A 57671-nucleotide genomic window follows, 5' to 3' on the forward strand; every position below is an offset into this window, starting at 1 on the left:
ATTCCGAACTCAGAAGTGAAACATGTCAGCGCCGATGGTAGTGTGGGGTCTCCCCATGTGAGAGTAGGACACCGCCAGGCACCTAATTAGTAGAAAGGCCACCCGTATGGGTGGCCTTTTTGCATCTGGACACTGAGAAAGGTGTCCTACTCTCGCGTAGAGACGAATTCAAGGTCTATAACAAACAAACAACAATACTTTTCGAAAAAAGCTGTTATACTCCGCGCCTGTTTAGTGAAAGCTAAGCAAAAAGATTGACAGTGGTCCCCTATCTTGCAGGCTTTAAATGCCTGACAACGCTAAAAACGATATAGCGATATGCTATGTCCGTTCACTTGAGAACAGGGTCTAAGGGGCAGTTGTCGGTTGTGTTTTCTACCAAAGAAAACGCCAATGCCCAGCCTTGGTCTACCATCGCTAACGAGCAATGAGAGTCATCCAGCACACAATGAGGTGCTTGTGTACATTTGTATATTGCTGAATCGTTCTTCGTGAATTGATCACGAGAACTGAGTGCGAGCTGTTTACCGAGTCTGATTATTTTATATGTTTCCACCACTAGCGGTGGAGCTTAGATAGTGAGACAAATATGTCTGAATTTAATACTTTTTCGGCTTTAGAGTTACCTGAATCAATTTTACGTGGAATCCAAGAACTTGGATTCGACACCCCTACTCCTATCCAGCAGCAGGCGATTCCTGCGTTGTTGGAAAAACAAAACGTACTGGGCGAAGCACAAACCGGTACCGGTAAAACAGCTGCGTTTGGTTTACCAGCACTAGCGAATATCGATACTCGTGTCCGTGGCGCACAGCTTCTCGTTGTTGCACCGACTCGTGAACTCGCCATTCAGGTGGCTGAGTCAATTGAAGGTATGGGTAAATATATGAAAGGCCTTACCGTTGCTACCGTTTATGGTGGTGCCGCTTACGGTCCGCAAATCAAATTACTCCGCGGTGGCGCACAGGTTGTTGTCGGTACTCCAGGTCGTTTAATGGATCACGTCCGTAAGGGTACGTTGGATCTTGGCAGCTTGAAAATGGCTGTACTGGATGAAGCAGATGAAATGCTCAATATGGGCTTCATTGACGACATCGAGTGGATTATGGAACAAGTTCCAGATACAGCTCAACGTGCATTGTTCTCGGCAACGATGCCACCACAAATTAAAAAGATCGCACAGAAATTCTTGGCAGATTCAGTGCATGTGAAGATTGAATCAACCAATCAAACGAAAGCGAACATCACTCAGAAAGCGTGGAAAGTGCAAGGTATGACCAAGGATGCGGGTTTAGTCCGTCTTCTTGAAACTTGTGATTACCAGCTGGCCTTAGTCTTCGTTCGTACGCGTAACGACACCTTAACGGTATCAGCCTTCTTACGTGAGCAGGGCTTTAAAGCCGCTGGTTTGAATGGTGATATGAGCCAAGACCAACGAGAAGCAACAGTTAGCCAACTGAAAGCCGGTCAAATCCGTATTTTGGTTGCCACTGACGTTGTTGCTCGTGGTTTGGACGTCCCTGGTGTGTCGCACGTGTTTAACTATGATTTACCACAAGACGCAGAGTCATATGTTCACCGTATCGGTCGTACCGGCCGTGCGGGTCGTTCAGGCGAAGCTATCTTGTTTGCTCGCCCACGCGAAATGCATCTATTAAAGCGTTACGAGCGCGCTACGAACGGTACTATCGAGATGGTTCAAGTCCCACAAGGGCGCGAATTGTCGAAGTTCCGTATTCAACAAGCACAAACCAAGCTCGTTGAAGTTGCAGAAAAATGTGACATGGCTTCAATGAAGTCTTTGGTTCAACAAATGACCGAGTCGACGGAAATGAGTGTTGAAGATTTAGCAGCAGCTTTGTTGCATGAATTCCAGCTTTCACGTCCACTGATCGTGAAAGAAGAGCCGAAGCCGAAGTTCGATCGTGAAGAACGTCAAAGTCGTGACCGTGGTGATCGTGGTGACCGTCGCGGACGTGATAGTCGCGATACTCGTGGTCGTGGTGATCGTAATGACCGTGTGCGCGCTGATAAGCCGCGTGGCGAGAAGAAGCCGCGTCGTGCGAGCAACATCGAGTTTGATACTTATCGTTTAGCGGTGGGTACTGAGCACGGCGCTCGTCCTGGCGACGTTGTTGGTGCAATTGCTAACGAAGCAGATATGGATAGCCGTTATATCGGTGAAATCCAGTTATTCGCGACTCATACCACAGTTCAACTGCCAAAAGGTATGCCAGCTGCGGTGTTGCAAAAGTTAAAAAAAGCGCGAATTCGTCAACAACCTATGGCGATCAGCCCTGTTCATGGTAAGCTTTCTTCCTAACATAGGAGGAAGGGCATGAATTATAAAACACTTATAACTGCCGCTTCTGCGGCAGTTTTTTTAGCTGCATGCGGTGGTGATACGGGTACGCAAAGCGACCACGGGGAACATAGCGCAGCCGCTGAAGCTTACTCCGAGCAAGAGGCTCATGCAGCGCATGAACATCATGCTAGCTACGAGCGTCCCGATACAACAGGAGCCTTTGCAGCCATGCTACATGGCACCGAAGGTAACGATAACATTCACGGTTATGTCATGTTTCAGCCAACCGCTGAAGGCGTCTTTGTTCTCGCTCATGTGGAAGGTTTAGAGCCGAATGGTGTGCATGGCTTCCATGTTCATGAATTCGGTGATTGTAGCGCCCCAGATGCAACCTCTGCAGGTGGTCACTTTAATCCGCATGGTGCAGACCATGGCGGCCCAGAAAGCGACGAGCGTCATGTCGGTGACTTAGGTAACTTGCATGCGGACGATACAGGCGCGGCTCACCTTGAATGGACCGATCACAAGCTCGAGTTGTCAGGTCCGAATAGTATCGTCGGTAAAGCAGTTATCGTGCACGCGCAGCCGGACGATTTAACCTCGCAGCCGGTTGGTAACGCTGGAGCGCGGATTGCCTGTGGTGTGATCGTCGACGAAGACGGTGAACATCAGCATTAATTTATTGTGGTAGGCCACTAACACAAACACCAGCATTTGATGCTGGTGTTTTTTTATTGAGCCATACGCAATTACGTTGGCGGCTGAGTCATGTCAACGTTCAATGGTAAAGAAGATATCCGCCCCACTATTTTCCCCGTCAGAGCGCGATTCGAAATTGAGGTTATCGCGTAATCGGTAGCGAATAAAGAAAGTGTTGACCGGCTCGACCAAGCCAATCCCGTAACGAATATAGAGTCGTGAAGACAAATGCTTACCGATGTATAGGGAGGCACTTTCCATATTGTCACCGGTTGAGTCGAGCATAATCTCGTCAACCCCAATCGCTTGGCCAATCTGCTGACCAATAAAGTTACCGCCACGCATACCTAACGCCAGTGCTGCTTGGGCATAGAGGTTTTGCTCTCCAGAGCCTTCACCGGGAGCACGACCTAAAATCAAATAGGACAATATCATGCTGTCTTGCATGGTTGGCGTCGAGAAGAAATTGAGCGTTGGTTCGCGCAGTGAACCACCAACTTGAGCACCGACCGTGACACTATCGGTCTGAATTGCCCGCGTCACTCGTAAGTCTAACCCAGGATTTTCGACACTGCCGCCAGTGAAAATTAAGCTTCCCCGTTCGATATCCAGGGCCTGACCAAAAATTTCATAGCGACCGGTAGCAACATTGATATTACCAACGGCCGACGTCGGTTGATTTGGCAATTCAATCACGCGCAAGCGACCGGTAAGCTGACCCGCAAAGCCGAATGCTTCGACGCGAACGTCATCGCCTAATGTCACTTGGACATTGGCATCGATGGGTAATGCACCTTCGTCGATACGATAAATGGTCTCGTCATTAGCGATGATCACTGTATCACGTGACGACGAGTCAATCGTTTCGAAGTCCGGTGGTGAAATCAACGCACTGGGAATGGTTACGTCACCACGTACCACAATTAACTCTGGGGTGTAGTTCACCCGCAAGTCTGGCGTGATAACCACGCGAATGTCACGGGTTTCAATGGCTAAAAAACGTTCTCCGCGAAGCACGACATTGCCCTGCTGATCGAGTAAGTGATAATCCCCTTCCAGCTCGATGAAACCATCACCAGATCGCGCACTGGCCCGTAACGTGAAGGATTCATTTAAATCGCCGGGTGCAATCATGGAGACATTTAAATCGTGCACAGCGACGCCTGCCGCTGGAATTTCACCAGCTGCGTCAGCGAGAAGCAGCTCACCTTGAATAATAGGTTGTGTAAGCGTTCCAGACACGGCCAATTGACCATTGAGATTACCGCGCACGCCTTGCAATTGAGGGAGCATAACTGAAACAAAACCGAGATCGGGCAAGGCAAAATTGAGAGCGCCGGAAATGCCACCTTGTTGCAGTAGATCAGCTATTTCGATGTCGCCGCGAACATACCCTTCTGGATTCCGAGTGATTAAATTCAACCGAGCGCGGATTAGGTTTTCATCGCCTCCTAAGGTCAGAATTTCGCCTTCAGCGAGCTCGACCTGAATATCTTGCTCAGGCAATTGGATGAGTGAGTCGGAAAGGTGAAGTGACCCTTCAATATCGACTTGATCCGGCTGCAGTAAAAGTGTCAGATAGCTATTCAACTCACCATGGATGACGAGCGTGTCGGGCAAGAACGGTTGCAACAATTCAAGTTGTAGTTGCTCAGCTTGCAGCGAAATCTGGCCCAACTGGCTCTCTAGATCCCAGTCGGCGCCAAAACAAAAGCCAGCGTTACGTTCTTGGTGGTTGATGCAGATTTCCGCAAGGTCGACACGATCAGCGCCGAACCTACCTCGCCCTGTTCGTTGTAGGCGGTAATTGCCAAACTCAGTATGGTCGAGCTGAATATCAGTAATGTCGCCGCGCCAAACCCAGTCTTGCCAATGACCATTGGCAGCAAATCGAAGTTCAGTATCTGGCAGTGCTACGGCGAGGGCAACTTGATGTGGCTGTCCGTCGGCTTGCTGCAGCGCAAGACTGGCCGTTTCAATGAGCGTATTGCCAGATTGATGAAGCCCTGCGAGCTCGATTTCTGCGACGGGCAAGCGCTCGAGTAACCAATTCAACGACAAGCCCTTAACGTTCAGCGACTGCAATTGCCAGTCTTGCCATTCGAGGTCACGGGCGCTGAAATCGCCTTGCACCGTTTGCATAGTTAGATCTACTTGCGCATCGGCGTTCACGCTCATGTTGCCCCATGCTAGTTGGAAATCAGAGACGGTGACTTGATCACCGTGAAGCTGAATGTCACCGCTACCGGTTAGACGTTGCTCAAGCAACTCGGCACTCAGAGTCGCGATATCGAGATGCACCTCGGGAATATCACCCCAGCTGCCTTTGCTGACCAGCTCTAACGTGGCAAACCCCGGAAATTCAGGGAGATAAAAGCCGACATCGACGGGGTCGACAACCAGCGAAATTTCCCACTCAGGGACCGTGCGCCAGTTGGCATTACCCACGACGGTGAAACGAAACTCTTCCTGTTGGGCATGAAAGCGAATGACGTCGGCATGTTCATTGCTGCCTCGATAGGTGATGGTGACATCAGCGTCAATATAGTCTTGGAAGCGCAATGGACCGCCCATATCCAACGCAATCGCAATGGGTTCGTCCCCAGTGCCGGGGGTAATGTCGGCCTGTCCTTGCCAGTCCACGAGCACGCCGAGTTCGTCGGCACGAATAAATAAAGTATCGAGGTGGGCATTTAAGTCGGCGTAGCGGGCTTGAGTATTAAGTACCAACTCACCGTACTCTTGGTGTTCAACCCGAATATTCAGCTCACCGGCGACATGAGTAAGAGAGCCTTCGCCTTGTAGCTCGAGTTGGGCCCATTCGATCGCTTCGAGAAGACTACCGGATTGGCTTTGCATGGCGCGAATTTGACCCTGCCAAGTTAGGTCTTCGGTTAGCGGCGAGAGAAGGTCAATATTGATGGTCGCGTTGACGAAACCACTCACTTGTTGCTGCAAGGAGAGTCGCTCGGTATCACCATTCAGCTGTCCAGTGATGGTGGTAAAGCCATAATCCGGCAGTTCAAATCGAACGAGCGAGTTCAGGCTCATGGCATAGCGTTGCTGCGGTGTGATTTGACCATGCAGCTGCACATGCACGTCTGGCATGGTTAGACTTGCACTGTGGATAATCAAATGGTCATCGCGAGTCCGGGCGCGCAAGTGGGCACGCTCGATTTGTATAGGCTCAGCGCCTGCAATCACGGAGATATTGGCAAAGCTTGATTGGTCGAGCCGAAATTGCCATGGAAAATAAATATCCGGCAGCTCAATGGGGAAAATAGACGCTGTTGTCGGCTCTTGCGGTGCGCTGGCAGGCAATACAAGGGTCGTGTCATGCAATTCCAATTCACGGACATGAACTTGTCGATCCATCAATGCCCAAGGCCGCCAACGCACGTGGAAGTGACCGAGGTTGAGAATGAGGTTCTGGTCATCGGCGAAAGGAATTGCGTAGGATAAATCGGTGACGGTAAAGTCGCGCAGGAGCGTACCTTCGACCTTTTCGTATTCAAGCTCACCAGGAACAAACCAGGTGGCCATGGCAAACGTTGCCCGAGTACCCGTTTGCGTGGTGAGCAAAAGGGTCAATACGGTCAGCACAATCAACAGGAATGCGAATAGTGCGTAGAGACCACGCAGAAACCAACGACGGCCGGTGCTGAGCATTTCCTCAGGATTATGCGTCATAAGTCTGGCCCTATGGTTAAATGTAAACGGATGCGATCACCGGGATATGAAAATCCATGGGCAAGGTCGACGCGAATCGGCCCAATTGGGCTTTGCCAACGAAAACCGACGCCGGCACCGGTTCGCATCGGTTCATTAATGTCATTAAATGCATTACCACTGTCGATAAATACCGCCCAGCGCATGTTGGCTCTAAACTCATAGTCGAACTCTGCACTACCGACGATGAGGTGACGTGCACCAAGGACTTCATTCATGTCATTTCGCGGACCAATACTGCGATAACCATAACCGCGAACACTGGTGTCACCGCCAGCGTAAAAGCGCAGTGAGGTGGGCACTCGGCTGAAATTTCCAGCCGCAGATGTGCCGAGATCTGCGCGTGTTAAAAACCGCACACGATCGGAGAGACGAGTGACGAACTTCCCAGACAATTGAGCTTGGGTAAAATCCGTGTCCGACAACAGACTTTCGGCAGCGCCGCGCAAGGTTAAACTGAGACGGAAGCCGTCAGACACATTCAATCTATTTTCTGCATGAATTCGACTCCATTGCACACTCGGAAGGAGGAATTCACTGTTGCGACGCTCGCCTTCGAAGCGGTCACGTTCGTCGAGCCAGTCGAGAGCGACAATGCGTTGGGTACGGGTTAATTGTTTCTGCCAGCTAACCCCAAGCGTTAAGCGTTCAGAGCGCGTATTACTTGTGTTCTCATCAACCCAAGCACCACGAATTGCATATTGGTCCGTTTGCGGTCGCTGCCCGGGAATAATATAGCTACCGGCAACATTAGTTTTAATTTCGGATAACTGCACGAGCCCCTGAAAACGATGGCCACGGGTATTTACCCAGCGCCGATTTTGCTCGAAGCTAATGCGCGGTCCGGTGTCGGTACCGTAACCAAAACCGGTTTGATAAAACGTCCGTTCGTTCGGCTCATACTCGACGACCACGGGGACTTCGTGACGGTCGTCTGCTTCGCTCCAGAGTGGTTGAACCTCAACGCGACTAAAATAATCACTGTCGGCTAAGCCGAGTTGCAACATCAAGAGCTCATTACTGGTAATGAAATCGCCACTGTCAAAGCCAATAAACCGGCGCATTACATCTTCGTCGAGGTGCCCTTCACGAATACGAACTTCGCCAAATTTGAATCGTGGGCCAGAATCAAACACTAAATGAATGTGCGCTTGATAGTGATCAAGGTCGATCCGTAGCTCTTGTTCGACAAAGCGCGCTTGATAATAGCCACGGTCCGAGGCTAAATTGCGAATCCGAGTTTTTGCCGATTCATATTCGCTGTGTCGTAAGCGGGCACCGGGACGAATGGCTAAATTCTGCAGTAGTTGACTAAACTGGGGGTCGCTGTCCGCTTCGCCACGAATTTCTATGTTGACTTGGCCTATCGGGATAGGTGTGCCCGGTTGAATACGATAATGCGCATGCCAGTTACCGTCGCGTTGCTCAAGGCGACTATCGACTTCAATGCGGTAATAACCATACGGTGTCAGTGCACGGAAGATATCGCGTTCAGCGCGGTTATGGAGGAAATTAATGCGACTTGCACCGGGTGCGGTTTGCTGATGATAGGCGTGGATACCCAGCACATTACGGACGTTAGCGGCTTCACGGCCGCTGACACCTTCAATGGTCACTATCACTTGAGGCTGCGTTTGTGCCGTGACAGGAAGGGAGACGATGACAAACGCCCAAGCAGCAACGATGAGCCAACCACGAAGGCTGGCATCTACGAGTCGGTACCGCTGAAAACGCCTCGTAAGCTTCCTCATGAGCTCCCTTATTTCATCATTGCTGCTTGTCGATAAGCCGTGAGTGCGGACTCCTTTTGGCCGCTAGCGCTGAGTGCATCAGCTAATAATCGATAAGCCAAGCGCTCAGGTTTGAGACTGATTGCTCGTTGTGCGGCCCGCTCAGCGAGCGCATAGTCGCTTTCTTGGATGGCTAAAATTGCCAACAACAAAAGCCAATTCGGATGGTCAGGGTGGGCTTTAATCTGCTTTTCAGTTTCAGCGCGCAAGGGCGTTACTTCCCGCCAATCGGTTGCGCTATACGTCAACAAATCACTGGCGGTAAGCACCTCGTGATGAATACCGCGAGCTGCAACTTTTGCTGCCGCGGCACCATGACCTGCTCGCATTAGTACGTCTAGATACGCTAAACGGATGGGTGTCGAGCGTCGTTGTTTTTTCGCGAGCTCTGCCCACATTGACTTTAACCGTTCGGAATCAGCGCCCGCGGTGGTGAAGTAGGCTCGGTAGCAAGCACGAAATAGCTCGGCAAGACGAGCGCGGGTGACCGCTTGGCGAGCTTCTAAATCAGGTAATAAACTGCGCAGCGTTTGCAAATGTCCATGCTGGTACCAGCTTTCCGCGACAGTTCGCAGCACCGCTGGGTTCTTTGGCTCTTGCTCTAACAGCGCTTTACCGCGAGTCATGGCTTCGCTGGCGTCTTTGCAGTTTTCGAGCAACGCCAACTTTACGGCGAGGCCGTCACCTTCCGTTTTCTTGGCAAGCTGCAACAGCCGCTTCTGTTCGCCATGATTATGCAGTGCTTGCCACGCAGAGGCAGCTAGCAGATATGCATCTTCAGGTTGAGCCAAACCAGGTGCCGCTTTTTCGGCAAGTACAGCGGCTTCTTCATAGTTTTTCACGAGCCACGCGTGCAAGGCTTGGTTAAACCGCTGTTGCGCTTTGCGGCGCTTACGTCCACGAAACCACCCGACACTGCCACGTTTCCCTTTGCTGACAAAACGTAATATGGCTTCAAGTAGCCAGAGCAAAAGTAAAAGAACCAGCACTATGCCAATGGCAACGAACAAGCTCATTTCAACGGTGTATGACGGCGTTATCAGGATCAAGAGGCCTTGGCCACTCGTCCACATCGGCCCAAGAATCAGCCCCGCAGCAATAATAAGCAAAATAATCAGTGCTTTAATCACAGGTTTACTGGCCTCCGTTAATCGGACGCGGTTCCCGTAACTCATCAACTAAATCGCGGAGCATGGCATGTGACAGTAACCGAGATGGATAGTCAGGCTCGACGTTCATTGCTAATAAGGATTCAATTTCAGCGCGAACTTGCTCAACGCTGCGCTGCTCAGCAATAAAGTAGTCGTCGATATAACCCAGTAACTCGCGCAGCGTGGCTTGGTAATAGTCTTGGTGATGATTCAAGGCTGCTTGTTGAGCGATTTGTAGTTGTAACTCCATGCGGCCAAACAGCAGCGCGCGTTGGTCACTATCGAGACGCATGGGTAAACCGTCATGGCGTTGGACTTTGACTAAATCCGTAGTAAACGATTGCCAAGCCGCAGCAAGGTTTCGCCGCCAATTACTGATATCACTGCGATCGGTTGAGTCCGTAGCCTCCTCGTCGATCAGTGTATGCTGTAATGGCAAATCACGGACAGAGCGCTGTAATCGATGTAAACGTAGCACAATCGACTGCGTATCGACTTCCGGTAATTCAGCAAGCATTTCCTGATCATTACGGAGCTGACGAATCACTAATTGATAGGCATCGGCATTCGCCGTACTGAGCAGCTCCTCAGCTTGGGCGAGGAGTTGAATGGCCATGTCCCGTTGATATTCAAAGTTGAGTCGATGCATGGCAGCACCAACGAGGTCATAGGCCTCCAAAAGATGCCAATGCGAACCTTGACGAGCTTCCGAGGTACGTAACTGCTCACTCATGCGGGTTAATTGCCGAGCCATTTGACTCTGCCCTTGCTGCAAACTGGCCGCTGCGTCTTCTTGCGCTGCAGCAAGTCGCTCTAAACCCCGCTCGCGGGCCGCACGCTCAGAGGCTAAACGGTCGTCAACAACGGCGCGAAGGCGTTCAACTTCAGCTTCTATTGTTGCTGTATCGACTGCAGGAGCTGAACTAGTGGTCACTTGTTCGGCTTGTTCAAGGCGCTGTGTCACGGACGCAATTTCCGCGTTCGTTGCCGCATTTAATGCTTGCTGTTGTTGCCACACCCACCAGCCGCCGGTGGCTAACACCGCCAACGAGGCGATCACTAAAACCATCAGCAAACCACTAAAAAAGCGCCCGCCGCCACGTTTATCTTTGCTTTTCACTTGTTCGGAGGTTTCTTGTTGCGGTGCTGATGTCGATGAATGCGGCGCGTTCACAGCGTTCTCCCGTGTGGTTTCTTTAGTTTTGCTTTGCCAAGACTCGAGCGGTAAGCTCAGTAATGTTTTAATCAATGCACTCGGCATGGCTGAAGGTGCTGCATGCAAGCAATCAGGGGCAACCCCAAGTTCAGCGATACCGTCAAGAATTCGCCCCGAGGGTGCGATCCAGTGGGTTTGATTCACCCAGTCCTTTCCTTCGGCACTCAAGGCGCCATGAAATAACTGAGCTTGTTCTAAACTTGATACGAGCACAACCGCAACCTGTTGCTGCCATTCCGGCTCATTGGCGACCACGTCGGTGGTTGTCGGCTGGCGCCGGTAACAGGCGCAAACTTCGACCGTCGCTCCGCGCTTTTTAAGACTATCTGGCAGCAACTCTCGACCGTTTTCACCGGTAATTATTAACCAGTTTTCGCCGGCCAGTGACGCTAATTCAGGAAACTCTAAAAGCGCCTCGGAATTGAAGGCTTGCGCTGGCCAAGTCACCGGCTGCTGGCAGAAGGGGCTGAGCACTTCTGCCGTGCCCGGACCAACAGTCAGATAATGTTTCGCTTGTGGCCACTCAAGTTGCGCTTGCTCCAGTTGCCGGTTGAATTCGCGAGCCGCATTCGGACTGATAACAACGATGCCGTCCCAGTTTTTCGTACTGATTGCTTGTAACTGCTCCGCAGCAAGATTGACCGATTCGATGGCAACAACGGCGTGGCGAAATACCGGAAAGCCATGATCGCGAATACCCAGTTCCAGCGGATCTGCGTGTTGATCAGGACGAATTAACAAAACTCCAGGACGCATACAGCTCTCCCTCATGCCACATCGTTTTCTCAGTTTAGCACGTCCGCTGTAGGGCTGTTATTCGGCGCTGGCGTAAACTTTCGCTAAAATATCACCTGCCCCAGCGGCGAGTAATTGTTCTGCTAACTGAATACCTAAGGTTTCAGCGGTACTTGCTGGCCCGCGAACTTCTTTGCGAATGACTTCAGCGCCATCGGGGTTTCCCACCAAACCACGTAAAAAGACTTCATCACCATTCAGCTCGGCATAGGCACCAATCGGCACCTGACAGCCGCCTTGGAGGCGACGGTTCATCGCTCGCTCAGCGCTCACACAAATCCGTGTTGTGCGGTCTTCAAGTGGTTGCAGCAACTGCTTGACTCGACCATCATTGGAACGACACTCAATACCCAAAGCGCCTTGACCGTTTGCTGGCAATGATTCCTCGGGGCTTAACAAATGCGTAATGCGCTCTGCAAGCTCAAGTCGTTTCAAACCGGAGGCGGCGAGAATGATGGCGTCAAATTCACCCTCATCAAGTTTCCGCAGACGGGTTTGCACATTGCCGCGTAAGTCTTTGATTATTAAATGTGGAAAACGTTCCGCGATCTGGCAACGACGGCGCAAACTACAGGTGCCAACAATACTGCCGGCAGGCATTTCTTCTAATGTCTGATAATGGTTTGAGACGAACGCATCACGCGGATCTTCACGCTCACAAATGGTGGCTAGCTCAAGTCCTTCAGGAAAATCAACCGGAACATCTTTCATCGAGTGCACCGCAATGTCAGCACGGCCTTCCAGCATCGCCACTTCGAGCTCTTTCACGAATAAGCCTTTACCACCTATTTTGGCCAGCGGCGTGTCCAAAATAACATCGCCACGGGTACTCATCGGCAAAAGGATGACATTTAGCCCAGGATGAAGAGCTTCGAGGCGTGCTTTAATATGCTCGGCCTGCCACAGTGCAAGCGCACTTTTACGGGTTGCAATGGTGAGAGTATTGGCTTCGGTCATGTCGTCTGTACCTTTCTTCCTGAGGGGGTAGCGCAAGCGGTTTGCCGTGTGTCGAGCACGGCATTTATGTTAGTCCGCTTTGGGTGGTGTCAGCGTTACGGCAGTGTCAGCTTGTTTGCTCGCGGCATCGCTGAGTAGAGCCCAGAGTTCACTGCCAAATCGGTTATCGATCCATTGACCGTCACGATACTCAAAATGATGGCCATTTTCTCGTGTGGCCACCCAAATTTGGTGTAGCGGCTCTTGTTTGTTAATGATGATGACACTTTGATTTGGGAAAATGAGCTCCAAAATCCCACTCGCTGATTCAAAATCGATATCAACGTGTTCGAGTGCCTCAACGGCTTCTTCAATTTGTAATAGCGCGGTATCAGCGAGCTGATGATATTCATGGTCTTGCATGCACGACTCCTAACGGGTGACAAATTGGCACGTGAATGCGATTATAAGGAACTTTCGAGCCCAAGTGTAACGTGACTTATGAGAAAACGCACGAGAACCCAGCAAAGACAGTTCATTTTCGCTCTATTTTGTGCTGCTTTACTGGCCGGTTGTGGGCAAAAAGGCCCATTAGAGATGCCCGAGCCAGCGGAACAAACCCAACCTAGCGAGTCGACGCAAGTCTTGCGCCTGCTGGTTGGTTAACTATATCGTCAAACATTGATAGCGAACCGGCGTCATTTTCGTCGTTCCGCCAGTATAGGTAATCCATGTCAGAGTTTCAGGAATTAAATGGCGTACTCCATGTGGAAGATATTTCCCTAGAAGCAATCGCTGACCGTTATCAAACACCCTGTTATGTCTATTCAAAACAGGCAGTCGTGAACCATTGGCAAGCGTTTGCAGATGCACTGCCGCAACCACATCGTGCCTTTTATGCAGTGAAAGCCAACAGCAACCTTGCTGTATTGCAAGTGTTAGCAGAACAAGGTGCCGGTTTTGACGTGGTTTCCGGCGGTGAAATTGCGCGGGTCTTGCGCGCAGGCGGCCAAGCAACAGATATCGTGTTCTCAGGTGTGGCTAAATCTGAGGCAGAAATTCGCTACGCCCTCGAAGTCGGTATTGGCCAATTCAATGTCGAGTCCGCGGCAGAACTGCAACGCATCAGTGCGATCGCGGCGCAGATGCAGTGTGTGGCACGTATCTCGTTACGCGTGAACCCAGATGTTGATGCGAAAACACATCCCTACATTGCCACTGGACTCGAGGATAATAAATTTGGTATTCCGATGGCGGAAGCCGTCGCTACGTATCAGCAAGCGACTGTCCTACCGAACTTGGAAATTGTCGGTGCAGACTGTCACATCGGTAGCCAGCTCACGGAAACACAGCCTTTCCTTGATGCACTTGAGCGCATGTTGGCATTGGTTGATGAACTCGCCAGTTTAGATATTCATATCCGCCACATCGATATGGGCGGTGGCCTCGGGGTCACTTACCAAAACGAGCAGCCACCGGCGGTGGCGGAATACATTCAAGCACTCCTGCAACGGTTGCAAGCCTATCCACATATAGCGCTTTTCCTTGAACCGGGGCGCGCCATTGTCGCGAACGCAGGCGTCTTGCTGACTCGGGTTGAATACCTTAAGTCGAACGGTTTTAAGCACTTCGTGATGGTTGATGCGGGTATGAATGATTTGTTGCGGCCATCCTTGTATCAGGCACACCACGAAATCGTTAATGTACGCCCGGGAACGGCACCAACCGTAACCGGTGATATTGTCGGCCCGGTTTGTGAAACCGGTGATTTCCTTGGGCAGCAACGGGAAATCGCCGCTCAAGCGGGAGATTTGCTTGCAGTCAAGAGCGCAGGCGCTTATGGTTTTGTCATGAGCTCGAATTACAACTCGCGACCGCGTCCACCTGAAGTTTTGGTCTCCGGTTCGGACAGTTATCTGGTTCGTGCTCGGGAAACCATGGATGATGTTTGGCGTGGCGAAACCTTAGTGCCAAAAGGATAAACATGCTGGTTCAGTTTTCGAAAATGCATGGCTTGGGGAACGATTTTGTGGTTATTGATAATGTGACCCAAAACATATTTCTTAGTCGTGACCAAATCTGCCTCCTTGCTGATCGCCACCGTGGCATTGGTTTCGATCAGCTGTTGCTGGTTGAACCGCCCTACGATCCCGATGTTGATTTTCATTATCGTATCTTCAATGCGGACGGGACGGAGGTTGAGCAGTGTGGTAACGGTGCCCGTTGCTTCGGACGTTTTGTGCGCATGAAAGGGTTAACCAATAAAAGCCAGATCCGTGTGAGTACCAAGAAAGGCACCATACAAATTCGCTTGGAGTCAGACCAACTGGTGAATGTGGATATGGGACAACCGCAATTGGAGCCAAGTAAAATCCCGTTTCGAGCGAACAAACAGGAAGTCACTTATATTTTACGAGCGAACGAGCAAACATTTCTCGTTGGTGCAGTGAGCATGGGTAATCCACATTGTGTCCTGCTGGTCGACGATGTCGCGAACGCGCCGGTGACTGAAGCGGGGCAACTTTTGACCCATTTCGAACGCTTTCCGGAAGGCGCTAACGTGGGTTTCCTGCAAGTCGTGAATGCCAATGAGGCGAAATTACGGGTTTTTGAGCGCGGCGTGGGCGAAACCCAAGCCTGCGGAACAGGCGCCTGTGCCGCAGCAGTTTGGGGCATGTTACAAGACAAACTTTCTTCGCCGGCAAAAATCGAACTACCCGGCGGAACGTTAGAAATTAGCTGGCAGCCAGGTGAGAGCCTGTGGATGCGAGGTCCAGCCGAACACGTCTTTGATGGACAATTTCAATTATGAGCAATAAAGAAGAACACTTAGCACAAGAACTCGATACAACGGCGTTGGATGCTGAACTGGTTGCCGACTATTTACGCGCCAATCCAGACTTTTTCGATCACTTTCCCAATGTGTTGCAGCGTTTGTCACTGAAACATCAGCAAGACGGCTCTGTCTCCCTTATTGAGCGGCAGCAACGTGTTTTACGCGACAAAGTTACCGCGCTCGAAGACGAAATTACCGCACTCATGGGACAAGCCCAGCGGAATGAACAGATTTTCCGTGGCTATAGCGAGCTCTACTGTCAGCTCTTTAAGTGCGAAAATTTGGCTGAAGTTGAAGCGTGTTTGCAGGCGACCTTCCGCGAACAACTCGGTCTTCCTGAGCTCGCACTGAAGTTTTTTGATAGTCCAGTCGACTTGCCGGAACAATTCACGTTCACGGCCGACACCCACATTCAGTTGCTCTCGCGTCGTTTTGAAAATGACTCGGTTTACCTCGGTCGCCTAACCGCCGAGGAACTTAAATTGTTGTTTCGCGAAGAGCAGCAAATTAAATCCGCGGCACTGGTGCTTTTAGGCGAGCGCGGTGAATTAGGGATGTTGGCGGTCGGTAGTCGCGATCCGCTGCATTTCGATCCGACCATGGATTTTCTCTTAATCACGCAATTACAGCATTTACTGAGTGTTTTACTGCCACGTTTAATTGCGAATTCACGAGCCGACTAATGCCGTCTTCACTGGGTAATGAAGTGACACAATTCCTTACCCAACTGCGTGATGTCCGCGGTTACGCTGAACTGAGCTTGGCAAGCTACCAGCGCCAGCTGAATCTCATTGCTGAGCAGTTAAATGCCGCTGACGTGAATCGCTGGGCCGACTTGCAAGTCCAACATGTGGAAAACTTAGTGCTCAAGTGGCGTCACCAAGGTGCAGGTGCATCGTCGATTCATCAACGTTTAGCTGCGCTTCGGAGCTTGTGTGACTTTTTAGTCCAACGCGGGATCCTGCAAGCCAATCCGGCGAAGGTGGTGAAGGCACCGAAAGCACCGAAACGGTTACCCAAAAACCTCGATATTGATGCCGTCATTCAACTGCTCGACATTAAACCGGATGATGAACTCGCCATTCGCGATCGGGCGATGTTTGAGTTGCTTTACAGCAGTGGTTTGCGGCTCGCCGAGCTGGTGGCTGTGGATGTCAACGATATTCAACCCGACCGCGAACTGCGGGTCACGGGTAAAGGAAGTAAAACACGCATAGTGCCTTACGGTAAAGAAGCGGAAAAATGGTTACAGCAATGGCTGATGGTCCGAGCGACTTGGCCAGGCGCTGATCTACCCGCTTTGTTTTTGAGTAAACAACAACGGCGTCTCAGCGATCGCTCAGTGCAGCAGCGATTGAAAAAGTGGGGCATTCAACAAGGTCTTTTTGAGAATATTCACCCGCATAAATTGCGTCACAGCTTCGCCACCCATATGTTAGAAACAAGTCAAGACTTGCGCGCTGTGCAAGAAATGCTCGGGCATGCAAACTTAAGCACCACGCAAATCTATACGCACTTAGATTTTCAACGCTTAGCCGCCGTTTATGACGCCGCTCATCCGCGCGCAAAACGCAAATAAACCCGGTTAAATTCATCAAGAAGAGAGCTTATGTGGCAGTTTTATCGGCGCTTACAGCCATTTTCAATCATTAGTTTTGACCTCGACGACACGCTGTACAATAACAAACCAGTGATGCTGCGTGCCGAGCAGCATTTGGCGGCGTTTGTTGCCCGTCAGTGTCCGGAAGTAGCGCACCTCGATGCGCAGGACTGGCGACAGTTACGTAATCAAGTCGCCGCTGCTCATGCTGAACTGGCCAGTGACATGACGGCTTTGCGCGAAGCGACGTTAACTCGAGGCCTGCAGGCAGCGGGTGTGAAACAGGTTGCAAGCGTGGTGGCCAGTGCCATGGAAGAATTTCTCCATGTCCGTAACGAGGTTTCCATCCGTGACGACGTCCACCAATTGTTACAGCGACTGGCAAGCCACTACCCGCTCGTCGCGGTCAGCAATGGTAACGCCGACATTCGTCGTTTAGGTCTAGAAGACTACTTCCAAGCCGCATGGCGACCGGGACAAGGAATGCGAGGTAAGCCATACGGCGATATGTTCGCTGCGGCTCAGCAGCATTTTCAATTGACCAGTCCTCAGCAAATCCTACACATTGGTGATCACCCGGTCAGTGACGTTGAAGGGGCGCTGCGGTTTGGTGCACAAGCGATCTGGTATCAGCCAACGCACGCGATTGCAGAGACCCAACGGGCACGGTGGTTACCGACCGCGAGTATCGAAGATCTGGATGCCTTATATCAGTTGATTGATTAGTCCACAAAACCGCGCAATTGCCTCGTGTCCTTAACATTGCCTACTGGTTTTTTGTACAGTATGATAGAGCCTGTTTGACCGACACCCGAATGAATCTGGAGTTTTGAATGGATGTATCTTATTTACTCGATGGCCTGAATGACCGCCAGCGCGACGCTGTGAGCGCAGGTGAGCAGGACATGCTGGTACTGGCAGGCGCTGGTAGTGGCAAAACGCGAGTACTGGTGCATCGTATCGCTTGGTTGATTCAGGTGATGAACTATTCGCCGCTGTCGATATTAGCGGTGACCTTTACCAATAAAGCGGCAGCGGAAATGCGCGGACGCGTGGAGAAACTCCTTGGCCGTGATGTCCGTCGCATGTGGATCGGCACGTTTCATGGCCTTGCTCATCGACTACTCCGAGCCCATTATCAAGACGCCGGTCTACCGCAGAACTTCCAAATTCTCGACAGTGACGACCAGCAACGATTATTAAAACGAACCATCAAAGCCTTAAATCTTGACGATAAACAGTGGCCAGCCAAACAAGCGGCTTGGTATATCAATGCTAAGAAAGATGATGGTTTGCGTCCTCAGCACATCGAAACCTATGATCCAACGGAAAAAACCCAACTGCAGATTTATGCGGCTTATCAGGAAGCTTGTGATCGTGCCGGCTTGGTCGACTTTGCTGAACTCCTACTGCGAGCACACGAGTTGTTGCGCGACAATCGCCATGTTCGCGAGCATTATCAACGCCGCTTCCAACACATTTTGGTCGACGAATTTCAAGATACCAACCAAATACAATATGCGTGGGTGCGTTTATTAGCCGGGCAGCAAAACCATGTCACCATCGTCGGCGACGATGACCAGTCCATTTATGGCTGGCGCGGCGCACAAGTGGAGAACTTGCAGCATTTCTTGCGTGATTTCCCGCGGGCTGAAACGATTCGCTTGGAGCAAAACTATCGCTCAACAGCGACAATTCTCAAGGCCGCCAATCAGATAATTGCCAACAATAGTGACCGCTTAGGTAAAGACTTATGGACGGAAGGCAACGATGGTGAGCCGATCTCATTGTATGCAGCCTACAATGAACAAGACGAAGCGCGCTATATCGTCAGTCAAATTATCCGCTGGCGCGATCAAGGTGGTGCGCTCAGTGATGTGGCCATTTTGTACCGCAATAACGCGCAATCGCGGGTGTTGGAGGAAGGCTTACTCTACGCCAGTTTGCCGTATCGGATTTACGGTGGTTTGCGCTTCTTCGATCGCCAAGAAGTGAAGGATGCAGTGGCGTATCTCCGACTGCTCAGCAACCGTCGTGACGATGCCGCGTTTGAACGGGTGGTGAACACGCCGACTCGTGGAATCGGTGAACGGTCACTGGGTTTAGTACGAGATTATGCCCGCAGTCAGCAGTTACCCATGTGGTTTGCCGCTAAAGCGATGGTGAACGACTCGATTCTAACCGGGCGGGCGAAAACGGCGGTTGCAAGTTTCCTTGATTTGATTAATCAGCTCGACCAAGAATGCCTGGAACTACCGTTAGGCAAGCAAACCGACCGCGTACTGAAAGGCAGTGGCTTATTGGCAATGTACGAAGCTGAAAAAAGTGACAAAGCGGAAACCCGGGTGGAAAACTTAAAGGAGCTGGTCAGCGCTACGGAAACCTTTAGCCCAACGGGTGAAGATGATTTATCGCCGCTCGCTGAATTTCTTGCGCATGCGGCACTGGAGTCGGGTGAAGAGCAGGCTGATGCACATCAAGACGCAGTGCAGCTAATGACACTGCATAGTGCCAAAGGCCTCGAGTTTCCGTTAGTGTTTATGACCGGCATGGAAGAAGGAACTTTCCCTTCGCAAATGTCCGTCGGTGAGCCGGGTCGGCTCGAAGAAGAGCGTCGCCTGTGTTATGTAGGTATGACGCGGGCGATGGAAAAGCTCATCCTCACCTACGCAGAAAGCCGCCGTTTGTACGGGCAGGAAAACTTCCACCGGCCGAGTCGCTTTATTGCCGAGCTGCCGCCCGAGCATGTGCAGGAAGTGCGGGTACAAACGCGGGTACAACAACCGCAAGCGACCCGATCTCGCTTCCATACTGGCGCGTCGCATGAATCGTTTGTGCAAACCGGTTATCAACTAGGGCAACGGGTGCTGCATCAGACCTTCGGTGAAGGAACTGTGCTCAATTACGAAGGCACAGGGGCGCAGAGCCGTATCCAAATTAACTTCGATGATGTCGGCAGTAAATGGCTAATGGTGTCGTACGCAAAACTGACACCATTGAGCCATTAAGGTTTTTGTATAGCCCGCGCCGCTTGCTTGACTTGGCGGTGCGTGCGCATGGCGTCAAAACTGTACAGGGCTAACGCACCCCAGATCATGACGAAGGTGATGAGTTTGTCTGTGGACAGCGGTTCGTTGTACAAAAATACTGCCAAAATAAACATTAAACTCGGTGCGATATACTGGAATAAGCCAAGCGTGGAATAGCGAATACGTTTTGCTGCGCCGGTGAAAAATAGCAGCGGCACTGTCGTGATGATGCCTGCAAAAATCAGTAAGCTATTCAGCTTCCACGAGTTCTCCAGTAAATTGCTGGCACTACTGTCAGCAAAGCCGATAAAGTAAATCAGCATCAATGGCAGCAGCAAAATCACTTCTAAAAAAAGTCCGGTTAGGGAATCAAACGGTAGCTTTTTGCGGATGGCACCATACGTTGCAAACGAACTCGCCAACACCAGCGCTATCCACGGAACGGAACCGAAGGTAATAATTTGCACCGCGACTCCAGCAACGGCCAATGCAATCGCCCATAATTGCAGGCGGCGCAGGCGCTCAGAAAAAAATAACATGCCAATCGCGACATTGAGCAACGGGTTGATGTAATACCCTAAACTGGCATCGAGAATGTGATCATTCGCAACGGCCCAAATAAAGAGCAGCCAATTGAGACCGATGAGCAGCGCAGCGAAAGCAAGCAGCAGTAACTGTTTAGGTGACTGGAACGCGAGTGCGATTTGGCGAATTTTACCGCTGGCGACTAACAAAGCTAGTAAGAAGAAAAACGCCCAAAGAATACGATGGGTGAGGATCTCCATCGCCGGTACGAATGCAATCGATTTAAAATAGATTGGGGCAAAGCCCCAAATGCCGTAGGCGCCAAGGGCGAAAAGAACGCCTTGGCGAGCTTGTTGATCAGCAGTGGTCACGCGTACCTCACCCGAGAAGAGTTAACCGACAATATAGGTGCCGGTGCCAAAGGCGATAAGCATACCGTCTTCGTTATGCATTTCCATCCGCGCAACAGCAACTTTGTTGCCGGAGCGGATGATGGTTGCGGTGGCAATAAATTCTTGGCCGCGACCGGGACGAACGTAATCGACGCGCAAATCAATGGTCCCGCAGCGAGAAATGCGTTCGACCACTTTATCCAATGGCGTGTCGTCACTGAGCTTCTCAATCACACTGGCCATAATCACCACGCCGCCGGCAGTGTCTAATGCTGTTGCTGTGACACCACCGTGCAATATTTGCATGGGTGAGTTACCGATCAGACTTTCTTTCCAGCGAAAACGGACTTCGGACTGCAGACTGTTAAACTGCGTGACTTCAATGCCCAAATCCTTTTGAAATGGGATGCGCTCATTCATAAAGGTTGAAATTTGCTCGATTATCGCTGATCTGGTCATAACTGCATGGTTATCTGTGGCTGGGACACATACAATAGAGAGCATCGCTAAGACAGTCAACGCCGTAAAGGAAAATCGTGAGTCAAACCACCAGCAATCAGTCCATCGCCGCCAGCCAAGATGTATTTCCTGTCGAAGGCGCGAGTCTCGACGATGCGCAGCGGCTTTTAGCCAGTGTGTTTGGTTATCGTGAGTTTCGTTTTGGCCAAGAACAGATTATTGGCAATGTTTTGCAGGGCCAAGACACCATGGCACTGCTGCCAACCGGAGCTGGGAAGTCGCTTTGTTACCAGTTACCGGCACTGCTGCTTGAAGGTGTCACCATTGTTATTTCGCCCTTGCTTTCGCTCATGGATGATCAAGTCGCTGCGTTGCGCGAAGTCGGCTTATCCGCTGCGGCCATCCACAGTGGACTAAGTTCACCCGAGTTTATCGACACCATTGGTAAGTTGAACCGTGGCGAAATTAAACTCCTGTATTTATCGCCAGAGCGAATACTGCAGCAAGGGTTCGTCCAACGCCTGCAGTCGATGAAGGTTGCACTTGTCGCGATCGACGAAGCGCATTGTATTTCTCAATGGGGGCACGACTTTCGTCCCGAGTATGGTCAGCTCGGTCAAATTCGTGAATGGTTGCCGAATGTTCCTTTTCTTGCCCTCACAGCAACCGCCGACGCGGTCACCCGCTTTGACATTATCGAGCGCCTGCAACTGCGTGAACCGGCGCTCGTTCAAGGATCGTTTGATCGACCGAATATTCGTTATCTCGTGCAGGAAAAATACAAGCCGCGGGTGCAAGTCTTACAGTATGTAAAACGCCAGCGCGGCGCATCGGGCATTATCTACTGTGGCAGTCGCAAACGAACTGAGGAGCTTGCTGAAGCCCTCATGCGCGATGGCGTGCGTGCAGCCGCGTATCACGCCGGCCTACCTCATGAGACGCGCGCACAGACCTTGCGTGGTTTTATTCGCGATGACATCGACGTGGTTGTTGCGACCGTGGCGTTTGGCATGGGGATTAATAAACCCAATGTTCGCTTCGTCATTCACTACGATGTGCCGCGCAGTGTCGAGGCTTACTATCAAGAAACCGGCCGAGCAGGTCGCGATGGCGCGCCTGCAGAAGCACTGATGTTGTTTGATCCAAGCGATGCCGCATGGATATGGAAACTGCTCGATGAACAAGACGACACACCGCAGTTGCGGGTGGAGAAGCAAAAGTTTTCGTCGATGACTGCCTTTGCCGAGGCACAAACGTGCCGACGTGTCGTGTTGCTGAATTATTTCAATGAATACCGTGAGAAAAACTGCGGAAACTGTGATGTGTGCATTCAACCGCCACGGCAATACGACGGCACTATCGACGCGCAAAAGGCGCTAAGTTGTGTCTATCGCACCGGCCAACAGTTTGGCGTTCATCATGTGGTTGAGGTGCTGCGTGGTGCACAAACACAGAAGGTAAAACAATTTGGCCACGACCAACTCTCGACCTACGGCATTGGTCAAGACCACTCTGCTGAATATTGGGTGTCCATTATCCGTCAGTTAATTCATCGGGGTTTGTTAATTCAGGACATTCGTCGCCATAGCGCACTCATGATCACCGAAGAAGCGCGACCGGTGCTGCGGGGTGAAATCGCCTTAACTTTAGCAGTACCGAGACTCGGCGCAACGGTGCAAATGGACAGTGTGATTGAACGCGGGCAGCATGATAAAGCATTGTTTCGCCGGTTAAAGCGCTTGCGCAAAAGTATTGCCGAACAAGAAGAAATTCCACCTTACGCTGTTTTTAGCGATAAAACCCTGCAGGAAATGGCGTTACTCCTCCCCACATCGCGCGATGAAATGCTGAGAATTTCTGGCGTTGGTCAGATTAAACTCGGCCGATTTGCCGATGCGTTTATTGTCGAAATTAAGGACTACCTTAGCGACGAATAGTCGCAGGGAGACAGGGTCGACAATTATTCGCTGTAAAGAATTTGTCATCTCAGTTGTATAATCTATACTCAGCTAAGGAAAACGCTATATCACAAAAAGATAACAAAAAAGGGGCAAATTTGTGCAAAAAAGCAATGAAACTGTTGCTCATTTGCCTTAGAATACGCGCGTTCAGATTTAGCGTTGTCATCGAACTGTCATGGTTCGCTGATAACGTAACGCGTCCAAAGCTTTTTAGAAACTCTCACACACTAACTATGCAGGAAAATTGGCATGACTAAGACGACGAAGCTGACCCGTATTGCTGCGGCAGTAGCGCTGACGTTGGGTATGTCTGGTGTAGCGATGGCGGAAACCTCTTCCTCTATGCGCGGCCAGATTGTTGGTCCACAAGGTGAAGTGGTCGCAAATACTCGCGTAATCATCCAGCACGTTCCATCTGGTACCGTAACGACAGTAAACACTAACAACCAAGGTATTTTTACCGCGTCTGGTTTGCGTGTCGGCGGTCCTTACTTGGTAATCATCGATTCTGAAGTATACGAAGGTAAAACCCTGGAAGACATCTTCCTGCAGTTGGGTGACCAGTACCGCTTGAGCGCTCAGTTAGACGAGCGTCGTGAGCAGTACGAGCGTATTACTGTAACTGGCCGTGCAATTAACACAACATCGTTACAAGCAGGTTCTTCAAGCACTTGGGGCGCACAAGAAATTCAAAACATGCCAGCGTTTGACCGCGACCTGAAAGACGTCGTTCGTCAAAACCCATTGGCAACTGACTTAGGTGATAACAACCGTTCATTGACCGTTGGCGGTAACAACCCACGTTATAACAGCATCACGGTTGACGGCATCGGCCAAAACGATGACTTTGGTTTGAACTCCGGTGGTTACCCAACCAATCGTTCACCAATTTCTATCGACGCAATTGAGCAGGTCTCAATTCAGTCAGTACCGTTTAACGCTCGTTACAGTGGCTTCGCTGGCGCGCGTATCAACGCTGTAACGCGTTCAGGTACGAACGACTTCCGCGGTTCGGTCTTCTATGAGTTCGCTAATGATTCAATGGCTGGTCGTCCAAAAGCAAGCCGTTATCAGAAAGGCGCAAACCGTCCAGCGCTTGACTATAAAGAGGTAACCTACGGTTTCAGTCTTGGTGGCCCGATCCTTCAAGACCGTTTGTTCTTCTTCGTTAACTATGAAAACTACGAAGAGCCAACGTCAATTGGTCAAGGCCCTGCAGGCTCAAATGCTGTAGAAACCAAGAATATCGACCCAAGTGTTATCTCTCGCGTACAGCAAATCGCTCGTGACGTGTATGGTGTAGACGCTGGTGACTGGAACGTACAACCAGAACAGAAAGACGAGAAGATTCTTGTCAAATTGGACTGGAACATCAACAATGACCACCGTGCTTCATTCACCTATCAGCGTGCTGAGGATGCGGCCGCAAACAACACCATGACGGGTGGCTTGACCAGCTTGAACTTGAACTCTCACTGGTACGCCCGTACGCAGAAAATGGACAACTTCGCGTTGCAAGTTTACTCGAACTGGACGAACAACTTCAGCACCGAGTTTAAAGCGTCAGTGAAAGATGTTGCGACGGGTCAAGACCCAATGCTCGGCCGTAACTTTGGTCAAGTGCAAGTTCGTTTCACAGCAGACGAGAACCCTGCGGGTAACGCTGGTCAAATCAACATCGGTCCAGATCGTTCACGTCATGCAAACAGCTTAGAAACCACCACAACTGAACTTCAGTTGCACGGTGAATACTTGTGGGGCGCGCACCAAACTCAATTTGGTATCGAGCACCAGACCATCGACGTCTTCAACGAATTCGTTCAGGACGCTTTGGGTAGCTTCGTGTTCTTAAGTCTTGCAGACTTTGAAAACCGTTTTGCGAGTACTATCAATTATGAGAATGCTTTTACCAATAACGTAGCGGATGCCGCGGCTAATTTCGAGTACGGTAGCACGTCTCTTTACATCCAAGACACTTGGGATGTGAACTGGGACTTAACCTTAAGCTTCGGATTACGTTACGAGCGTTTCAGCTCAAGCGATCGCCCAGCATTTAACCAAAACTTCTTTGACCGTTATGGCTTCAGCAATGAAAATAACATGGACGGTTTAGACCTGTGGTTGCCTCGCTTTAGCTTTAACTACGAGTTCAACGACAACATCACCATTCGTGGTGGTGCTGGCTTGTTCTCGGGTGGTCGTCCAAACGTGTGGATTTCGAACGCCTACTCAAACGATGGCGTGACAAAGGTCCAGGCACCACAGTTAGAAAACGTTGAAAATGCTGATATCAAAAACGTACCGCAGCAAATGCGTGACTCTTTGCAAGCAGGCGACGGTGACACCACACCAATCGATCCGAACTTCAAAATGCCGTATGACACGCGCTACAGCTTGGCCGTTGACTACAGCGAGTTAGATTTAGGTCTGTTAGGTGGAGGCTGGTTTGCGTCTGCTGAAGTCATCTACACCGATAAGAACCGTGAAGTTGCATGGACTAACTTAGCGAAAGCTCCGTTGTTAGATGATAACGGTAACCAAGTTACTTCAGCGGGCGGTCGTCCACTGTATGTGAGCTGGGACCCATTAGCGGGCCCACGTCCTACAACTATCGGTGGCTTCAACACTAACCGTATGGATGTGTTGTTAACCAATGTATCTGGTGGCCGTTCAATCGTGTCAACCTTAAGCTTAGGTAACAGCTGGGACAACGGTGTGAGCTTCCGCGCTAGCTATACTAACCAAGACGTTAAAGATATTACGTCTGGTGGTTCGTCAACTGCGCACTCAAACTACAACTTCCAGACTGCTATCGACAAGAACAACCCAACAGTTGGTCGTGCGTCATATGAAATTGAACACCGTTTCATGGCGTCATTGAACTACAACACTGAATTGTTCGCGGGTTATCGCACGAACATCGGCTTGTTCTGGGATCGTACGTCAGGTCGTCCTTACAGCTATGCGCTAGATGCGTTCCGCTTCCGTGGCTTTGGTGACGGTTCATCGCAAAACTTGTGGAGTTCAACCAACTACTTACCGTACATTCCTTCAGGTCCTAACGATCCAGCAGTTCGTTACACTGGCGGCTTAACGTACGAAGAGTTTGCGGGATGGTTAGACGCTGCAAATCTGACCCAGTTCGCTGGTGGCTATGCTGTTCGTAACGAAGGTAACCGTGGTCCTTGGAACACTAACCTTGACTTACGTATCGAGCAAGAAATCCCAGGCTTCATGAAAGGTCACAAAGGTGCGATTTATCTAGATATCCGCAACTTCTTGGCTCTGATTGACAACACCAACCAACGCCACACGGTCAGCTTCTCTGACACGGGTGTTCGTTTAGCGTCAGTTGGTATTGACCCAGAAACCGGACAGTACATCTATGGCCTTCCTTTTGGTGGCTTCGATGGCACTGGTGCAACGGCAACGCGTTACAACGCACGTGCTTCAACTTGGTCAGCGAAAATCGGTATCCGTTACCGCTTCTAATCGCTTAGCGAGTTAAGTAAGCAATAATAATCGGCCACTACCTTGTTAGTGGCCGATTTTTTTGGCCGCCGCAACACATGTCATAGCAATAAAAAAAGCTCGCTGAGTCATGAGACGCAGCGAGCTTTTCCTGCTTGTGCTATGGGTTACGCAAGTGACTTCAATTACTTAATATCGTCACCGGCAAACGAATCCATCGGTTTCGCTTCCAGTTTCGGATATGGGTTGGCTTGGAGAAGCTCACGTAATACCTGAATACCGCGTTCGAGTTGCGCATCGCGACCATTAAAGGTGGCGAATGGCAGATTGTCGACTTCAATATCCGGGTTGACGCCAGAGCCTTCTAGGATCCAACGACCATCCATTGCATGCTGTGGCGTTTCCGCAACGCGCGCAACACCACGATCTGCAAGCGTATTCCGACCCGATAGCCACACACCTGCACCCGCTGTTTGCTTACCAACCAATGGACCGAGATTAAGCGCCTTCACGCCAGCTGAGAAGGTCTCGCCGTCGGAATAGGTTAATTGGTCAGTCAACACCACAAGTTGCCCCATAAAGGCTTGCTGCATATTGGTATATGGTGCACCCTTACGCGGCTGCCAAAAACTCCATGCACGGCGCAATAGTTTTTCGATAATCCAGCTGTCGATATTACCGCCACGATTGCGGCGAACATCGATAATCAGACCTTCCTTCTCGAAATTGGCGTAGAACTCACGGGCAAAACTGGCAATGTCACCTGCGCCCATGGCATATAAATGCAAGTAGCCGAACTTACCATCACTCGCTTCGGTCACTGCGTCACGGTTGTTTTGTACCCAAGTTTCATACCGTAAACGATGATCGCGTCCGGAGCTCACCGGCGTGACCACCGTTTGTAATGACTCACCGCTGCGTTCTAATGAGAGCAACACTTGTTTACCCGATTGTCCACGCAAGGCTGTATGGAGGTCGCCAGGATGCTGAATACGGCGACCATTAACGCGGGTGATGACATCGCCAGAACGCGCATTCACACCCGGCGCCGCTAACGGTGCTGCCTGATCAGGTAATTCGGGATCGACACGATAGACGGTTTCAATCCGCACGCCATTGCCAGCGATACTGTATTGCGCGCCAAGTGACGCGCTACTTGCGCGCTCTTGCGGCCGTGAGTATTCACCCCCACGAACTTGCGAGTGCAAAACATTCAGCTCGCTTAACAGTTGTGAGAATACATCGTCCAGTTCATGACGGTCGGTGAGGCGATCCAGCAAGGGCTCGTAACGTTCACGCATTTCGACCCAGTCAACACCACGCATATTGCGGTCAAAGAGGAAGTCGCGGTGCATCAACCATGCATCACGATACATCTGCCGCCATTCTTCTTGTGGCGAAAAGGCCAGTTTCCAGTCGCGTGAATTAACCCGAGCTGAACTGAGATTGCCAGGTGCTTTTGCAGCGGCATTGACAATAAACAGGTTCGATGCGCCACCTTGCCGAATAAGTAAGCGCTTACCATCGCTAGAAAGCTCGTATCCGTTAATATTGTTTGCGAATGACTCCCGTTTTACATCGGTGTTGGTAAACTCAATGGTATACAGTTGTGGCGAGTTACCCCAGCCCGCTTCCCGTGCTTGCACGTACAAACGATTGCTATTCGCGGTCAGGTTATAATAGTTATCCGCAGCAATCGGAACTTGCCATAAACGCTCCGGCGCGCCGCTCAAATCATGTGCTTGTTCTTTGGCTGCGTCATCGTCGCAGTGACTTATTTCTTGCGGTGGCGCGAATGGGAAACAGGCATCTGGCTTGAGTGAAACCGCATAAATTTGCGTACGTTTGTTGAAAAACGCACCCATGTTGCGGTCGCCCCAAGGCGAGCTTGGTGTGGCTTGGTAGTTGCGATCACTGAGGAAATACAACCATTGACCATCGTGACTGAAGGTCGGTGAGGCAGACTCATATTTGTCCGAGGTAATCACTTGATGTTGGTCATCGGCGAGTGAATAGACCCAAACTTGTGTCCGCGGTGCATGCTGGTCATTGCGTGCAAAAGCCAATAGTTCACTGTCCTGTGACCAAACCAAGCTACTTAAACCAAAGTGACCCGCAGCACCTTCTTTAATTTTGCGATTGCTACCGTCTTCCAGACTCAACAGCCATAAGTTGCCGTGCTTGTCGTCATGGGCAATGTACTTACCATCGGGCGACAACACCAGATTCCAGCGGAACGTGACGCCGTCTGTGGTCAGTTGTTCAGCACCTTCAGAGCCGTCCGCAGGGAAACGCCAAATTTCATTTTCACCCGTATGGTCATTCAGTGCATAAACCCATTGGCCATCGTGACTGAGAATCGCGTTACGCGAACGACTTCCCGGCGGCGTTGCAATTTGCGCTAAGCGACGCGGACCTAGTGATGCCACTGCGATTTGACTACGCGCGGTCAGCGCAACTTTGTCGTCGCCACCTAAACTAACATCGGTTAAATAGGACATTGGATTGTCCAGCCAACGCTCTTGGCGTTGGGTAAAATCAGACGTTAACGTGATGTCCAATGTCCGGCTTTGTTGTTGGCGCAAATCATGGACATGCAAATCAGCGCCACGTTGATAGACTAACCGGCCGTCATGCAGACTCGCTGACCAGACCTGCCAGTCGTCATAGTGCGTGTGTTGTTGGAAGTCTTGCCCCGCCGTCGACATTGACCAGATGTTTGGTGTACCGTCGGCATCACTAATAAAGTAAACACGACCTTGCCAGTACATCGGGCGTTTTACCGAACCTTCGTGCTCAGCGGTTAAATGCACGGCTTCTTGGTTGCGTGTGGTGTCAAAGCGCCAAATCTCACCTTTGGCACCGCCACGATAAACGCGCGCATTGTCGCCAGTCGCTTGCAGACCAAAGCGGGTAAAGAAAACTTGCGAGCCGTCGTCGTTCATAGCACCTTCAATGGCGTCGACGAGTGGTAAGGTTTCGGTCGCGAGACTGTCAGGATTGACCTTTCGTAATACCCACTGATTCGCTGGGCCGACGACGTTATCGGTACTGAAAAGCACTTCGCCATTGGGCGTCCAGCCCTGCACGCGGACACGACTATTCTCATAGCTCACACGTTTGGGTACACCGCCGCTAATCGGCATCACGTACACTTCCGGATCACCTTCATAATTGGCGACAAATGCGACCCACTGGCCATCCGGTGAAATCGTGGCATTGAGCTCTTCTGCTGCATGCGAGGTCAGCCGTTGGGTTTCTGCACTGTTGATGTTCCCGCGCCAAAGATCGCCTTCCGCAGTAAAAATAATTTGGTCTTGATAGATAGCGGGTGCACGATAATAACCGGCCTCACTGGCAGCGGCACTGACGCTCGTTGCTGCGAGCAACGCCATCGCGACGCCACTCAGCTTTAAAGACTGGGGTAAATTCATAGTCGTTCTCTTCGGTTAGGGGCATAACCCCGCGTTAAACTATGGATCAGGTGTGGTTTTGCTACTTCCTAATCCTCCACTCAACACCAATTGCAGAGCTTCCGCTGGTTTCATATCGATATTCCGTGTGCAGGAACGCGGAACGATAATCGTATAGCCACCGATGTTGTATGCCATTGGTAAAAAGACGGCGAGTTGTTCTTCGTCCATTAACGAAGACATGCGATCTTCTTTTATACCGCCTTTCTTAGTGACAATACCAATCAGTTCAACGTCCGATTGTGGGAGTTTAACGAGAACAACAGACTCATCGGCAAAGTTCTTTCCCGACATCACTTCCATGAATTCTTGCATGATGCCGTAAATTTGGCTTGCGCCCGGAATTTTCATCATAATTTTCCCGGGTAGCGCCCATAACCATGAGAATGAACGCCATTGCGAACTAAAGCCGATAACTATGCAAACCAGTACAAAAAAGGCAATAGCCATGCCTGGCAAGTACCAATCTGGGTGCAGTATGGTTGCTAACACAGGTGCTAAGCGAGTTTCGACCGTGACTAACAGCCAGCGCAGTAATTCAATGGTGATGACCAAAGGTAGAATAATGCCGAGGCCTTTAAAAAGGCTTCGCAGTAGTATTTTCATCGTCGACGTCCTTGCGTTGCGGCTTATGTAAACAAGGCAGTGAAGCCAAGAATTAAGATGCCGACATTGGCCAACCAGCTGAGCATGAAGAAATAGCTGCGTGGGCTAGGGTTCTTTTCCGTCGAGATTTGGTAATACAAAATCATGTGGAGAATGCGTGCAATGACCATAACCGCCATAAGAATACTCAGCCAGCCGGCATCTGCACCGGCGAAGACAGCAAAAATAAAGCCGCCGATCATGGTGCCGGCATTTTCTAAACTATTTTGATGGGTGCGCCAAGCGCGGAATGTAAAACTGCGGTGTCCCGCATCGCGTGGAGGTAATCCCGGAATAGCGCCGGGTTGAGAAGCCTTCGTGTAGCTGGCAATAAGCCATTGCAACATGATCATTGCCAGTAAAATACCAAGCCAAACAAAGCTTGTGTGATACGCCGTGAGATCGAGCAACATGAGTCATCTCCTTGTTCCTGATGGTTGTTGTCTCTACAAGATAGCGTAAATCAGCGGAATAAGAAGGTTTATTTATGTTTCAAGGTATTCGCAAAAACCACAACATCTCTTTCCATTTCAATGAGTTCAAGCTGAAAATGACGCGCTATCCAATGAAAAGATGCTTCTCGAAAAAAGCTGATATGGGTTGGGTCGAGCGTGTAACCCCAGCGTGAAAAAGCGCTTAAGTCGCGTGGGCGTTGGGTCATTATGACCAGTAAACCATCGGGCTTGAGGCACGGCACGATCTGTTCTAAAACCTGATAGGGCTGAGACAAATGCTCAAAAACTTCAGTGCTGACGATGAAGTCGTAACGCTGTTCGAGTAGCTCTGGGTAACTAAAATAAAATGGATCGTAGTTTACGCAGGCAATACCATGCTCGCCCAACATGCTAGTCAAAGCCGGGCCTGGACCGCAGCCAAAGTCGAGACCACGCAAGGCTGTCAGATTGCGATTTGCGAAGTAGCGCAGAATTGGCGCTTGGGCACGGCTGAGAAAACGTCGATAACCTGCATCGTCCGGATCATTTTGATGCAAATCGTAAATGGCTTTTTCAGCACTAGGGTCAAGATGAAAAGCCTTAGGAACGAAAACGAGCTGGCAATTGGCGCATTGCCAATATTCACGACCAACAACCGGACGGCGTTGATCGCGATGCCATAATTGCGTGCTTTGACTGGCACAAAGTGGGCAGGAATAAAGTGTTGGCTGAGTTGTCATCGAATATAAATCGAAAGAACAGGTGATTCTGTTCAGATTTTCTCCTATCGTAGAGGTTACGTCTGCCTGTTTGGTGTTCACAACAAGAAGAATAAGCGCTTATGTTACCGGTTTCGGTCGTTCTAATCACGGCCATTTTTTATCTACTGATTGTTTTTTCAATCGCTGCCCGCGGTGAAAAGCGCCCGCAAGCGGAGCGTCCGCAACCTTGGCGCTATACCTTGGCGCTTGGTGTGCATTGCACGACGTGGGCGTTCTACGGCACGGTGACACAAACGGCGAATTACGGTTGGTGGTTTGCGCCGACCTATTTAGGCGGCATCTTGTTTTTCCTGTTTGCGCATCGCCTGATGCTGCATATTCTCACCGTCGTTAAGCAGCAAAACTTTACGTCGATAGCTGATTTAATCGGTGCCCGCTACGGCAAATCACAGTTTTTATCGGCGTTTGTGGCGATGATTGCATTGGTCGCGCTGGTACCCTATATCGCGCTGCAGTTACGTGCGATTACGGCGAGTTTTGCGGCGATTACGGGTGTCGATTCCCAGCAAGCACCTTGGTTTGTTGACGTCAGCGCTGGTGTTGCACTCATTATGATGGTTTTTGCCATTCTCTTTGGCGCCCGTAAGTTGAGTTTGTCAGAAAAACATCCGGGTTTAATGGATGCCGTTGCCTTTGAATCCATCGTCAAACTTGCTGCATTTATGATTATCGGGCTGTTTTGCGTTTACCAATTATTTGATGGCTTTGCCGATGTCTTAGTCACTGCCGCGGCAAACACGGTCACCCAAGAAATTTTAGCCGGCAAACCGAACGGCCTCTATATTTACCTAACCCACATGCTTCTAGGTGCGTTGGCGATGTTGGTTTTGCCCCGCCAGTTCCAAGTCAATTTTATCGAGAATAACCATCCAGACGAGCTGAAAACCGCCCGCTGGGGCTTCCCGCTCTATCTTTTTGCGATTAACTTTTTCATTTTGCCCATTGCCTTGGTTGGCGGTCTCTTGGTGCCGGAACAACGTTTCGACGATATGTTTGTCCTCGCGCTCCCGGTCTTTACCGAACGACCGGATATTAGCCTGATTGCGTTTGTGGGGGGGCTAGCCGCAGCAACGAGTATGGTGATGATGGCGACGCTGGCGCTCAGTATTATGATGTCCAACGATGTATTCACACCCTTGTGGCTGCGGATTAACAAATGGCGGGTTCAAGAGTTAAAGTTGTCAGCGGATGGTGTATTGAATATTCGGCGCTTGACCATTGTGCTGATTATCACGCTGGCCTACTTGTACCACGAGGCGACCGAAAGCGGTGTACCTCTAGTCAGCAATGGCCTGATTGCAATGGCTTTGCTTGCCCAACTTGGGCCAGCACTGATTGGTGGGATGGTTTGGCAAAAAGCGAGTCGAGCGGGGGGGATTGCCGCACTCGGGGTGGGAACCCTATTGTGGACGGTGTTATTACTGATCCCTTCACTACGGCCGAGTACGCAACTGACCGATATCGCCATTAGCCACAGCGTGTTAATTTCTCTCGCCATCAATCTGCTGCTGTATATTGTGGTTTCGCGGCTGTGGCCAGATCCGGCGCCCATGCAGCGCCAAGCTGCACGTTTTGTTAACCCTGACCAAGAGGAGTTTAGTGGTGCGCAGGCCGGTCATGTGACTTGGGGGCGGTTACGCTCCGTGCTCGCTCGCTTTATCGATGACCGTGAGGTGCGTCGCTTAGACGACCGCTTAGGGATGACAATTGCAGTCGCACCTGCGGACAGCTGGGTACCACCGGTGGTCTTGCAGCGGATTGAGCGCGAACTTGCTGGCGCCGTCGGTAGTGCCGCAAGTCATCTTATTCTCCACAGCTTGGCGCGGAAATCTCCAGTCAGTGTGGATACAGTAGCCGATTGGGCCTCCGAAGCGACCAAGTTATACCGATTTAATCGTGAATTGCTGCAAGCCAGTGTGGAAAACATCCCACAAGGAATCAGTGTTATCGACAAAGACCTGCGTTTGGTGGCGTGGAACCGGCGTTACCTAGAAATTTTTGAATATCCGGATGGCCTGATTCATGCAGGTATGCCGGTGGTTGAATTACTGCGGTTTAACGCAGAACGTGGCTTGTTTGGTCAGCCCGACGTTGATATTCAGCGCGAGATTAGCAAGCGACTCAGTTACTTGCGCCAAGGCAGCAGTTATCGCTATCAACGCAAACAACACGATGGCCATATTATCGAGCTGCAAGGTAGCCCGATGCCGGACGGTGGATTTGTTACCACCTACACGGATATTACTGATTTAGTCAATGCGCAGGATGAACTACAGCGGATTAACCAAGAGCTTGAGCTGCGTGTCGTCCAGCGCACGCAAGAGCTAACCGCAACAAATCAAGAATTAGAACAAGCGAAGCGGGCGGCAGAAGACGCCCATTTGAGTAAATCGCGTTTCTTCGCCGCTGCCGGGCACGATCTCATGCAACCCTTTAACGCCGCCTCGTTGTTCTGTGAAATGTTGCAAGAGCGCTTATCGCAGGCAAACCTGCCCGAAGATCATGAACTGGCTCGGCAAATTCAACAGTCGCTCAGTCATGCAGAAACATTGCTGTCAATGCTGCTGGAAATGACGAAGCTCGACTCCGGTACACTGAAACCCGAGTTTCGTTTGGTGCCTCTCAATGATATTTTACGGCCGTTGCAAGAGTCGTTTAAGGTCATGGCTCAAGACAAACATTTAGCCTTCCGGGTGCGGTCATCTCGAGCCGTCGTGCGCACCGACAAACGTCTATTGCTGCGTGTGGTGCAAAACTTACTCGCGAATGCCATCCGTTACACGCAACAAGGCCGGGTGCTCTGCGGTGTTCGTCGCCGCAGCGACAGTGAAGTGGAATTGCTGGTTTGGGATACAGGTGTTGGCATTCCGTTCGACAAGCAGGCGGAGATCTTTAAAGAATTCCATCAGTTGCAGCAACAGGCCGATCACCCTGGGTTAGGCCTTGGTCTCGCAATCGTTGAGCGCATGTGTCGATTATTGAATATTCCGTTGCAATTGTGGTCGGAAGAAGGACGAGGTACCTGTTTTAGTTTGCGTTTACCCGTGAGTCATTGGCAGCAAACAGACTTGGCAATGCCGTCAATGCTGCCGACCACGGCAAATCAGCAAATCTTGCGGCAGAAGCGTGTGCTGGTATTGGATAACGATGTCGCTTTACGTGAGGCCATTGGTAAGTTACTTCAACAGTGGGGCGCGGATGTCGTCCTCTGCCATCAACAAAAGGATGCTTTGCAATACAGTGAACCACCGGACTTACTCGTGGTCGACTATCATTTGGATAATAACGAAACAGGTATTGCCGCAATTCAGTGGATGCGTGAGCACTGGCAGGCAGATATTCCAGCCATTTTAATTACAGCGGATCCGGATGAAGGTATTCGAGAGGAGGTCGTGCAAGTGGGCGCAGCATTCTTGCCAAAGCCACTCAAGCAGGCGCCATTATTGCGAATTTTAAAACGATTATGGTAAGCATAATTTTAGCAAAAGATTGTATCGGGTGCGTGTTGAGTAGGTTAGCACTCGTCTATCGAAGAGGAAGAACATGATGTTCAAATGGATGTATTCAAAGAGCTGTCTTGCGCTGCTCGGTGCTGCACTCTTAGTTTCTACGCAAGCCAATGCGGACGATGACCAGGACAATGAAATTAACGTTTGGTACGACCTTGAGTGGATCGCTGAACAACGCCAGGAGCACCCGTTAGTTGGACGGCTTTGGGATGTTGCTGAGGAGCAATTCATCGATTGGGAGCAGCTGCGTCAGCAGTTGCCGAGATCCGGTTGGATATTATTAGGTGAACAGCATGATCACCCTGACCATCATCAGTTGCAGCGTTGGTTTATCGAGCGTTTGGCCAGTGGTGACAATCTCGGCAATGTCGCCATGGAGATGATTGCCAGTGATCAGCAGGAGGCGATTGACCAGTGGCAGGGCGACGTGGACAATCTCGTGCCAGACGAGCTAAATTGGCCGGAACGCGGTTGGCCGTGGCAACATTATGCGGCTCAGGTTACGTCCGCTCTGCGCTATGCAGAACGATTAGTGGCGGGCGATTTATCTACGGTTGAAAAGAGCGAGGTTCGCGAGAATCTCGATAAAATTGAACGCTATTCAGACAGCCACAATGTGTTTTTAGCGGATCTCGTCGTGAGCAGTCACTGTAATCTGTTTCCTGCTGACCGGGCGGATCCGATGGTCGCGATGCAAATTGCGCGGGACCAGTACATGGCCGAACAACTGGCACGTTTCAGCGTTGCCCAGAAAGTCAGTGTGTTTATTGCCGGTTCTGGGCATGTGCGTGCGGACTATGGTGTACCTAAGTGGTTGCCGGATGAATTACCGCGCATCACGATTATTTTGCAAGCGGTCGGAGGGTCGGAAGATCCATCAAGTTATCTTGCCGACCGCCATAACGACGAGCAGCCTGCGGATCTGATTCTATTTGTGCCAGCGTTGCCGGAGCGTGATTATTGTGCTGAGTTACTTGAGCAAATGCAGCGTTAATTACTCGTCGATGTCAGCTTTGAGCATATCGTGGAAAATCACCCCGGCTTGCGTGCGGTTGTAAACACCGAGTTTGCGCAAAATCGCTGAAACATGCTGCTTGATGGTGGTTTCTTGAACATCGAGTTCATAGGCGATTTGTTTGTTCAGCAAGCCGTCGGCAATACAGGTCAGAACTTTGAATTGTTGTGGCGTGAGCTGTTCTAGTTTGGTCGCAAAGTCTTGGTTTTCTGCACTCACGGGGCGCTTTAGCTCGTCTTGTAAATGCTCTGGCAGCCAACTATCACCACCGAGGACAGTTTCAACCGCTTGAATCAACATTGGCAATGGTGCTGATTTGGGGACGTAGGCGCTGGCGCCAAACGCCATGGCGCGCCGAATCACATCAATACTCTCATTGGCAGAAACAATGAGCACCAACACATCGGGGAATTGATTCCGAATCGCCGTTAAGCCGGTTAAACCGCGATTTCCCGGCATGTTGAGATCAAGAAATAGCAATTCCAGTTGACGCTCTTGTTCTAGTAGCGCCTGCAACTCGGTAAAACTCTCAGCTTCAAGGACGTCGGTACCTAACGTATTCGTTAACGCTTGTTGCAACGCTGCGCGAAAGAGCGGGTGATCATCAGCAATAATGGCTCTGGCCATAGACATCGACTTTTTCATGGGTAACCAACCTGTGTTGTACCTTATGCAGCCATGGACTGCAAACGACATGGACACGCAACAAAAAAACCACCGTTATGTGTTGGCATAACGGTGGTAAATAGACCAGAGAAACTACTCCAGGAATTTAGAACCGATAGCCAACGGTGAAGGACACCTGCCGTGGATTACCGTAATAACCAACAATGGTGTCTTCGCCGCCGAGGCCTGCGCCAACGATGTTGCCTTGCGCATCACGCGGTGCCGCAAAGTTGTAACCGGCGAGACGGTATTCTTTGTCGAACAAGTTTTTCACGTGTAAACCTGCATGCCAATGGCCTTGACTGTGGTACCAAACCAGGCTGGTATTGGCGATGCTATACGCACCCATGTCGAGCATTGACGGTACTTCGAAGATCTGTGTTTCGCTGCGATAAGCAAGGTTACCTGACCAGACTAAGTCGCCATTCCAGACATTACCAAAGTCTTGACGGAAGCCAATGTTGGCACTCCATTTCGGTGTATTGGCGAATGACCAGATGCCTGACACGTCTTCAACCTGTTGCGTGTTCGGATTAAAGAACTCAACCTTGTCAAAGCTTGCGTCAACATAACCGAGCGTGAAGTTCATTGAGAAGCTGTCGGTTAAGCGTGCAATTGACTCAAGTTCGAAACCTTGCACGGTTGCATCCGCTGCATTCAGTACTTGCGAGGCTACACCCGCAGCGACGGCACGTTGCACGGTCACTTGCATGTCTTGATAGTCTGAGTAAAACACCGACGCATTCAAACGAACCGAGCCGTTCATTAACTCGCTTTTTAAACCAAGCTCAAAGGTATCGACAATCTCTGGATCGTAAGGATTACGCGCGTCAGGGTTCAATGACACGTCGGCACGCATATCCACACCACCTGATTTAAAACCATTGCTATAGCTGGCGTAATACATCAGGTCTCGATTGGCTTGATAGGACACACTCACGTGTGGCGAGAAGCGGCTCCAGTCAGCGTCGGTTGCAAAATCGGAGTTGACCACGAGCGGCGCGCCCACATCTTGTCCTGGATATTTCAGACCTAAATACGTGAAACGTTGCACGTCTGCTGCTTTTTCGTCTTTGGTGTAACGACCACCTAAGGTCAGTGACCATTGGTCATCAAAACGATAGGTACCTTGACCAAATATTGCTTGGCTTTCGGTTTCTACGCAGCCGCCATTTTCGACGGTCACACCCAATTGTCCCAAGAGAGTGCCAAACACACCACAGGCTTCGCCGTCGTAGTAATAGTAACCGCCAACGAAACGGAAGTTGTCACTGTGATAGTTCAGTTGGAACTCTTGCGTGAATTGTTCGTCTTCGTAAATTGCAGGCACCAGCAATGTCGGCTGCGGTGTTGAGTCAAAGTCGATGTTGGTGTCGGTGTAACCTTCCCGTTTCGCCGTCACCGACTTGAATGACCAATGCTCATCGATTTCCCAATCGACGGTCAATGACATGCCTTCAGTTTTCACATAGTTGTCAACCGGCATGGCTGTGTCTGAATCAAATACTTTGCTGTAGGGCATTTGGCCGGTGACTTGGCTTTGGGTTAAACGATAACCACCTTTACTGTTCGAGTCGTCTTCGGTACGGTCGGCCGCAAAGCGCACACGAACCGTGTCAGAAGGCAACCACATGGCACTAATACGTGCGGTTTGCAGTTCTTTGTTGTAGTTGTCATCGCCGGTGTTACGGTACTCACCAAAACCGTCACGGTTGAGTGTCGCAAACGCAGCGCCAACGTAGAAGTTATCACTCAGCGCGGTTTGTCCTGACAAATGCAGATCGCGTTGGTTGTAGCTTCCCACGGTACCGCGAATACTAAACTCGTTGTCGCCGGTCAGCTGACGGGTGACATACTTCATCGCACCACCAATGGTGTTTTTACCATACAGTGTGCCTTGTGGACCACGTAATACTTCCACACGCTCAACATCGAAGACTTCTAAAACCGCACCTTGAGGACGCGCAATATAGACGTCGTCGATGTAAATGCCGACGCCAGGCTCAAAGCCCCAGAGCGGATCCTGCTGTCCAATACCACGAATATACGCGGTCAGCGTCGAGTTAGTGCCGCGACTGACTTGCATAGTGGTGTTGGGCATGCGCTGTTGTAGCTCAGTAATATCTGTTAAGCCTACGCGTTCCATGTCTTGATCGCTAAACGAGCTCACCGAGACCGGAACTTCTTGTAGGTTTTCAACGGTGCGCCGAGCGGTGACTTGAATTCGCTCGAGACGACGAAGCTCTTCGTCCTCACTGTTGTCCTGTGCCATTGCTGGCATGGCCATACCAAACAAAGCGCTGGTTACGGCAACTGCGCAAAGATGGCGACGAAACTGCTGTGGATTGTTGTTGTTCATTATGTGCTCCCCCAAGGGTCATCCTGTTTTCAGGTGTTATTTTTTTGTATCAGGCAGAACCTTAGCGCATATTGCCCAAATTGTGACCTGTACCATAGTACTATGGGTAGTTGTGTTAACTTGAACGACAATACGTGGCAACAGATTATTAACAAAAATAAAAAACCACAGAGGTTTGCTTATGTTAAGCATGATTGGCTTAGTTGGGGGATTGGCGTTACTGATTGTGCTGACCTTGCGCGGTTGGAACTTATTTATTAGTGCGCCGCTGTGTGCTCTGGTCGTGGCGTTGTGTAGCGGAATTCCAGTTTTTCAGGGTGATATTAATTTCGTCGAAAACTATATGGCGGGCTTCTCAGGTTTTGTCGCATCGTGGTTTTTTATGTTCTTGCTGGGGTCAATCTTCGGTAAATTCATGGAAGACACTGGCGCTGCGGATAGCGTCGCCGAATGGATTATCACCCGTTTAGGGAAAAAACAGGCGGTGCTGGCGGTCGTACTCGCCTGTGCAATTCTAACCTACGGCGGTGTGAGTGTTTTTGTCGTTGCCTTTTCCGTTTACCCTATGGCGTTGAGCCTTTTCAAGGACGCCAACTTACCTCGGCGTTTTATTCCAGCCGCCCTCGCATTTGGCTCTGTGACCTTTACCATGACCTCGGCCGGCTCGCCAGAAATCCAAAACTGGATTCCAATTCAATATCTCGGAACCTCACCGTATGCTGCTTGGGAAGTCAGTCTCGTTGTGGCAGTTTTTATGGCCATCATTGGCTATTGGTGGTTAATGAAAATCATCAATAAAGCGGTCGACCGTGGCGAACATTTTGTCGAGCGTGTGGGTGACCCGGTCCTTCTCGACCGTCGCCGCCCGCACCCGATTACGGGCCTAATTCCGCTGATTGTGGTGTTAGCTTTATCGTTTATTTTCCACAAAGAATACGCGCAAATGGCGCTGATCATTGCCCTTGCCGGTGGTGTTTTGGCACTGATGATTATCAATTGGAAGTTTTTCCACGACATGCAAAATGCGCTGCAGGCGGCAACAACCGGTGCTTTAGTTGCGATTGGTAATACCGCTGCTGTTGTCGGTTTCGGTGCGGTGGCGCGAGTGACACCTGCATTTGAATCGGCGGTCGTGGCGATGACCTCCCTACCGGGTAATGAACTGGTTGGCGCGGCAGTGGCCGTCAGTGTCATTGCCGGTTTGACCGGTTCGGCGTCGGGCGGTCAAGTCATCGCTTTACCCGAAGTCGGTCCGCATTATTTGGCGGCTGGGGTAAGCCCAGACCAATTACACCGGGTGGTTTCAATTTCTTCAGGAGCACTCGACTCGTTGCCGCACAATGGCTACGTGGTGACGACGATTCGCGGTATTTGTAACGAAACCCACAAAGACGCCTATTGGGCAGTGGGAGCTGTGACCGTGGTTGTGCCGGTGATAGGGTTGGCACTTGCGATTGCCTTGTTTAATTTCTTTTAATGTTTTTCTTAAAAATATTTAGTTTTATTTAAGTTTTGGCGAAAGAAAGAGGAAAGCCCATGCAGACTGCAGCGGACAGCAAGTTATCTGGAACATTGCGCGGTAATATGATGGAAAGCCAGTTGCTGGTCATTGATCTGCTCGATTTTGGCCGCAAGACCTTTCCTCAACAGGAAATTGTCAGCCGCCGTTTAGAAGGCGACATCCATCGGTATACATACGCTGATTGCTGGCGTCGCACTAACCAGCTTGGTTATGTGCTGAATGCGCTCGGTATACAAGCGGGCGACTGTGTTGCGACGTTAGCGTGGAACACCTACCGGCATATGGAATTGTACTATGCCGTGTCGGGTGTTGGTGCGGTGCTGCACACGGTGAACCCGCGACTGTTTAGCGAGCAAGTTGAATACATTATCAATCATGCTGAAGATCGCTACGTGTTCGTTGATTTAGGGTTTGTTGAGCTACTCGAAGAGATTCAAGAGCGACTGCCGACAGTTCGTGGTTATATCGTTCTCACGGACGAAGCGAATATGCCCAATACCAGTCTACCGAATGTGCTCTGCTATGAAACGCTCTTAGACGCGCAAAAGGAGCAGTATGCTTGGCCGCGTTTCGACGAAAATAGCGCCGCATCGCTGTGCTATACCTCGGGGACGACGGGCAATCCGAAAGGCGTATTATACTCCCATCGAGCGTTAGTCTTGCACGCGCAAGCGACCGTGTCTCGTGCGTTACTCGATATGGATAGCGATACTGTGCTGCTACCCATGGTTGCTATGTACCATGCGAGTGCGTGGGGTGCGCCTTACGCAGCGCCTCTTGCGGGAAGTAAGTTAGTACTCCCAGGCAAAGGCATGGACGGTGCAAGTATGTGGGAGCTGATTGAATCCGAGCGGGTCACGGTTGGCTTGGGCGTGCCGACGATTTGGCTTACCTTACATAACTATCTTGCCGAGCAAAACATCACCGAAACGCCACTTGAACGTGTGTGTGTCGGTGGCGCAGCGTCGCCGATCGGTATGGTGCGTGCTTTTGCAGAGCGCTATCAGGTCTATTGGCAACCGATTTGGGGCATGACCGAAACCGCACCCTTGGCAACGTCTTTGCCGCCAACGGCAGCGCTCATGGCACTGCCAGCCGAGGAACGTTATGCACTACAGACGACGGCCGGACGGGCAGCGTTTGGCGTCGAAATGGAAATTTTTGATGCCGATGATCAACCGGTTGCCCATGACGGCAGCAGCTCAGGCGAGTTGCGGGTTCGTGGCCCTTGGATCTGTCGCCAATACTATAAAAATGATGACTTGAGCAGCTTCCCGAACGGTTGGTTAGCAACGGGTGATATTGCCGTGATCGACGAGCAAGGTTACATGCGTGTGGTCGATCGCAAGAAAGACGTCATTAAGAGTGGTGGTGAATGGATTAGCTCACTGGAAATTGAGAATATTGTCAGCTTGCACGAAGCGGTGAACGAATGTGCAGTGGTCGGTGTGAAGCATCCGAAGTGGGACGAACGTCCGTTATTGCTGGTGGTGCTGAATAAAAACATGCAAGCCGATGCGGACGACATCTTGGCGTATCTCAACGGTAAAATTGCCAAGTGGTGGTTACCCGATGCAGTTGAATTCGTCACTGAGTTGCCGAAAACAGGTACCGGCAAAGTGCGCAAAAACGAACTGCGCTATGCGTATTTTCATTATTTAACCAAACAAGGAACAGCATCATGAGAATCATTTGGGGCATTGTCATTGCATGTTTGCTGAGCGCCACCACGTGGACTTCAGCTTCTGAGTTACCTCTGGTCGAAAAACAGGTTTTTACAACCACTGATTTCGTTACCTTTGGTGGTGAAACCGTCGCTGAAGTGCAAGTTGGGTGGGAAGCCTATGGCGAGCTTAATGACGCCAAAGACAATGTCATTCTCATTACCCACTTTTTCTCGGGAAACAGTCATGCGGCGGGCAAATATCATGAAGATGACGCTCAGGCCGGCTATTGGGATGCAATTATAGGCCCAGGCAAAACCATCGACACGAATCGATTTTTTGTTATTAGTGTCGATACCTTGGTCAATCAAGAGCCGCATAACCCGATGGTGACGACGACGGGCCCAGCCAGTATCAATCCAGCCACCGGCAAACCTTATGGTCTCGACTTTCCGGTCGTCACCATGCGAGATTTCGTGAATGTGCAAAAGTTAGTGCTTGAATCGCTCGGAATTGAAAAACTGCACGCGGTGATCGGTGCATCGATGGGCTCGCTGCAAGCACTGGAGTGGACAGTCGCTTACCCGGATTGGGTAGAACGTTTGATTCATGTGATTGGCATGGCAGAAGCGGATCCATGGACGATTGCCAACCTCCAACAGTGGGCTCAACCGATTATGCTGGACGCCAACTGGAACAACGGCGATTACTATGATGGTGAAGCACCGTTGCAGGGACTACAAACCACGCTTGGCATGATTACCCTTGGTTCGCTGCACCCACAAATCGTCAACCAACTTTACGCGGCAACAACAGCACGCGAATCGGCGCCTTTAGAAAATATCCGCAATAACTTCTCGATTGTGGAACAGTTACGTGGACTAGCAGCCATGCGCGCCCAATACGCTGACGCAAACCATATCCTCTATTTAATTCGTGCAAATCAACTTTATCTCGCCGGTATGGGCGAAAGTCTCGAAGCGGGACTTGCTAAGGTAAACGCGAAGACTTTAATTTTGCCGGCAAGTAACGATCTGCTTTTACAGCCTTATCTAAGTGAGCGTTTGTATGAGGGGCTGAAGAACGCGAATAAAGATGTTACGATTTTACCCCTTGATGGACCGTGGGGGCATTTAGATGGTGTCTATGGTATCAGCCAATATGCTGAAACTATTGAACAATTTCTAAAAAAGTAAATTGAGTGAATTTGGATTATAAAGGTTAACATTTTGTAACAATTTGAAGGTTTGCCCCTACACACCCCTATGATACATTTCATATCACAAGGTTAGTTTAGAAGTGTATCTGATTACAGGCTGGGATGGACTCAAGTCATCAGAAGGAAGCATGCACTTAAGCAAGGACTCCTCTCGCTGGTATAGCCACGACAGGACGTATGCTGAAAGACCTTCTTTGAAGGTAACTTTTGAAGGACACAAGAGTAACACAAGGCTTAAGGAAAATTATTGGAATACTCTAACGAGTGCACAAATGGATTTTGTAGGCCTCAAGGATGAGGTCGTCCCCCTCTTCTACACCGACTGCCCAGCAACCCAGCCTGAACTCCATGCCCACTGGAAGTTATAGCCACCGAGCCAACCGGTGACATCCAGCACTTCGCCGATAAAATATAAGCCGGGCTGAAGCTTGCTTTCCATGGTCTTTGAACTGACTTCATCGACGTTGACGCCGCCTAAGGTCACCTCCGCAGTGCGGTAGCCCTCGGTACCGTTCGGCATTAATGGCCAAGCGTTTAGGCTGGCAGCGATTGCTTGAATGGCGGCATTGCTTAAATCGGCCATGCGTTGGTCTGGCCAACCGGCATAGCGCGCTAAGGTTTGAACTAATCGTTTCGGTAACTGTTGACTAAGGACGTTGGTTAACAGTGCACGCGGTTGCGAGGTTTTGGCTTCAAGCAACCAGTTTTGCACGTCTAAATCGGGCAGTAGATTAATTGCCACTGTTTCACCAGGCAGCCAATAGGAAGAGATTTGCAGTATCGCGGGTCCGCTAACACCGCGATGGGTAAAGAGCATGGCTTCGCGAAAGCCAGTCCGCTGATTACTGGCGACCACATCGGTCGCGACTCCGGACAGTTCGGCAAGTTGCTCTTTGTCATGCTCATGCAAGGTGAACGGCACTAAGCCGGCGCGCACAGGAATAATACTGTGACCAAATTGCTCGGCGAGTTTGTAGCCGAAGGGCGTTGCCCCAAGTTTGGGCATCGACAAGCCGCCACAGGCGACAATCAGCTTGTCACAACGGAAGTCACCGGCACTTGTGGTGAGTCTGTATTGCTCGTGCTGTTGCTGAACAGCCGTAATTTCGGTGCGTAGTTGAACCTTCACGCTGGCTTCGCGACATTCCTGCAAGAGCATGTTGACAATGTCTTTGGCGGAATGGTCGCAAAACAGCTGACCAAGCGTTTTTTCATGCCATGGAATCTGATGTTTGTCGACCAGCGCAATGAAATCCCACTGGGTATAACGCTTTAGTGCTGACTTACAAAAATGCGGATTCTGCGACAAATAATTTTCTGGGCTGGCATAAAGGTTGGTGAAATTACAGCGGCCACCGCCACTGATTAAAATTTTCTTCCCTGCTTGTTTGGCATGATCGAGTAGTAGTACTTTGCGACCACGGTTGGCTGCGGTTATGGCGGCCATCAAACCTGCGGCACCTGCACCAATTACAATCACATCATAGACCGCGTCTGCGTTTTGTTCTGCACTCACTCAATCGTTTCCTTCTTGCCAAAACAAAGGCCCCACCAATTGGTAGGGCCTATTTTATCACAACTCTGGCTCAGTCGTCGGCGTTAACTGGTATGGGCAGCGATTGCGCTTTCCAGCACCATAGCCGAGACTTGCGGTTGGTAATCGGCACCATAACCGAAGATAACAGCCAGCACCAAAACAACCGTACACGCCAGCATAAGCTTGATCAGCAACGGCATACAGAAGCGGAACCAACGGTCGTAAGGTACACCAGCAATACCGATAATACCCATGAGCACTGCATTGGTCGGTACGATCATGTTCGAGAAACCGTCACCAAACTGATAGGCCAACACCGCAACTTGACGCGGTACGCCCACGAGGTCACTCAGCGGTGCCATGAGCGGCATGGTCACAAACGCTTGGCCAGAACCGGACGGCACAAACAGATTGAGAATGGTTTGAATAATCAGCATACCCACCGCAGACAGTGCGGCTGGAACGTGTGACAGCGGCATTGACAGGCCATTAACGATACTGTGCAGCACTTGACCGTCTTCGAGAATGAGGGCAATACCACGAGCAATACCAATTAGCACGGCGGTTGTGGTTAAGTCTTTAACCCCTTCGATAAAGCTGTCGGCTGCTTCGTCGAATTTCAAACGACCGAGCACGGTAATCAGTAGACCCCAGCCAACGAAGCAGGCGCCGAGTTCATATAAATACCAGCCGTATTGAGAAATGCCATAGATGGCGATCGCAATGGTGACTAAAAAAGTGCCAAGAATTAAGCGATGACGACCGTTTAGTTGCGGGTAGGCGGCCTGTTCTTGGCCGTTCAATGGGCAGGGTAAGTCAGCAACTAACGACTGCGAAGGGTCGGCTTTGACTTTTTTCGCGTAACTCCAAACATGATGGAAGGCAATCAGCACGAACGGCAGAATAATCGCCAAACGTAACCACAAGCCTGAGTACGGCGGTACTTCTGCAATGCCCTGAGCAATCAGAACGGTAAATGGGTTAAATGCCGACACCCCGTAACCGACGCCGTAGCCAGCAACAGTCATCCCCACCGCGGTCATGCTGTCGAGCTTCATGGCTTTACATAAGGCCACCAAAATCAGCACGAACGGAATATACTCACCGGCGGTACCGATTGCCCCCGACGCGAGTGAGAAGAAGAATATCACCATGAAAATTAGTTTCTCAGGGCGATCGCGGTGCTTCTCAAGTAAACGACCAATTAACGCATCAACGGTGCCGGTGCGACGGGCAATCGCGAGTACACCACCGACGATAAAGACAAAGAAAATAATGTCTTGAGCGGCAGCGAAAGCACGCGGAACAGCAGTTAAGAGTTGCCAAGGGGTGAGTAACTCGCGTTCTTCCACCAGCTCATAGGTGCCGGGAACGACGACACTGCGACCCGTGTCCGTTAATTCAGTTTGGAAAAATCCTTGGGGTACGATCCAAGTCGCAATCATCGCGACGATCATCATGCCGAACAGCAACGTGAGCGTATGCGGGACTTTAAATGCTTTCTTCATAGAAAGACCTTCATTGTTATTATAAGAATTAAGTGGAAACCCAAAAGTTGACCAAGTTTACCTGACCATTGCCGCACAAACAAACGCCTAAACCGCAGGCAATAAGTTTCTTATCGCATCTAAATCCCGTAAACTTTGAGTTCGATAATAATGGAGATTCGTCGTATGCGGAACGTGCAGTGGCTATTTATTTCGTTGGTGCTCCTTTTTGTCAGTGGTTGCGCCCAAGTTCAGCAATTGGCGAGTTATCGGGTCACCGAAGCCGATCTCGAGCAAATACTCATGCGCCAAGCGGATGAGCTCGCCGGACGCGTGTCCATTATGGGTGTCCGAGTTCCGCTCAAAGTCGAGTCCTTACAGGCCAAGATTGGTCCGGATGGCTCTGATTTAGTTGAACTAAGCGGTGCCTTTAAGCTGGAAATTTCTCTTTTGGGATTTGAATATCCAGTGGCGCTGCAAATGACCGTTTCCGGAGCGCCTCAATACAACAGCCAAGAGAAAGCGATTTTTGTTCGCCGGCTGAATATTATCAATTCGAGTGTCGATGCGGGTGGTTATCGCGGCAGCTTGGACTCGCTCGACCAGCAAGTTCTTGCGCTGATTGATGACTTTTTAGCGGAGCAGCCGGTCTATCGGTTAAATCCAGACGAGCCGATTCAACGTGCACTCATGCAAATTCCGGTCAACATGGCGGTTGAAGAAGGCGTGATTCGTTTGTCACCGGGGCGTTAAGCCTTTGGATAGGGCGCTTTCATGTAGACGTCGAAGCGATGCTTTTTGCTCAGAACCTGTGAGCTGGGCTTTTGCCCAGCTAGAAAGGGTGCTTTTACTGGGCGCTTGACCACCACACGATGCTTGGCGAGCGCCAGTGCCATGGGTAATAGACCGTCGGCATCCAGATCCGGGCCAACCAAGTGTTGCAGGATCTGCATATCTTTTTTCACCGCTGCTGATTTTTCCCGCTCTGGGAACATCGGGTCCAGATACACAGCATCAATGTCTAGCTCTAACCACCGGCTTGGGATGTCGCTGTGCTCAAGTAACGAACCTCGTGGCAAGACTTCCACCTGCGCAGCCCAATTTAATTTGTCGTGGAGTTGCTGATGCTGTTGCAAATGGAGCACTGCTTGGTCGAGCAGCGCGTGAATTGCAGGGTGACGCTCCAACAGCCAAACGTTGCAGCCGGCATGGGCCAGCATTAAACCGTCACGACCGAGCCCAGCTGTCGCATCTAAAACGCGAGGACGGAAGCCATGAGCAACGCCGAGTGCACGCACGACCGCTTCCTGTTTACCGCCCCCAAGCTGCTGGCGCCATGCTTGGCGCCCTCGGGTGTAATCTAACGTCAGTGGTTGGTACTCAGGACGGGCGAGCCAGCGCAGTTGTAGACCTTCGCGCGTGAGCTCCAAGTCAAAGTCGTCACCCTGATGTGTCAGACTTAACTGATATTGCCGAGCAAGCTCAGCTGCGGCGGCTTGCAATTCGGGTTCAGCGGCGACTAACGCCAGTGATTGGGTCACCGACGATATTCCATGAGTTTATGTGGAATGCCATCTTCTAAATATTCGTCGCCAATGGCAACAAACCCGAGTGAACCGTAAAAATCGAGCAAGTAGGTCTGGGCATTCAGCTCAATCGGTTGATCCGGTGCGCGCGCAAGAATTTCCACCATGGCGCGTTCCATCAACTCGCGGCCATAGTTTTTTCCTCGCCCGCGTTGATGCACGACAACACGGCCGATTTCGGATGTTTCATGGCCGGGGCAATGCAGGCGAGTATAGGCCACGAGACCCTCGTCATCGTAACCACAGAGATGTAACCAATTGGCATCGGTGCCGTCAATGTCATGATACGGACAATTCTGCTCAACAATAAAGATGTCCTGACGAAGCCGAAGAATGTCGTGTAATTGACGGACGCTAAGTTCGTCGAACGCACAAGCAAAGAAACGTAGCATTTATTTCCTCCGTGGCTGTGGCACAAAGAAGGCAAGTAATTCACCTACTTTATTACGAGTTGCCCCGTTTTGGCTAATAAAGCGATGAACTTGCAACGTAGTCAACTCCGCTGACTCATAGAAGATACGTGCAGTTTCGGTATCGTGATTACTGATTAAAACGGGGATACCACGTTTTTGCGCCGCATGGATGGCTTTTTGGGCCAGCAATAATTGTTCATCGAGACCAAAACCATGGGTTGCATAGCTGGTAAAGTTTGCCGTCGGGCTTAACGGCAAATAGGGTGGATCGCAATAAATGACATGGCCTTGTCGGGCGCGGCGAAAACTCTGTTGAAACGGCTCACAGGTAAACGTAGCTTTGCGTGACTTTTCGGCAAAAAACTCAAGCTCGGCTTCGGGAAAATACGGCGCTTTATAGCGACCAAACGGCACATTAAATAAGCCTTTGCTGTTGTATCGGCACAAACCATTGTAGCCATGGCGATTCAAATACAAGAATAACAACGAACGTAAATAGGGGTCGCGAGTCTGGTTAAACGTCTCACGGAGCTGGTAATACGCACTTTCGGTGTTATTCGCGGGGACAAAAAAACGACGCGCGTCCTCGATGTAGGTTTTTGGACGACGTTTAAGTGTTTTGTACAGCTGAATCAGGTCGGGATTAATGTCATTCAGTAAGTAGTGATCATAATCTGTGTTTAAAAACACAGATCCGGCGCCAACGAAGGGCTCGATTAATTTATCGCCGGCGGGAAGCAAGCGTCGAATGGGCTCGACCAACATGTATTTTCCGCCTGCCCATTTGAGAAACGCGCGTTGCTTTTTCATAGGATAAATAATCGCAGCTTTTATTATTATTGATCGAATTAGTCGACGTGTGGGCGCGGAGTAGCCTCTTTACGCCAGAATAGCATTTAACTGGTCAGCGCTTATCTGGTCAAAAATGGCCGCCGAACCAATGGCTGTGGGTAGAATAAAACGAATTTTACCAGCTTTCACCTTTTTATCGCGCGCCATTAACGACCACCAAATATCAGGTGTCATATCCTGCGGTGGTTGCAACTGATAGCCACTGGCGATCAGCAATTGTTCGATGCGATGGGCATCGGCTGGCGATACATACCCGCAGTGCTCAGCGAGCTTTGTTGCCATCAGCATGCCTGCCGCGACGGCTTCTCCGTGTAGCCAACGGGTATACTGTGTATGTGATTCGATGGCATGGCCAAATGTGTGGCCTAAGTTCAATAATGCGCGCACACCCTGCTCGGTTTCATCTTCAGCAACGACCGCTGCTTTAATCTCACAGCTGCGTTTGACCGCGGTCATTAATGCGTTCGCGTCGCGCTCGAGGATCTTAGAGAGATTTGTCTCGAGCCACGTGAAAAAGTCAGCATCGGCCATGATGCCGTACTTAATGACTTCGGCAAACCCAGCGAGAAATTCGCGTGGTGGCAGGGAGTTCAGGGTGGCAATGTCGATCAATACAGCACTAGGCTGGTGAAATGCCCCGATGAGGTTTTTACCGCCGGGGTGATTGACCGCAGTTTTGCCGCCAACGGAAGAGTCAACTTGGGCCAGTAGCGTGGTAGGTACTTGCACAAAATCAACGCCGCGTTGCCAGGTTGCGGCCACAAAACCGGCCATATCACCGACAACGCCACCACCGAGGGCAACAATGATGCTGTCGCGACTTAAACGTTGCGCAACGAGGCAGTCCATAATGTCACGGAATGTATCGAGCGACTTGTAGACTTCACCGTCAGGCATGAGAAACACATGCGCATCCGAATGTTCGAAGCCGGCAGCACGAATACTCGCTTGCGCTGTGCTGAGATAGAGGTCAGCAACGGTTGGGTTACTGAGGATAAACACCTTGCGCGGCGACGCTGAAAACGTCTGCGTTAAGACTTCTCCGAGCGTGTTCAGGTTCTGCGAGCCAATGTGAATCGGATAGCGGCGCTGACCGATTTCCACATGTAGTTCCTGCTCGCCGACAGCCATGATTATTCTCCGAGTTGCTCGATGATCTGATTTGCGACTAATTTTGCGCTTTGTTCGTCTGTTTCAATGATGATATCTGCAATTTCTTCGTACAGAGGATCACGGATTTCTGCTAACGCTTCGAGCACAGCTCTTGGATCATCCGCTTCGGCAATCAATGGGCGACGCTTGTCGCGTTGGGTGCGGGCCACTTGTTTTTCAATATTCGTTTTCAGGTAAACCACGACCCCTCGTGCGGACAGACGGTTACGGTTTTCTTTGCTCAAAATTGAGCCACCGCCGGTCGCCAAAACGATACCTGTATTCTCAGTGAGTTCGCTGATCATTTTTTCTTCACGATCACGGAAACCCTCTTCACCTTCAAGTTCAAACACCCAAGCAATATCAGCACCAGTGCGGCGTTCGATTTCATGATCAGAGTCAAAAAACTCCAAATGGAGGGATTTTGCGAGTTGTCGACCGATGGTGCTTTTGCCAGCGCCCATGGGACCAATTAGGAAAATGTTACGCTTCTCAGCCATAGCTTATGTACGTCACTTCTTAGAATACTTGAATAAAATGCGTTAAATGAGTGCAGATCCACCCCTGTGCCCCGAAAAAAGACACGCGATTATCGCAATTTGTCTGCGCTATGGCAACCGGTGTGGCTCTGGTCCGTAATCGTCAAGCCAAGATAGCTGTGCTTGTTGCAGCGACGAAGGGAAGGCGATTTCATACTGGCAGTCGTCATCCTCACGACTGAAGAGTGTTTTTTTATTGCTACGAGCGTTGTGATCAGCCGACTTGCTTGAATTCAAAATAAGCTCTGCTGTTGGCTCGATAATAGGATCCTTGACCCGATAAAAAGTCTCGCCTTTCAAGGTGGCAACTGTGCTGGGTAAATCGAATGGCTCGACCTCTGAGGTGATCCACTTGAGATAAGCCGAAAGTTGCAACTCAGGTGGGTTATCGCAACGATCGTGCAATGTAATAGTGGTTTCACTCTCGGTTTTTGACAACTCTGTCGGTGTGGCGGGAGCCAAATTAAGCAAACGTTCGGCGGCACTCACGATGGCGATGCTTTCCGTATGAGAAGACGAGTATTCAAGTTGCAGGGCTAGATGGAACAGGCTGGTGTCGTCGCGCCGCATGACCACATTCTCGACTCGCCACTGCGAAAGTAAAGCGACTTGGAGCCAAAGTGAAAGTGCTTGTAAGGTTCCTGAAAGTTCGATGTCAGCCCGTTCACCATAGCTGCGCAGACGAATCACTTGGTGCTGCGAGCCCGAGGCTAGTAAGCTCGATGGCAACGTCGAAATTGTTTGCCCCGGCAAACGGGGTTGCACAGCGACAGGCGCGACAGTGGCCACTTGTTTTCGCGAATGGCCACCCGCTGAGACGCTGACGACAACCAGCAAGCTAAGCAGTACGAGCAGATAAGCAATGAAACGTTGCGGAGCTGTGCATTGATAGAAAACCGAAGGATTAATTCGCATCGTCGGGCTGCCACTGAAAAACCATGCGACTGAGCGGTTCACCGGCGGCGTTTAATTCAAACTCATAGCCGGAAGCTTGCCAAGACTTGATGTTAAAACCATTGAGAAGTGACACCAGCTGATTCGTGCTGGCAGAAAAAGTGAGTTTAAGTTGCGCATCTTGGAATTTGAATTGCGATAAAGTCCGAGCAAGTTCGGGTTCATCGGCTATCTGGTGAATCCACTCAGCCAATGGTGGTTGTTGATGCTCAGGCGTAGCGATTACGACGAACTCTTGTTGGTCGAGCTGGTGAAGAGACGGCGTCACGTGGAGCTGAGAGCGATGGCGCATGAAAAAGACAATCGAAGCAATTACAACCATGACGACACCAACGACCAGAGCTTCGCGTCGCACACGCTGTTTCGTCGCCTGCCACTGTGCACTATAGGATTGGGTCAAGTTAATCAGTGGCATGAATCACCAGCCGCGGATTTGCAGCGAGAACAGCGGCACAAATTGCCAGTTCGACCTCCAAACGTTGAGGTTGCTGCAGGTTTGCTATCGTAATTTGTAATTCATCAGCCTGTATGGCGTTTACGATGGGCAGACGTAATGATTGCTCGAAATTGCCAGTCATGAGCGTGGATGACGACTGAAAAAGTAATGGTGGAATTCCGCCTAACACTGACTCAACCCGACGGTCGGCAGTATCACGATGCTGCGGATCGACCACGTGAATGAAGCTCTCTCCCGAGGCACCACGGACAAGACTCCAATGTGGGTTTGCAATACCTTGACGTTGAAGTTGCTGATTGACGATATAAATAACTTCATCGGGGGAAATTCGCTCCGGAAGCAAGACCGATTGCTGCAGCGTCGGTAAAAACTGACCGAAAACTACCTTATCTTGAAATTTTTTTATCGCGGGTAATGAACTTCGCGCTGCGGTCGCAGTCGTAAAGGTGTGTGAGAGTTGAGTTCCTATCGTCTCTGCATATTGCCAAAAGTGCGTGCACAGCCATTCACTTTGGTAATTTTGCAGAGCGACTAGGATCCCCCCAGCAGCGTTGCTGGCGTAACCAAAAGCCCATTTATTCGTGTTTTCTCCCGTTCTTGAACGCTGTCGAGATTGTCTATGCTCAAAAACTCGCTGAAATACCTTCATCCCTTCACATCCTTGTGGCTTTGCATTAACTTTTCGCAGAGAGTTCTACATCCGGTTAAATTTAGCGCATAATACCTTTATAATCCGTCGTCTTTTTGTAAGTAAATGGCCAATTTGTGATTCGATTTCTAAAGTACGCTGTCATTTCCCTCGTGATTCTTACCCTTCTCGGTGCAGGTGCCGTCGCAGGTCTTTACTGGTATGTGAAAGATGAATTACCCAGTGTTGAGACATTACGCGATGTCCGCTTTCAAACACCGATGCAGGTGTATAGCGCCGACGGTAAGTTGATTTCACAGTTTGGTGAACAGCGGCGGATCCCGTTAAAGCTCGACGAAGTTCCTCAACCCATGATCGATGCCATTTTGGCGACGGAAGATTCGCGTTTTTACAGCCATCGAGGGATTGACCCGATTGGTGTGGCGCGCGCATTCCGTGTCTTGGTGACGACCGGTGAAATCCGCGAAGGCGCGAGTACTATTACTATGCAGTTGGCGCGTAACTTCTTTTTAACGCGCGAGCGCGCGTGGATGCGGAAGATTAAAGAGGCTTTCATTGCGCTGCATATCGAGGAACTATTAAGCAAAGACGAAATTCTCGAGCTGTACCTAAATAAACTTGAATTAGGTCATCGAGCCTTTGGTGTTGGCGCCGCCGCGCAGGTCTATTATGGTCGCGACATCCACGAATTGACCCTTGCCGAAATAGCCACGATTGCGGGTTTGCCCCAAGGCCCTTCAATTTTGAACCCGATTAGCAATCCGCAAGCCTCGGTGCAGCGTCGGCGTATTGTTTTGGGTCGCATGCTCGACGAGGGCTATATCAATCGCGCCGAGTACGACGCAGCGTTTAACGCGCCGGTAACTGCCCGCTATCATACCGCTGAAATTGAAGTCAGTGCGCCCTATCTTGCGGAGATGGTGCGTCTGAGTATGGTTGAACGCTTCGGTGTCGACGAGGCCTACAACGGTGGTTATAAAGTTTTTACCACGGTGCATTCTGAACAGCAGCTTGCCGCCCAACGGGCGCTGCGTGAAAATCTTCATGCCTATGATGAGCGCCATGGCTATCGTGGGCCGGAACGTCGCTTATGGGGGATTGATGTACAGCGCTTAAGCGCTACTGAAACCTTCGGTGCTCAGCATCCGGCTGACGAAGCAACGGCAGAATTGATTCGCCGTTATCAAGGTCAAGCATGGTCGCAAGCGGACGTGATTGCCTACTTAAACCGTCAACCACGCATTGCTCAGTTACAGCCTGCGGTTGTGCTGGCCGTTCATGAGCAATCCGTTGAGGTTATGACCCGCACTGGGGAAGCACAAACATTGCCCTGGGAGCAACTCGATTGGGCACGACGCTATATTGATGCTGAACGCCAAGGCCGCGCGCCACAAACGGCCGGCGAAATTTTGCAAATTGGCGACCATATTCTTTTGCGTCCGGTTGACAACCAATGGCGGCTCGCACAAATTCCTGGTCCGGGTTCTGCTGTGGTGGGATTGAACCCACAAAATGGTGCAATTGAGTCAGTGGTCGGCGGTTACAGCTTCAACTTAAATCAGTATAACCGCGCCACACAGGCCAAGCGGCAAGTCGGCTCAACGATCAAACCGTTTATTTTTGCCTATGCACTAGAGCGTAATTTTACTTTAGCGTCGTTAGTGAATGATGCGCCCATTACCCAATGGAATCCATCTGCCGGCTCGGCTTGGCGGCCACGAAATTCACCAGAAGTGTACGACGGACCCATTCGCTTGCGCGAAGCTTTGGCTCGCTCGAAGAACGTGGTGTCGGTGCGTCTAATTCGCGAACTTGGCGTCAATGAAACCGCCGATTATATGGCTAACTTTGGTTTTATGAATGACGAGATCCCGCGCAATGAATCCTTGTCGTTAGGCTCAGCGTCATTTACACCGATGGAAATTGCACGTGGCTATGCGGTCTTTGCCAATGGTGGCCATCTGATCGATCCGTTCTTTATCGAGCGGATTGAGGATGCCGATGGCAATATCGTTTTTCAGGCTGAGCCGCGATACGCCTGCGCGAGTTGTATGTACGAAAGCTATCAACAAGAACATGGTGAAGGCGCGGCGCCATCGCGTCCCTTCCGGCAGGCACCGCAAGTAATTTCTGAGCAGGTTGCATTTTTGGTCACCGAAGGACTGCAGTCGGCAGTTTGGGGTGGTGGCAGTTGGGCGCATAATACGGGTTGGAATGGTACTGGCTGGCGCGCACAGAGCTTGCGCAATCGAAATTTAGCGGGTAAAACCGGTACCACCAATGACGTTCGTGATGCTTGGTTTGCAGGCTACACGTCGGGCATTGTTGCGGTGACTTGGGTCGGTTTTGATAACCTTGAATTTGCGCTAGGCCGTTCAAGTTTGAATGCGAATTTAGGTCGTCAGCGGCAGCCCATTGTGGGCTCGGAAGCGGGTGGCACGACGGCATTACCTGGTTGGATCTTATATATGGAAACGGCTTTGCAATATAGTGAGTCGGAACCGTTTGAATTACCCACGAACATGGTGTCCGTACGAATCGACCAACCGAGTGGACGCTTAACTAATCGCACTGACCACACGAGTATGTTCGAATATTTTATTCGCGGCACCCAGCCGACAGATTTCGCCGAACAGAATGGCCGTGGGCGGCAGCTGTTTGAAGATGAAGAAGGACTGTTCCGTTAAATTAAAAAGGGAGTCACCATGGTGACTCCCTTTTCGCTAGATTGCAGGCTGAATCGCCAGTCGTGCGAGCAGCTGATGGAGATCAGATTGCACGCCGCCAGCTGTGACCTTGCGGCCTGCACCCGGACCACTTATCACCAGTGGCATATCTTTGTACCAGTCACTGTAAATCACAAAAATATTTTCACCCGGTATCAGGTTGGTCAGCATGTCCTCGACCGAGATGTACTCGATGCCGACACGCGCATGACTGCGCCCCTCTTCGACGGAGAAGCTGGCCATGAGCCGCGGTACTTTGCGATCTTGTTGGGCTTCGAACCAGAGTTTTTGCATCGGTTGGTCGAGTTCGTGCAGCCGGCTCATAAACTCATCAAGCGAAACATCGCGCAAATTTTCCGGGACTAAGCCGTGAATTTCTACGTCATCCCAATCAAGCGTGGCTCCGATGTCACGAGCAACAATGAGTAGCTTGCGCACAATATCATGGCAGGATAAATCTTCGCGAGGATCCGGCTCAGTGAAGCCTTCGGCTCTTGCTTGGCGGACGAGGTCACTGAATTTTACTTCACCATCAAAGTTCTCAAACAACCAGCTCATGGTGCCTGAGAAAATACCAGAGATACTGCGAATCCGATCACCGGAACGCATCAAATCGTTGATGGCATAGTTTAATGGCAACCCAGCGCCGACCGTGGTGTTGTATAACCATTCGCGTTTACATTCATGTTGAATGGTGCGAATTTCTCGATACAGGGACTCTTCGGCGGAACCTGCGCGTTTGTTGGCACTAATAATGTGCATACCCGTCGCAAAAAAACTTGGATACAGGCGTGCAATCGCTGCCGAGTCGCTGAGATCAAGTAGAATCAGCTCATCGACGGGGGCATTCGGTAACTCGCGGAGCAGCTCGGTCAATACATACGGTCGCGCCAAACGTGAGAAATTTTCCGACCAATCTTGCAAATCTGCACCACTATAATCAAGCCAAAGGCGCGATGAGTTGGCGATGCCGAGAATGCGCACATCAACATTCTCCGTTAATCGTTCGCGTTGTTGACGGAACAATTCGATCCATTCACTACCTATGTTCCCACGACCAAGCACTAAAATTCCGACACTGCGGCGGAAGTTGAATAATTGGCTATGCAAACGACTGAGTAAGCCATTGTCGAGCTT

43 protein-coding genes (1 of these 43 running past the window's edge) are annotated in these 57671 nt (G+C 50.6%); 18 read left to right on the forward strand and 25 right to left on the reverse strand.

All coding sequences use genetic code 11. From position 1 onward, the window contains the following. Window positions 1-589 precede the first annotated feature (589 nt). Window positions 590-2323, forward strand: coding sequence for a DEAD/DEAH box helicase (locus LAT77_RS01830; RefSeq protein WP_290562839.1), 1734 nt, complete (start codon window positions 590-592; stop codon window positions 2321-2323). A 15-nt stretch (window positions 2324-2338) separates the two neighbouring features. Beyond that, window positions 2339-2983 carry a superoxide dismutase family protein gene (locus LAT77_RS01835; protein ID WP_290562840.1) on the forward strand — a complete coding sequence of 215 codons (645 nt, stop codon included), beginning with the start codon at window positions 2339-2341 and terminating at the stop codon, window positions 2981-2983. Between the two features lie 93 nt (window positions 2984-3076). On the opposite strand, the gene LAT77_RS01840 is transcribed toward LAT77_RS01835, so the two are convergent. The 6 genes from LAT77_RS01840 to cyaY form a co-directional block, all read right to left on the reverse strand. Beyond that, entirely contained in the window at window positions 3077-6694 is a 3618-nt protein-coding gene (locus LAT77_RS01840; protein ID WP_290562841.1) for a translocation/assembly module TamB domain-containing protein, read from the reverse strand. After that, on the reverse strand, window positions 6691-8484 hold the full coding sequence (locus tag LAT77_RS01845; RefSeq protein WP_290562842.1) for an autotransporter assembly complex family protein: 1794 nt from the start codon (window positions 8482-8484) through the stop codon (window positions 6691-6693). Before LAT77_RS01845 ends, LAT77_RS01840 begins: the two co-directional genes overlap by 4 nt. A gap of 8 nt (window positions 8485-8492) precedes the next feature. Then, entirely contained in the window at window positions 8493-9653 is a 1161-nt protein-coding gene (locus tag LAT77_RS01850) for a heme biosynthesis HemY N-terminal domain-containing protein (RefSeq protein ID WP_290562843.1), read from the reverse strand. A 4-nt stretch (window positions 9654-9657) separates the two neighbouring features. Then, on the reverse strand, window positions 9658-11646 hold the full coding sequence (locus LAT77_RS01855; protein ID WP_290562844.1) for a uroporphyrinogen-III C-methyltransferase: 1989 nt from the start codon (window positions 11644-11646) through the stop codon (window positions 9658-9660). 57 nt (window positions 11647-11703) lie between these two features. Beyond that, complete coding sequence (gene hemC / locus LAT77_RS01860; RefSeq protein ID WP_290562845.1) at window positions 11704-12642, reverse strand: hydroxymethylbilane synthase; 939 nt, start codon at window positions 12640-12642, stop codon at window positions 11704-11706. 69 nt (window positions 12643-12711) lie between these two features. After that, window positions 12712-13044 carry an iron donor protein CyaY gene (cyaY, locus tag LAT77_RS01865; RefSeq protein ID WP_290562846.1) on the reverse strand — a complete coding sequence of 111 codons (333 nt, stop codon included), beginning with the start codon at window positions 13042-13044 and terminating at the stop codon, window positions 12712-12714. A 114-nt stretch (window positions 13045-13158) separates the two neighbouring features. On the opposite strand from cyaY, the gene LAT77_RS01870 reads away from it, so the two are divergent. The 7 genes from LAT77_RS01870 to uvrD all read left to right on the forward strand — a co-directional run bounded on the left by LAT77_RS01870 (window position 13159) and on the right by uvrD (window position 20065). Further along, entirely contained in the window at window positions 13159-13287 is a 129-nt protein-coding gene (locus tag LAT77_RS01870; protein ID WP_367118128.1) for a lipoprotein, read from the forward strand. 65 nt (window positions 13288-13352) lie between these two features. Further along, window positions 13353-14603, forward strand: coding sequence for a diaminopimelate decarboxylase (gene lysA, locus LAT77_RS01875; RefSeq protein ID WP_290562848.1), 1251 nt, complete (start codon window positions 13353-13355; stop codon window positions 14601-14603). A gap of 2 nt (window positions 14604-14605) precedes the next feature. Further along, entirely contained in the window at window positions 14606-15433 is an 828-nt protein-coding gene (dapF, locus tag LAT77_RS01880) for a diaminopimelate epimerase (RefSeq protein WP_290562849.1), read from the forward strand. Then, entirely contained in the window at window positions 15430-16140 is a 711-nt protein-coding gene (locus tag LAT77_RS01885) for a DUF484 family protein (protein ID WP_290562850.1), read from the forward strand. The genes dapF and LAT77_RS01885 overlap by 4 nt, the downstream gene beginning before the upstream one ends. Further along, window positions 16140-17036, forward strand: coding sequence for a tyrosine recombinase XerC (locus tag LAT77_RS01890; RefSeq protein ID WP_290562851.1), 897 nt, complete (start codon window positions 16140-16142; stop codon window positions 17034-17036). Before LAT77_RS01885 ends, LAT77_RS01890 begins: the two co-directional genes overlap by 1 nt. Before the next feature lie 30 nt (window positions 17037-17066). Then, window positions 17067-17783 (forward strand): HAD-IA family hydrolase, encoded by a 717-nt coding sequence (locus LAT77_RS01895; protein ID WP_290562852.1) that lies wholly within the window; start codon window positions 17067-17069, stop codon window positions 17781-17783. Between the two features lie 107 nt (window positions 17784-17890). Beyond that, window positions 17891-20065: a DNA helicase II gene (gene uvrD / locus LAT77_RS01900; protein WP_290562853.1), complete on the forward strand. Its 2175-nt coding sequence runs from the start codon at window positions 17891-17893 to the stop codon at window positions 20063-20065. On the opposite strand, the gene rarD is transcribed toward uvrD, so the two are convergent. Beyond that, window positions 20062-20982 carry an EamA family transporter RarD gene (gene rarD, locus LAT77_RS01905; RefSeq protein ID WP_290562854.1) on the reverse strand — a complete coding sequence of 307 codons (921 nt, stop codon included), beginning with the start codon at window positions 20980-20982 and terminating at the stop codon, window positions 20062-20064. The genes uvrD and rarD overlap by 4 nt on opposite strands. A gap of 21 nt (window positions 20983-21003) precedes the next feature. Beyond that, window positions 21004-21507, reverse strand: a complete 504-nt coding sequence (locus LAT77_RS01910; protein WP_367118124.1) for a thioesterase family protein — start codon at window positions 21505-21507, stop codon at window positions 21004-21006. A 59-nt stretch (window positions 21508-21566) separates the two neighbouring features. Between LAT77_RS01910 and recQ the strand changes: the two genes are divergently transcribed. Together recQ and LAT77_RS01920 are read left to right on the forward strand one after the other, a co-directional pair. After that, window positions 21567-23399 (forward strand): DNA helicase RecQ, encoded by a 1833-nt coding sequence (gene recQ, locus LAT77_RS01915; protein WP_290563122.1) that lies wholly within the window; start codon window positions 21567-21569, stop codon window positions 23397-23399. Between the two features lie 273 nt (window positions 23400-23672). Next, window positions 23673-26915 (forward strand): TonB-dependent siderophore receptor, encoded by a 3243-nt coding sequence (locus LAT77_RS01920; RefSeq protein ID WP_290562856.1) that lies wholly within the window; start codon window positions 23673-23675, stop codon window positions 26913-26915. Between the two features lie 164 nt (window positions 26916-27079). On the opposite strand, the gene LAT77_RS01925 is transcribed toward LAT77_RS01920, so the two are convergent. From LAT77_RS01925 to LAT77_RS01940, 4 genes are all read right to left on the reverse strand, one after another. Further along, the gene (locus LAT77_RS01925; protein WP_290562857.1) at window positions 27080-30328 is read right to left on the reverse strand and encodes a S41 family peptidase; all 3249 of its coding nucleotides are present in this window, start codon (window positions 30326-30328) and stop codon (window positions 27080-27082) included. A 39-nt stretch (window positions 30329-30367) separates the two neighbouring features. After that, entirely contained in the window at window positions 30368-30973 is a 606-nt protein-coding gene (locus tag LAT77_RS01930; RefSeq protein WP_290562858.1) for a DUF502 domain-containing protein, read from the reverse strand. A gap of 23 nt (window positions 30974-30996) precedes the next feature. Beyond that, window positions 30997-31425, reverse strand: a complete 429-nt coding sequence (locus LAT77_RS01935; protein ID WP_290562859.1) for an MAPEG family protein — start codon at window positions 31423-31425, stop codon at window positions 30997-30999. A gap of 68 nt (window positions 31426-31493) precedes the next feature. Further along, window positions 31494-32186 (reverse strand): class I SAM-dependent methyltransferase, encoded by a 693-nt coding sequence (locus tag LAT77_RS01940; protein ID WP_290562860.1) that lies wholly within the window; start codon window positions 32184-32186, stop codon window positions 31494-31496. Between the two features lie 101 nt (window positions 32187-32287). Here LAT77_RS01940 and LAT77_RS01945 point away from each other — a divergent pair, with 101 nt between their 5' ends. Beyond that, window positions 32288-35698: a PAS domain-containing hybrid sensor histidine kinase/response regulator gene (locus tag LAT77_RS01945; RefSeq protein ID WP_290562861.1), complete on the forward strand. Its 3411-nt coding sequence runs from the start codon at window positions 32288-32290 to the stop codon at window positions 35696-35698. A gap of 73 nt (window positions 35699-35771) precedes the next feature. Further along, window positions 35772-36731 carry a ChaN family lipoprotein gene (locus LAT77_RS01950; RefSeq protein ID WP_290562862.1) on the forward strand — a complete coding sequence of 320 codons (960 nt, stop codon included), beginning with the start codon at window positions 35772-35774 and terminating at the stop codon, window positions 36729-36731. On the opposite strand, the gene LAT77_RS01955 is transcribed toward LAT77_RS01950, so the two are convergent. Then, a complete protein-coding gene (locus LAT77_RS01955; protein WP_290562863.1) occupies window positions 36732-37397 on the reverse strand; it encodes a response regulator transcription factor in 666 nt (221 codons plus the stop codon). Window positions 37398-37524: 127 nt separating this feature from the next. Continuing rightward, window positions 37525-39777, reverse strand: coding sequence for a TonB-dependent receptor (locus LAT77_RS01960; RefSeq protein ID WP_290562864.1), 2253 nt, complete (start codon window positions 39775-39777; stop codon window positions 37525-37527). Between the two features lie 181 nt (window positions 39778-39958). On the opposite strand from LAT77_RS01960, the gene LAT77_RS01965 reads away from it, so the two are divergent. The 3 genes from LAT77_RS01965 to LAT77_RS01975 are packed head-to-tail and all read left to right on the forward strand — an operon-like array spanning window position 39959 to window position 44159. Then, a complete protein-coding gene (locus tag LAT77_RS01965; RefSeq protein ID WP_290562865.1) occupies window positions 39959-41254 on the forward strand; it encodes an SLC13 family permease in 1296 nt (431 codons plus the stop codon). A gap of 59 nt (window positions 41255-41313) precedes the next feature. Further along, a complete protein-coding gene (locus tag LAT77_RS01970) occupies window positions 41314-42984 on the forward strand; it encodes a long-chain fatty acid--CoA ligase (protein ID WP_290562866.1) in 1671 nt (556 codons plus the stop codon). Further along, window positions 42981-44159, forward strand: a complete 1179-nt coding sequence (locus LAT77_RS01975; RefSeq protein ID WP_290562867.1) for a homoserine O-acetyltransferase — start codon at window positions 42981-42983, stop codon at window positions 44157-44159. The genes LAT77_RS01970 and LAT77_RS01975 overlap by 4 nt, the downstream gene beginning before the upstream one ends. Before the next feature lie 336 nt (window positions 44160-44495). Here LAT77_RS01975 and LAT77_RS01980 read toward each other — a convergent pair whose 3' ends face one another. Next, complete coding sequence (locus LAT77_RS01980) at window positions 44496-45698, reverse strand: NAD(P)/FAD-dependent oxidoreductase (protein WP_290562868.1); 1203 nt, start codon at window positions 45696-45698, stop codon at window positions 44496-44498. 83 nt (window positions 45699-45781) lie between these two features. Then, entirely contained in the window at window positions 45782-47227 is a 1446-nt protein-coding gene (locus LAT77_RS01985) for a YfcC family protein (RefSeq protein WP_290562869.1), read from the reverse strand. A gap of 165 nt (window positions 47228-47392) precedes the next feature. Here LAT77_RS01985 and LAT77_RS01990 point away from each other — a divergent pair, with 165 nt between their 5' ends. Then, window positions 47393-47959, forward strand: a complete 567-nt coding sequence (locus LAT77_RS01990; RefSeq protein WP_290562870.1) for a DUF1439 domain-containing protein — start codon at window positions 47393-47395, stop codon at window positions 47957-47959. Here LAT77_RS01990 and LAT77_RS01995 read toward each other — a convergent pair. The 8 genes from LAT77_RS01995 to LAT77_RS02030 all read right to left on the reverse strand — a co-directional run bounded on the left by LAT77_RS01995 (window position 47956) and on the right by LAT77_RS02030 (window position 53808). Continuing rightward, complete coding sequence (locus LAT77_RS01995; RefSeq protein ID WP_290562871.1) at window positions 47956-48747, reverse strand: class I SAM-dependent methyltransferase; 792 nt, start codon at window positions 48745-48747, stop codon at window positions 47956-47958. The two genes, LAT77_RS01990 and LAT77_RS01995, sit on opposite strands and share 4 nt — an antisense overlap. Next, a complete protein-coding gene (locus LAT77_RS02000) occupies window positions 48744-49184 on the reverse strand; it encodes a GNAT family N-acetyltransferase (protein ID WP_290562872.1) in 441 nt (146 codons plus the stop codon). The genes LAT77_RS01995 and LAT77_RS02000 overlap by 4 nt, the downstream gene beginning before the upstream one ends. Further along, the gene (locus LAT77_RS02005; protein WP_290562873.1) at window positions 49185-50015 is read right to left on the reverse strand and encodes a Dam family site-specific DNA-(adenine-N6)-methyltransferase; all 831 of its coding nucleotides are present in this window, start codon (window positions 50013-50015) and stop codon (window positions 49185-49187) included. Between the two features lie 69 nt (window positions 50016-50084). Then, window positions 50085-51188 carry a 3-dehydroquinate synthase gene (aroB, locus tag LAT77_RS02010; protein WP_290562874.1) on the reverse strand — a complete coding sequence of 368 codons (1104 nt, stop codon included), beginning with the start codon at window positions 51186-51188 and terminating at the stop codon, window positions 50085-50087. 2 nt (window positions 51189-51190) lie between these two features. Then, window positions 51191-51709: a shikimate kinase AroK gene (aroK, locus tag LAT77_RS02015; RefSeq protein WP_290562875.1), complete on the reverse strand. Its 519-nt coding sequence runs from the start codon at window positions 51707-51709 to the stop codon at window positions 51191-51193. Between the two features lie 108 nt (window positions 51710-51817). Then, window positions 51818-52663 (reverse strand): hypothetical protein, encoded by an 846-nt coding sequence (locus tag LAT77_RS02020; protein WP_290562876.1) that lies wholly within the window; start codon window positions 52661-52663, stop codon window positions 51818-51820. Then, on the reverse strand, window positions 52653-53117 hold the full coding sequence (locus LAT77_RS02025; protein WP_290562877.1) for a hypothetical protein: 465 nt from the start codon (window positions 53115-53117) through the stop codon (window positions 52653-52655). Before LAT77_RS02025 ends, LAT77_RS02020 begins: the two co-directional genes overlap by 11 nt. Next, complete coding sequence (locus LAT77_RS02030; RefSeq protein ID WP_290562878.1) at window positions 53104-53808, reverse strand: hypothetical protein; 705 nt, start codon at window positions 53806-53808, stop codon at window positions 53104-53106. Before LAT77_RS02030 ends, LAT77_RS02025 begins: the two co-directional genes overlap by 14 nt. Before the next feature lie 116 nt (window positions 53809-53924). On the opposite strand from LAT77_RS02030, the gene LAT77_RS02035 reads away from it, so the two are divergent. Then, window positions 53925-56495 carry a penicillin-binding protein 1A gene (locus tag LAT77_RS02035; RefSeq protein ID WP_290562879.1) on the forward strand — a complete coding sequence of 857 codons (2571 nt, stop codon included), beginning with the start codon at window positions 53925-53927 and terminating at the stop codon, window positions 56493-56495. A gap of 36 nt (window positions 56496-56531) precedes the next feature. Here the strand turns inward: LAT77_RS02035 and metL are convergent, their stop codons facing one another. Next, window positions 56532-57671, reverse strand: the end of a protein-coding gene (metL, locus tag LAT77_RS02040) for a bifunctional aspartate kinase/homoserine dehydrogenase II (RefSeq protein ID WP_290562880.1). 1308 nt of this gene lie beyond the right edge of the window; only the last 1140 of its 2448 coding nucleotides appear in the window; its start codon lies off the right edge, out of view — the gene reads right to left on this strand; its stop codon occupies window positions 56532-56534.

It is taken from the genome of Aliidiomarina sp. (genome assembly GCF_022565475.1).
Classification (GTDB): domain Bacteria; phylum Pseudomonadota; class Gammaproteobacteria; order Enterobacterales; family Alteromonadaceae; genus Aliidiomarina.

Bases quoted from the DNA above. Each gene is read 5' to 3' on its own strand.
- LAT77_RS01830 (WP_290562839.1), top strand. From the start codon at position 590: ATGTCTGAATTTAATACTTTTTCGGCTTTAGAGTTACCTGAATCAATT.
- LAT77_RS01835 (WP_290562840.1), top strand. From the start codon at position 2,339: ATGAATTATAAAACACTTATAACTGCCGCTTCTGCGGCAGTTTTTTTA.
- LAT77_RS01840 (WP_290562841.1), bottom strand. From the start codon at position 6,694: ATGACGCATAATCCTGAGGAAATGCTCAGCACCGGCCGTCGTTGGTTT.
- LAT77_RS01845 (WP_290562842.1), bottom strand. From the start codon at position 8,484: ATGAGGAAGCTTACGAGGCGTTTTCAGCGGTACCGACTCGTAGATGCC.
- LAT77_RS01855 (WP_290562844.1), bottom strand. From the start codon at position 11,646: ATGCGTCCTGGAGTTTTGTTAATTCGTCCTGATCAACACGCAGATCCG.
- hemC (WP_290562845.1), bottom strand. From the start codon at position 12,642: ATGACCGAAGCCAATACTCTCACCATTGCAACCCGTAAAAGTGCGCTT.
- cyaY (WP_290562846.1), bottom strand. From the start codon at position 13,044: ATGCAAGACCATGAATATCATCAGCTCGCTGATACCGCGCTATTACAA.
- lysA (WP_290562848.1), top strand. From the start codon at position 13,353: ATGTCAGAGTTTCAGGAATTAAATGGCGTACTCCATGTGGAAGATATT.
- dapF (WP_290562849.1), top strand. From the start codon at position 14,606: ATGCTGGTTCAGTTTTCGAAAATGCATGGCTTGGGGAACGATTTTGTG.
- LAT77_RS01885 (WP_290562850.1), top strand. From the start codon at position 15,430: ATGAGCAATAAAGAAGAACACTTAGCACAAGAACTCGATACAACGGCG.
- LAT77_RS01890 (WP_290562851.1), top strand. From the start codon at position 16,140: ATGCCGTCTTCACTGGGTAATGAAGTGACACAATTCCTTACCCAACTG.
- LAT77_RS01895 (WP_290562852.1), top strand. From the start codon at position 17,067: ATGTGGCAGTTTTATCGGCGCTTACAGCCATTTTCAATCATTAGTTTT.
- uvrD (WP_290562853.1), top strand. From the start codon at position 17,891: ATGGATGTATCTTATTTACTCGATGGCCTGAATGACCGCCAGCGCGAC.
- LAT77_RS01910 (WP_367118124.1), bottom strand. From the start codon at position 21,507: ATGCTCTCTATTGTATGTGTCCCAGCCACAGATAACCATGCAGTTATG.
- LAT77_RS01920 (WP_290562856.1), top strand. From the start codon at position 23,673: ATGACTAAGACGACGAAGCTGACCCGTATTGCTGCGGCAGTAGCGCTG.
- LAT77_RS01925 (WP_290562857.1), bottom strand. From the start codon at position 30,328: ATGAATTTACCCCAGTCTTTAAAGCTGAGTGGCGTCGCGATGGCGTTG.
- LAT77_RS01930 (WP_290562858.1), bottom strand. From the start codon at position 30,973: ATGAAAATACTACTGCGAAGCCTTTTTAAAGGCCTCGGCATTATTCTA.
- LAT77_RS01935 (WP_290562859.1), bottom strand. From the start codon at position 31,425: ATGTTGCTCGATCTCACGGCGTATCACACAAGCTTTGTTTGGCTTGGT.
- LAT77_RS01940 (WP_290562860.1), bottom strand. From the start codon at position 32,186: ATGACAACTCAGCCAACACTTTATTCCTGCCCACTTTGTGCCAGTCAA.
- LAT77_RS01945 (WP_290562861.1), top strand. From the start codon at position 32,288: ATGTTACCGGTTTCGGTCGTTCTAATCACGGCCATTTTTTATCTACTG.
- LAT77_RS01950 (WP_290562862.1), top strand. From the start codon at position 35,772: ATGATGTTCAAATGGATGTATTCAAAGAGCTGTCTTGCGCTGCTCGGT.
- LAT77_RS01955 (WP_290562863.1), bottom strand. From the start codon at position 37,397: ATGAAAAAGTCGATGTCTATGGCCAGAGCCATTATTGCTGATGATCAC.
- LAT77_RS01960 (WP_290562864.1), bottom strand. From the start codon at position 39,777: ATGAACAACAACAATCCACAGCAGTTTCGTCGCCATCTTTGCGCAGTT.
- LAT77_RS01965 (WP_290562865.1), top strand. From the start codon at position 39,959: ATGTTAAGCATGATTGGCTTAGTTGGGGGATTGGCGTTACTGATTGTG.
- LAT77_RS01970 (WP_290562866.1), top strand. From the start codon at position 41,314: ATGCAGACTGCAGCGGACAGCAAGTTATCTGGAACATTGCGCGGTAAT.
- LAT77_RS01975 (WP_290562867.1), top strand. From the start codon at position 42,981: ATGAGAATCATTTGGGGCATTGTCATTGCATGTTTGCTGAGCGCCACC.
- LAT77_RS01985 (WP_290562869.1), bottom strand. From the start codon at position 47,227: ATGAAGAAAGCATTTAAAGTCCCGCATACGCTCACGTTGCTGTTCGGC.
- LAT77_RS01990 (WP_290562870.1), top strand. From the start codon at position 47,393: ATGCGGAACGTGCAGTGGCTATTTATTTCGTTGGTGCTCCTTTTTGTC.
- LAT77_RS02000 (WP_290562872.1), bottom strand. From the start codon at position 49,184: ATGCTACGTTTCTTTGCTTGTGCGTTCGACGAACTTAGCGTCCGTCAA.
- LAT77_RS02005 (WP_290562873.1), bottom strand. From the start codon at position 50,015: ATGAAAAAGCAACGCGCGTTTCTCAAATGGGCAGGCGGAAAATACATG.
- aroB (WP_290562874.1), bottom strand. From the start codon at position 51,188: ATGGCTGTCGGCGAGCAGGAACTACATGTGGAAATCGGTCAGCGCCGC.
- aroK (WP_290562875.1), bottom strand. From the start codon at position 51,709: ATGGCTGAGAAGCGTAACATTTTCCTAATTGGTCCCATGGGCGCTGGC.
- LAT77_RS02020 (WP_290562876.1), bottom strand. From the start codon at position 52,663: ATGCGAATTAATCCTTCGGTTTTCTATCAATGCACAGCTCCGCAACGT.
- LAT77_RS02025 (WP_290562877.1), bottom strand. From the start codon at position 53,117: ATGCCACTGATTAACTTGACCCAATCCTATAGTGCACAGTGGCAGGCG.
- LAT77_RS02030 (WP_290562878.1), bottom strand. From the start codon at position 53,808: ATGAAGGTATTTCAGCGAGTTTTTGAGCATAGACAATCTCGACAGCGT.